The 55,709-nt window shown below is 63.6% G+C and carries 54 protein-coding genes, 3 tRNA genes, 1 pseudogene and 1 riboswitch (1 of these 59 running past the window's edge); of the genes and pseudogenes, 28 read left to right on the top strand and 30 right to left on the bottom strand.

Annotated features, from left to right (window positions below; translation table 11 throughout):
- A protein-coding gene (locus BUB04_RS20145) for a hybrid nucleoside-diphosphate sugar epimerase/sugar transferase (RefSeq protein WP_073040696.1) crosses the window boundary here: on the top strand, window positions 1–1,079 show its 3' portion. It extends 499 nt beyond the left edge of the window; only the last 1,079 of its 1,578 coding nucleotides appear in the window; its start codon lies off the left edge, out of view; the stop codon is at window positions 1,077–1,079.
- Window positions 1,080–1,184: 105 nt separating this feature from the next.
- On the opposite strand, the gene BUB04_RS14380 is transcribed toward BUB04_RS20145, so the two are convergent.
- The 5 genes from BUB04_RS14380 to rnc all read right to left on the bottom strand — a co-directional run bounded on the left by BUB04_RS14380 (window position 1,185) and on the right by rnc (window position 5,197).
- The gene (locus BUB04_RS14380; RefSeq protein WP_073040694.1) at window positions 1,185–2,165 is read right to left on the bottom strand and encodes an inverse autotransporter beta domain-containing protein; all 981 of its coding nucleotides are present in this window, start codon (window positions 2,163–2,165) and stop codon (window positions 1,185–1,187) included.
- Window positions 2,166–2,359: 194 nt separating this feature from the next.
- Window positions 2,360–3,418, bottom strand: a complete 1,059-nt coding sequence (locus BUB04_RS14375) for an elongator complex protein 3 (protein ID WP_073040692.1) — start codon at window positions 3,416–3,418, stop codon at window positions 2,360–2,362.
- Between the two features lie 316 nt (window positions 3,419–3,734).
- Window positions 3,735–4,094 (bottom strand): nucleotidyltransferase domain-containing protein, encoded by a 360-nt coding sequence (locus BUB04_RS14370; protein ID WP_281246606.1) that lies wholly within the window; start codon window positions 4,092–4,094, stop codon window positions 3,735–3,737.
- Between the two features lie 141 nt (window positions 4,095–4,235).
- Window positions 4,236–4,487 (bottom strand): hypothetical protein, encoded by a 252-nt coding sequence (locus BUB04_RS14365; RefSeq protein ID WP_073040689.1) that lies wholly within the window; start codon window positions 4,485–4,487, stop codon window positions 4,236–4,238.
- Entirely contained in the window at window positions 4,487–5,197 is a 711-nt protein-coding gene (gene rnc, locus BUB04_RS14360; protein ID WP_073040688.1) for a ribonuclease III, read from the bottom strand. Before rnc ends, BUB04_RS14365 begins: the two co-directional genes overlap by 1 nt.
- A gap of 149 nt (window positions 5,198–5,346) precedes the next feature.
- Here rnc and BUB04_RS14355 point away from each other — a divergent pair, with 149 nt between their 5' ends.
- The 6 genes from BUB04_RS14355 to BUB04_RS14330 all read left to right on the top strand — a co-directional run bounded on the left by BUB04_RS14355 (window position 5,347) and on the right by BUB04_RS14330 (window position 11,069).
- Window positions 5,347–5,910, top strand: coding sequence for a D-glycero-alpha-D-manno-heptose-1,7-bisphosphate 7-phosphatase (locus tag BUB04_RS14355; RefSeq protein WP_073040686.1), 564 nt, complete (start codon window positions 5,347–5,349; stop codon window positions 5,908–5,910).
- A 372-nt stretch (window positions 5,911–6,282) separates the two neighbouring features.
- Window positions 6,283–7,902: a phosphoenolpyruvate carboxykinase gene (locus BUB04_RS14350; RefSeq protein WP_245795204.1), complete on the top strand. Its 1,620-nt coding sequence runs from the start codon at window positions 6,283–6,285 to the stop codon at window positions 7,900–7,902.
- 195 nt (window positions 7,903–8,097) lie between these two features.
- Window positions 8,098–8,772 (top strand): DUF1614 domain-containing protein, encoded by a 675-nt coding sequence (locus tag BUB04_RS14345; protein ID WP_073040684.1) that lies wholly within the window; start codon window positions 8,098–8,100, stop codon window positions 8,770–8,772.
- Between the two features lie 187 nt (window positions 8,773–8,959).
- Window positions 8,960–10,135 (top strand): DUF362 domain-containing protein, encoded by a 1,176-nt coding sequence (locus tag BUB04_RS14340; RefSeq protein WP_073040682.1) that lies wholly within the window; start codon window positions 8,960–8,962, stop codon window positions 10,133–10,135.
- A gap of 47 nt (window positions 10,136–10,182) precedes the next feature.
- Window positions 10,183–10,281: transfer RNA gene (locus tag BUB04_RS14335), tRNA-Sec, on the top strand.
- A 302-nt stretch (window positions 10,282–10,583) separates the two neighbouring features.
- A complete protein-coding gene (locus BUB04_RS14330; protein ID WP_084076513.1) occupies window positions 10,584–11,069 on the top strand; it encodes an REP-associated tyrosine transposase in 486 nt (161 codons plus the stop codon).
- A 154-nt stretch (window positions 11,070–11,223) separates the two neighbouring features.
- Here the strand turns inward: BUB04_RS14330 and BUB04_RS14325 are convergent, their stop codons facing one another.
- From BUB04_RS14325 to BUB04_RS14285, 9 genes and pseudogenes are all read right to left on the bottom strand, one after another.
- The gene (locus BUB04_RS14325) at window positions 11,224–12,159 is read right to left on the bottom strand and encodes a 2-dehydropantoate 2-reductase (protein WP_073040679.1); all 936 of its coding nucleotides are present in this window, start codon (window positions 12,157–12,159) and stop codon (window positions 11,224–11,226) included.
- Between the two features lie 215 nt (window positions 12,160–12,374).
- Window positions 12,375–13,649: a phenylacetate--CoA ligase family protein gene (locus BUB04_RS14320; protein WP_245795203.1), complete on the bottom strand. Its 1,275-nt coding sequence runs from the start codon at window positions 13,647–13,649 to the stop codon at window positions 12,375–12,377.
- Entirely contained in the window at window positions 13,649–14,392 is a 744-nt protein-coding gene (locus BUB04_RS14315) for an ABC transporter ATP-binding protein (RefSeq protein WP_073040677.1), read from the bottom strand. Before BUB04_RS14315 ends, BUB04_RS14320 begins: the two co-directional genes overlap by 1 nt.
- A 281-nt stretch (window positions 14,393–14,673) precedes the next feature.
- Window positions 14,674–15,456 carry an ABC transporter ATP-binding protein gene (locus BUB04_RS14310; protein WP_245795202.1) on the bottom strand — a complete coding sequence of 261 codons (783 nt, stop codon included), beginning with the start codon at window positions 15,454–15,456 and terminating at the stop codon, window positions 14,674–14,676.
- Window positions 15,457–15,727: 271 nt separating this feature from the next.
- The gene (locus BUB04_RS14305) at window positions 15,728–16,675 is read right to left on the bottom strand and encodes a branched-chain amino acid ABC transporter permease (RefSeq protein WP_073040675.1); all 948 of its coding nucleotides are present in this window, start codon (window positions 16,673–16,675) and stop codon (window positions 15,728–15,730) included.
- A 609-nt stretch (window positions 16,676–17,284) separates the two neighbouring features.
- Window positions 17,285–18,160: a branched-chain amino acid ABC transporter permease gene (locus BUB04_RS14300; protein ID WP_073040673.1), complete on the bottom strand. Its 876-nt coding sequence runs from the start codon at window positions 18,158–18,160 to the stop codon at window positions 17,285–17,287.
- A 16-nt stretch (window positions 18,161–18,176) separates the two neighbouring features.
- Window positions 18,177–19,337 carry an ABC transporter substrate-binding protein gene (locus tag BUB04_RS14295; RefSeq protein WP_218588478.1) on the bottom strand — a complete coding sequence of 387 codons (1,161 nt, stop codon included), beginning with the start codon at window positions 19,335–19,337 and terminating at the stop codon, window positions 18,177–18,179.
- Window positions 19,338–19,416: 79 nt separating this feature from the next.
- Window positions 19,417–19,848, bottom strand: a complete 432-nt coding sequence (locus BUB04_RS14290) for an ACT domain-containing protein (RefSeq protein ID WP_073040671.1) — start codon at window positions 19,846–19,848, stop codon at window positions 19,417–19,419.
- A gap of 512 nt (window positions 19,849–20,360) precedes the next feature.
- Window positions 20,361–21,734 (bottom strand): annotated as a pseudogene (locus BUB04_RS14285) (phenylacetate--CoA ligase family protein); the annotation flags it as partial.
- A gap of 38 nt (window positions 21,735–21,772) precedes the next feature.
- Here BUB04_RS14285 and BUB04_RS19425 point away from each other — a divergent pair.
- A complete protein-coding gene (locus tag BUB04_RS19425; RefSeq protein ID WP_178372002.1) occupies window positions 21,773–21,979 on the top strand; it encodes a hypothetical protein in 207 nt (68 codons plus the stop codon).
- A gap of 726 nt (window positions 21,980–22,705) precedes the next feature.
- Here BUB04_RS19425 and BUB04_RS14280 read toward each other — a convergent pair.
- Window positions 22,706–23,389: a YfgM family protein gene (locus tag BUB04_RS14280; protein WP_073040669.1), complete on the bottom strand. Its 684-nt coding sequence runs from the start codon at window positions 23,387–23,389 to the stop codon at window positions 22,706–22,708.
- A gap of 553 nt (window positions 23,390–23,942) precedes the next feature.
- Between BUB04_RS14280 and pyrR the strand changes: the two genes are divergently transcribed.
- Window positions 23,943–24,497: a bifunctional pyr operon transcriptional regulator/uracil phosphoribosyltransferase PyrR gene (gene pyrR / locus BUB04_RS14275; protein ID WP_178372001.1), complete on the top strand. Its 555-nt coding sequence runs from the start codon at window positions 23,943–23,945 to the stop codon at window positions 24,495–24,497.
- A gap of 18 nt (window positions 24,498–24,515) precedes the next feature.
- On the opposite strand, the gene BUB04_RS14270 is transcribed toward pyrR, so the two are convergent.
- Complete coding sequence (locus BUB04_RS14270; protein WP_073040668.1) at window positions 24,516–25,493, bottom strand: threonine ammonia-lyase; 978 nt, start codon at window positions 25,491–25,493, stop codon at window positions 24,516–24,518.
- Between the two features lie 162 nt (window positions 25,494–25,655).
- On the opposite strand from BUB04_RS14270, the gene BUB04_RS14265 reads away from it, so the two are divergent.
- Window positions 25,656–25,732: transfer RNA gene (locus BUB04_RS14265), tRNA-Gly, on the top strand.
- A gap of 58 nt (window positions 25,733–25,790) precedes the next feature.
- Here BUB04_RS14265 and BUB04_RS14260 read toward each other — a convergent pair.
- Window positions 25,791–26,663, bottom strand: coding sequence for an HDOD domain-containing protein (locus BUB04_RS14260; protein WP_073040666.1), 873 nt, complete (start codon window positions 26,661–26,663; stop codon window positions 25,791–25,793).
- An 83-nt stretch (window positions 26,664–26,746) separates the two neighbouring features.
- Between BUB04_RS14260 and BUB04_RS14255 the strand changes: the two genes are divergently transcribed.
- The gene (locus BUB04_RS14255) at window positions 26,747–27,292 is read left to right on the top strand and encodes a tetratricopeptide repeat protein (protein ID WP_073040664.1); all 546 of its coding nucleotides are present in this window, start codon (window positions 26,747–26,749) and stop codon (window positions 27,290–27,292) included.
- On the opposite strand, the gene BUB04_RS14250 is transcribed toward BUB04_RS14255, so the two are convergent.
- Window positions 27,253–27,750: a hypothetical protein gene (locus tag BUB04_RS14250; RefSeq protein WP_143156503.1), complete on the bottom strand. Its 498-nt coding sequence runs from the start codon at window positions 27,748–27,750 to the stop codon at window positions 27,253–27,255. The two genes, BUB04_RS14255 and BUB04_RS14250, sit on opposite strands and share 40 nt — an antisense overlap.
- A 375-nt stretch (window positions 27,751–28,125) precedes the next feature.
- Here BUB04_RS14250 and BUB04_RS14245 point away from each other — a divergent pair, with 375 nt between their 5' ends.
- On the top strand, window positions 28,126–28,911 hold the full coding sequence (locus tag BUB04_RS14245) for an epoxyqueuosine reductase (RefSeq protein WP_073040660.1): 786 nt from the start codon (window positions 28,126–28,128) through the stop codon (window positions 28,909–28,911).
- A gap of 45 nt (window positions 28,912–28,956) precedes the next feature.
- Here BUB04_RS14245 and BUB04_RS14240 read toward each other — a convergent pair whose 3' ends face one another.
- Window positions 28,957–29,919 carry an IS110 family RNA-guided transposase gene (locus BUB04_RS14240; protein WP_073040658.1) on the bottom strand — a complete coding sequence of 321 codons (963 nt, stop codon included), beginning with the start codon at window positions 29,917–29,919 and terminating at the stop codon, window positions 28,957–28,959.
- A gap of 268 nt (window positions 29,920–30,187) precedes the next feature.
- Between BUB04_RS14240 and BUB04_RS14235 the strand changes: the two genes are divergently transcribed.
- On the top strand, window positions 30,188–30,550 hold the full coding sequence (locus BUB04_RS14235; RefSeq protein WP_073040656.1) for a four helix bundle protein: 363 nt from the start codon (window positions 30,188–30,190) through the stop codon (window positions 30,548–30,550).
- A 214-nt stretch (window positions 30,551–30,764) separates the two neighbouring features.
- On the opposite strand, the gene BUB04_RS14230 is transcribed toward BUB04_RS14235, so the two are convergent.
- From BUB04_RS14230 to BUB04_RS20135, 3 genes are all read right to left on the bottom strand, one after another.
- Window positions 30,765–31,667 (bottom strand): sirohydrochlorin cobaltochelatase, encoded by a 903-nt coding sequence (locus tag BUB04_RS14230; RefSeq protein ID WP_073040654.1) that lies wholly within the window; start codon window positions 31,665–31,667, stop codon window positions 30,765–30,767.
- A gap of 54 nt (window positions 31,668–31,721) precedes the next feature.
- Window positions 31,722–31,967 carry a hypothetical protein gene (locus tag BUB04_RS14225; protein ID WP_143156502.1) on the bottom strand — a complete coding sequence of 82 codons (246 nt, stop codon included), beginning with the start codon at window positions 31,965–31,967 and terminating at the stop codon, window positions 31,722–31,724.
- Window positions 31,968–32,179: 212 nt separating this feature from the next.
- Window positions 32,180–32,371: riboswitch (cobalamin riboswitch) on the bottom strand.
- Window positions 32,372–32,591: 220 nt separating this feature from the next.
- The gene (locus BUB04_RS20135; protein ID WP_281246603.1) at window positions 32,592–32,717 is read right to left on the bottom strand and encodes a hypothetical protein; all 126 of its coding nucleotides are present in this window, start codon (window positions 32,715–32,717) and stop codon (window positions 32,592–32,594) included.
- 368 nt (window positions 32,718–33,085) lie between these two features.
- On the opposite strand from BUB04_RS20135, the gene BUB04_RS14220 reads away from it, so the two are divergent.
- The 6 genes from BUB04_RS14220 to BUB04_RS14195 all read left to right on the top strand — a co-directional run bounded on the left by BUB04_RS14220 (window position 33,086) and on the right by BUB04_RS14195 (window position 39,967).
- Window positions 33,086–33,898, top strand: coding sequence for a DUF4198 domain-containing protein (locus BUB04_RS14220; protein ID WP_073040650.1), 813 nt, complete (start codon window positions 33,086–33,088; stop codon window positions 33,896–33,898).
- Between the two features lie 121 nt (window positions 33,899–34,019).
- A complete protein-coding gene (locus tag BUB04_RS14215) occupies window positions 34,020–34,280 on the top strand; it encodes a DUF8180 domain-containing protein (RefSeq protein WP_073040648.1) in 261 nt (86 codons plus the stop codon).
- A gap of 177 nt (window positions 34,281–34,457) precedes the next feature.
- Entirely contained in the window at window positions 34,458–36,527 is a 2,070-nt protein-coding gene (locus BUB04_RS14210) for a molybdopterin-containing oxidoreductase family protein (RefSeq protein ID WP_073040646.1), read from the top strand.
- A 337-nt stretch (window positions 36,528–36,864) separates the two neighbouring features.
- Window positions 36,865–37,884 (top strand): DctP family TRAP transporter solute-binding subunit, encoded by a 1,020-nt coding sequence (locus tag BUB04_RS14205; protein ID WP_073040644.1) that lies wholly within the window; start codon window positions 36,865–36,867, stop codon window positions 37,882–37,884.
- Window positions 37,885–37,901: 17 nt separating this feature from the next.
- Complete coding sequence (locus tag BUB04_RS14200; RefSeq protein WP_218588475.1) at window positions 37,902–38,396, top strand: TRAP transporter small permease; 495 nt, start codon at window positions 37,902–37,904, stop codon at window positions 38,394–38,396.
- A 287-nt stretch (window positions 38,397–38,683) separates the two neighbouring features.
- Window positions 38,684–39,967: a TRAP transporter large permease gene (locus BUB04_RS14195; RefSeq protein WP_073040642.1), complete on the top strand. Its 1,284-nt coding sequence runs from the start codon at window positions 38,684–38,686 to the stop codon at window positions 39,965–39,967.
- A gap of 9 nt (window positions 39,968–39,976) precedes the next feature.
- Here BUB04_RS14195 and BUB04_RS14190 read toward each other — a convergent pair whose 3' ends face one another.
- Entirely contained in the window at window positions 39,977–40,498 is a 522-nt protein-coding gene (locus tag BUB04_RS14190) for a Slp family lipoprotein (RefSeq protein ID WP_073040640.1), read from the bottom strand.
- Window positions 40,499–40,510: 12 nt separating this feature from the next.
- Window positions 40,511–42,727, bottom strand: a complete 2,217-nt coding sequence (locus BUB04_RS14185; protein WP_073040638.1) for a 6-phosphofructokinase — start codon at window positions 42,725–42,727, stop codon at window positions 40,511–40,513.
- Window positions 42,728–42,938: 211 nt separating this feature from the next.
- On the opposite strand from BUB04_RS14185, the gene BUB04_RS14180 reads away from it, so the two are divergent.
- Window positions 42,939–43,589, top strand: coding sequence for a DNA integrity scanning protein DisA nucleotide-binding domain protein (locus tag BUB04_RS14180; protein WP_084076510.1), 651 nt, complete (start codon window positions 42,939–42,941; stop codon window positions 43,587–43,589).
- A 38-nt stretch (window positions 43,590–43,627) separates the two neighbouring features.
- On the opposite strand, the gene BUB04_RS14175 is transcribed toward BUB04_RS14180, so the two are convergent.
- Window positions 43,628–43,705, bottom strand: a tRNA-Pro gene (locus BUB04_RS14175).
- Between the two features lie 428 nt (window positions 43,706–44,133).
- Between BUB04_RS14175 and BUB04_RS18830 the strand changes: the two genes are divergently transcribed.
- The 8 genes from BUB04_RS18830 (at window position 44,134) to BUB04_RS14130 (ending at window position 52,350) form a co-directional block, all read left to right on the top strand.
- Window positions 44,134–45,180, top strand: coding sequence for a GAF domain-containing protein (locus tag BUB04_RS18830; protein ID WP_178372000.1), 1,047 nt, complete (start codon window positions 44,134–44,136; stop codon window positions 45,178–45,180).
- A gap of 46 nt (window positions 45,181–45,226) precedes the next feature.
- Complete coding sequence (locus tag BUB04_RS14160; RefSeq protein WP_073040636.1) at window positions 45,227–45,805, top strand: 4Fe-4S dicluster domain-containing protein; 579 nt, start codon at window positions 45,227–45,229, stop codon at window positions 45,803–45,805.
- 142 nt (window positions 45,806–45,947) lie between these two features.
- The gene (locus tag BUB04_RS14155) at window positions 45,948–46,865 is read left to right on the top strand and encodes a CoB--CoM heterodisulfide reductase iron-sulfur subunit B family protein (protein ID WP_218588473.1); all 918 of its coding nucleotides are present in this window, start codon (window positions 45,948–45,950) and stop codon (window positions 46,863–46,865) included.
- Window positions 46,866–46,876: 11 nt separating this feature from the next.
- Window positions 46,877–48,835 carry a CoB--CoM heterodisulfide reductase iron-sulfur subunit A family protein gene (locus BUB04_RS14150; RefSeq protein WP_073040633.1) on the top strand — a complete coding sequence of 653 codons (1,959 nt, stop codon included), beginning with the start codon at window positions 46,877–46,879 and terminating at the stop codon, window positions 48,833–48,835.
- Window positions 48,836–48,978: 143 nt separating this feature from the next.
- Entirely contained in the window at window positions 48,979–49,446 is a 468-nt protein-coding gene (locus BUB04_RS14145; RefSeq protein ID WP_073040631.1) for a hydrogenase iron-sulfur subunit, read from the top strand.
- A gap of 38 nt (window positions 49,447–49,484) precedes the next feature.
- On the top strand, window positions 49,485–50,435 hold the full coding sequence (locus BUB04_RS14140) for a Coenzyme F420 hydrogenase/dehydrogenase, beta subunit C-terminal domain (protein WP_073040629.1): 951 nt from the start codon (window positions 49,485–49,487) through the stop codon (window positions 50,433–50,435).
- A gap of 18 nt (window positions 50,436–50,453) precedes the next feature.
- Window positions 50,454–51,515, top strand: a complete 1,062-nt coding sequence (locus BUB04_RS14135) for a 4Fe-4S dicluster domain-containing protein (protein WP_073040627.1) — start codon at window positions 50,454–50,456, stop codon at window positions 51,513–51,515.
- Window positions 51,508–52,350, top strand: a complete 843-nt coding sequence (locus BUB04_RS14130; RefSeq protein WP_073040625.1) for an FAD/NAD(P)-binding protein — start codon at window positions 51,508–51,510, stop codon at window positions 52,348–52,350. The genes BUB04_RS14135 and BUB04_RS14130 overlap by 8 nt, the downstream gene beginning before the upstream one ends.
- 46 nt (window positions 52,351–52,396) lie before the next feature.
- Here BUB04_RS14130 and BUB04_RS14125 read toward each other — a convergent pair whose 3' ends face one another.
- The 5 genes from BUB04_RS14125 to BUB04_RS14105 form a co-directional block, all read right to left on the bottom strand.
- Entirely contained in the window at window positions 52,397–52,813 is a 417-nt protein-coding gene (locus BUB04_RS14125) for a type II toxin-antitoxin system HicB family antitoxin (RefSeq protein ID WP_073040623.1), read from the bottom strand.
- Between the two features lie 175 nt (window positions 52,814–52,988).
- On the bottom strand, window positions 52,989–54,119 hold the full coding sequence (locus BUB04_RS14120; RefSeq protein ID WP_143156501.1) for a DUF484 family protein: 1,131 nt from the start codon (window positions 54,117–54,119) through the stop codon (window positions 52,989–52,991).
- On the bottom strand, window positions 54,116–54,613 hold the full coding sequence (locus tag BUB04_RS14115; RefSeq protein ID WP_073040619.1) for a TIGR00725 family protein: 498 nt from the start codon (window positions 54,611–54,613) through the stop codon (window positions 54,116–54,118). Before BUB04_RS14115 ends, BUB04_RS14120 begins: the two co-directional genes overlap by 4 nt.
- Window positions 54,614–55,261: a protein-L-isoaspartate(D-aspartate) O-methyltransferase gene (locus tag BUB04_RS14110; protein ID WP_073040617.1), complete on the bottom strand. Its 648-nt coding sequence runs from the start codon at window positions 55,259–55,261 to the stop codon at window positions 54,614–54,616.
- A gap of 226 nt (window positions 55,262–55,487) precedes the next feature.
- A partial coding sequence (locus tag BUB04_RS14105) for an ATP-binding protein (protein WP_178371999.1) occupies window positions 55,488–55,709 on the bottom strand: 222 nt, incomplete at its 5' end.

Here is a 55,709-nt window from a genome sequence, read left to right as displayed (position 1 = left end):
TTCGCCCGCCCCTGGTTTACGGACCGGGAGTGAAGGGAAACTTCGCGCGGCTCATGGGATGGATGAGACGCGGCATCCCCCTGCCCCTGGGGGCGGTTCGCGACAACCGCCGAAGCCTGGCGGCCCTGGACAATTTGGTGGATCTGATTGAAACCTGCGTAGAGCATCCGGCCGCCGCGGGACATGCCTTCTTGGTCTCGGACGGAGAAGATCTCTCGACGGCCGAGCTGCTGCGCCGCCTGGCGCTTGCCATGGGACGCCGCTCCCCAAGGCTGCTCCCCGTTCCCGCGCCGCTCCTGGAGACAACCGCCCAGCTCCTGGGAAGACAGGACATGGTCCGCCGTCTCCTGGGTTCCTTTCAGCTGGATATTTTCAAGGCCCGGCGCCTATTGGGTTGGGTGCCGCCCGTGGGCGTGGACGAGGCGCTCCGGCGCACGGCCCAACAGAAGGCGGCCGCCGCGTATACCCGCCGCCGTCCGCAGAGAATGGACCCGCGCGCAGAGCAGCCCCCGAATTCCCGCTGGATCCGCGTGTCCGATGTGCTTTTTTCGGCACTGGGACTCGCGGCGGCGGCGCCTCTCATGGCCGTGATCTGCGCGCTCAACAACCGGGACGGCCATTCCCCTCTTTTCCGCCAGGTCCGCGTGGGGCGCCACGGACAACCCTTCACCCTGGTCAAATTCCGGACCATGAAGCCCGAAACCCCTTCCGTGGCCACGCACATGGCGGATCCGGCTCACGTCACGCCCTTGGGGCGCCGGCTCAGGCGCACCAAGCTGGACGAACTGCCGCAGCTCTTCAACGTGCTGAAAGGAGACATGAGCCTGGTGGGACCGCGCCCCTGCCTTTACTCTCAGAGGGAGCTCATCGAGGCGAGAGAAAAACTCGGGGTCCACCGGGCCCGGCCCGGCATCACGGGCCTCGCCCAAGTTAAAGGCATCGACATGTCCACGCCGGAACTCCTGGCCGAAACCGATCGGCGCCTGATTGAAACCCTGACGCCCGCCGATTACTTGCGCTATATCGTGGAGACCCTCCTGGGCAGGGGACGCGAAGACCGCATCCGATCCAAGGACTAGGCGACCCGGGTAGCCGCGGGGCCGGAGCCCCGCAGCGACCCGATGGTTCTCAGCGAGGCATTGGATGATCGTGTATCAGGTCTCCGCGCCCTCCCCGTCTCCCTCTTAAAGAGGCAAACTTTCGCCGCCGTTCACAGGACTTTCAACGCGTTCGGAAGGGCCTTCGGGGGACGCCGCCGTCCGCTTCTCATACCGGAGGGGCTGGAAGACCCGGGGATCCCGGACGACCCGCTGGACCATGCGCTGGGCCATGGTGCGCGGGCCCGCCGAAAAACGAAAGATCGAACCCAGGGACGCCAAGGCGTCCTTCACTCCCTCGGCGGAAAGGGGGATGTTGATCCAGCCGCCGACGAAGGTGTCCGTCCCCCGGTCGTCATCGTCCAGCACTTCCAGGCTGATGCACACGTACGCGTTGGGACGAACCTCCAGCCTGCCCCGGAATCCTTCCAGGTTGTCCCCCACGTCCGAATCGAACCAGTAGCCCCCGGCAAAAACCCGCGTCTCCACCCGGTCGCTCACCACCGGCACCAGCACGCCCACCTCCGCGTCGAGCCCTTCCAGGGCCTCCTCATAGGCCCGGTAGGTGACCGTCGCGCCGTTGGCCGACCTCACGAAGTCCCGCTCGGGAACCCTCTCCTTCTCGTCCCCCACCGCCAGGTAGCCGTTGGCCCGGGCTTCCACCCACCGGCCCAGGACCTCCACGCCCAAACCCATGCGTTCGAAATCGTTTCCGAACCGGGTCCAGTCATGGTCGTAGTAGGCGTTGGCCCCCAGGATCCAATCCGTTCGGTGCATCAGCCGAAATCCCACGCCCACGCTCACCGTCTCCGCATCGTCGTCGTCCATGCGGCCCGTGGCGTCCAGGAATGCCAGCGCCCGGGAATCCCCCCAGAAGGGTACGAACAGGTTGGCGAACCCCTCCGCGCGGGGCTCCGCACCCCCCAAGCCGCCGAACCCGCCCAGCCGAAGCTGTCCCGGCCACGGTCCCGGGCCCCAGTCGCCCGCCGAGGCGACTCCCCCCACGGCAACCAGGACCATCCCGACCGTCACGACTCCGACCCACACAAACCGTCTGATCCCCGTCATGGCAACCTCCTTTCGGTCCTCGGGTTCCTGTGAAAGAAAACCGCGCTTGGACGCGGATGACTCATGCCCGATGCCCACAGAGGTTCGGCGGTGAAAGCGAACGGCGTCTCGTCGGATTCAGCAACCGCAGGAAAGGAAAGGCTTTTTCTGTAGATTAGAACAATCGGCGGAAGCAAGTAAAGGGGGAGAAGGCCTCACTGGAAGCGGACCCGAAAGGCATCGGCTTCCTGCACCCATACCTGCCGGAATCCCCAGCGATCCTTCCAATGGGACACGTTGCTCCGGAGCGGACCCATGACTTCGCTCAGCCGGCGGGGGGGCGCGTGGACCTCGAGCGAGGCCGGGGACGGTTCGGCATCCCCCTGTCCGGCTTGGCTCCCACCGTTCCAACGGGCCGCCGCCCGTTCCAAGGCGGCGTCCACGCGGCGGCGCCACTGGCGGGAGCGGACCAGGTGGCCGAAGGCCGGATGGCGGGGGCCGGAAAGCACCGCGCCGGGGGCGTCCAGGGCGGGATCGGGATGCAGGCCCATGCGGGCGATGGCAATGCCCGCCTTATCGAAGCGGTCCGCGGCCCAGGCGCACCGGTCCACGGCCTCTTCCAGTTCCAGGGGCCGGTAGCGGCCGTCCCGGTACCAGCGGGCCAGCATCGTACCGGAAAGGACCAGGGTCGGGTAGAGCCGCACGAAGTCGGGGGCGAGTTCCACCACCCGCAGCACGCTTCGGCGCCACCGGTCTTCCGTTTCGGTGGGAAGGCCCACCATGAGCTGCAATCCCAGCCGCCGGCCCCATTCCCGCACCGCGCGGCAGGCCGCCGTCACCCGGGCCGCGTCGTAGCCCCGCCGTGAAGCTTCCAGCACCGCGTCGTCCAGGCTCTGGGCTCCGATTTCCACCGTGCGAACGGGGTATTCCGCCAGAAGATCCAGAACGTCCCCTTCCAGGGCGTCCGGGCGGGTGGAAAAGCGGATCCCCGTAAAGGCGCCCCGATCCGTCCAGGAGGCCGCTTCCCGGAGAAGAGCCCGCAGGGACTCCCGGTCCAGCGCCGTGAAGGTGCCGCCGTAGAAGGCGATTTCGCCGGGCCTTCCCGTTTCCAGCGCCCGCCGGCCGTGTTCGGCCACCGCCTTCACGCCATGGGTCACGGCGTCCGACGGCGCCCGCTCCGGCAGGCCCGTCACGGCGTGCTGGTTGCAATAGACGCACCGGAAGGGGCACCCCTGCTGGGGCAGAAAGACGGGATAGATGACGGGCCTTTTCACGCGGAGGTCTCCTGCAGCAACTTCCGAAGCCGACGATCCCGGCCGCCCCAAGCGCGAAAGAACCGGTCGCGTGGGGGCTTCGTCGCAGCCCTCAAGGGCTGCGCTACGAAAGATGCGGTCCTTGCAGCTCACGCTCAGGGACTTGGAAGGCCCGGTGAGTGTAGGGGCGAAAGATCTTTCGCCCCTACAGTTCCGGCTTCTCGCGTCGCAAACTCACACATCGCAGTCCTTCGGCATCTCCAACCAGGACGCGGCACGCCGGGCGTACTCCTCGGGCACCCGGCCGACCTTGCGCGCCGCCCCGTGATGGCAAATATTAGGAGCCGCCATGCAGGATGTCCTTTAGGGCCTGATCAAGCAAGGGTTTCATGTCCAGGTACCGGCTTATCACGTAAGTCACCCGGTCGAGCCGAAACTCATCGTCTGCACTCGAAAGCACCCGCCCTTGAAACACTCGGAATTGAAACGGGATGGGGGTTTCATTGAGAATCCGAACATCCGCGGGAAGATTCCTCTGCAGCACGGAGCGAATCGCACCGCGCACAGCTTCCGAGAGCTCGTCTTCGTAATGGAATCGGGAAGAAACGGCTCGGTCGGCCCGCAGCCAGACGGCGATGTCCACGTCCCGGAAAGGTTCCCCGGCCGCAAAGGATCCATGGGCATAGGAAAACCTAATCTGAGCGATTTTTTCTTCGGGTGTCTCTTACACCGCGTGATTAGCGGGCGGGGATAAACCCCGCCCCTACCCAAGGGAGCATTGCATTTCTTTTGCCTAATCTGAGCGATTTTTTCTTCGGGTGTCTCTTACACCGCGTGATTAGCGGGCGGGGATAAACCCCGCCCCTACCCAATGGGTCCGGGGCTTTTTGTAGGGGCGGGCTTTACGCCCGCCCTTCAGGAGCTGTCCATTAGAAAGAACCGTCCAATTCAGGGAAAAAACAATCGCGTCCCGGCGACGCAGGACCTCCGCGATCACCTCCAGGCACTTTTCCCGCTCCCGCTCCTCGAGTCGGTGCACGGTCCACCCCGTGGGCGCCGGAACAAAGGTGGCGGCACCTTTCCTGTCCATCACGACTCCCCCAGCCTTTCCACGGCCTTTCGGGCCGCGTCCTGTTCGGCGGCCTTCTTGCTCTTTCCAGACCCCCGGGCCAAAATTTCGTCGTCCAGGGTCACGGCCACGTGGAAGGTCTTGTCGTGGTCCGGGCCGTCCTCGCCTTCCACGGCATAGGCCGGCGTCCGGCGGAAGCGGGCCTGGGTGATCTCCTGCAGCCGGGTCTTGAAGTCCTTGTCCAGCGTCCTCAAGGGATCGGCCGCCTCCGCTTCCTCTTCCAGCAGAGGACCCAGGAACTTCCGCACCACCCGGAAGGCCGCCTCCAGGCCCCCGTCCAGATAGACGGCCCCCAGCACGGCCTCCACAGCGTCGGCGATGAGCGACGGCTTGTCACGCCCGCCGGACTGCTCCTCGCCTTTCCCCAACAGGAGAAGCCGGCCCAGGCCCATGGCCCGGCCCACCTGGGCCAGGCGCCTCTCGTTTACCAGCGACGCCCGCAGCCTGGACAAATCCCCCTCGTTCAGATCCGGAAACCGCTCCACCAGCAGGTGCGCCATGGTGACGCTCAGGACCGCATCGCCCAGAAATTCCAAACGCTCGTTGTCCCCCGCCGCCTTTTCCGGGTTTTCGTGGGCGTAGGACCGGTGCACCAGGGCCTGTCGGAGGAGCGAGGGATCCCGGAATCGATGTTCCAGAGCATCGGTCAGCTTTTGCAAGGAAGTTGCCATGTCCGCCTTTTCCTGCTACCAGATAGGAGTGCCATCGTTCGGAAGGCACGCCTTTTCGAGAGTGTTCCCTGATTCTTTCCGCAACCCCAAGTCCTGTCAAGGTGCCAGATGAAAACCGGATCATCCCCCGGCATGAAAGGGCCGATCCCATGATCGTGTGGATCAACCACGTGGAGCCGGACGTCTCCCGGTTCGTCTTCCTGGACCGGGACGGGGTGTTGAACCGCGACAGCCCCCACTACATCAAGAGTTGGGACGAGTTCCACTTCTACCCGGACGCCCTGGACGCCCTTCGGATCCTTCGGGAGCGGCGCGTGGGCGTGGTGGTCGTGAGCAACCAGTCGGCCTTGAACCGCGGCCTCATGGGCTTCGACGCCTTCTTCGAGCTTCACCGGAACATGGCGGCCGAGATCCGACGATACGGCGGGGACATCACCGCCGCCTTCTTCTGCCCGCACCGGCCGGACGAGGGCTGCCAATGCCGCAAGCCCGCCCCCGGGATGCTCCGGGCGGCCGCCCGCCTCTACCCCCTGGATCCATCGCAGACCTTCTTCGTGGGCGACAAGGTATCGGACCTGGACGCGGCCCGAAACGCCGGATGCCGGCCCGTGCTTCTTCGCCGGGACGGGATCTCCGGCCCCCTTCCGGCCCACGTGCCCATTTACACGACCCTGCTGGATGCAGTAGAAGATCTTTTTCCCGGCACCGGCTAGGGGTTTGCCCGAGAGCTCCGTAAACCGTCACTGACGCGCAATCGGGAGTTCACAATGTGCTGGCAGTCCATGCTGGACCCTCGCCTTCGCGGGGATGACGGATGGCCGTTGAAAGGGCGGATCAGCAGTGCCCAAACGGCACGGTTCCTGTTCATGGTGCAAGGGCGGGCATAAAGCCCGCCCCGACAAAAGACGCTGATCCCTCGGGTAGGGGCGGGGTTTATCCCCGCCCGCTCATCCCTTGGTATAGGAGAAACCCGATGAAAAGAACGGCCATGCCCCGGGCGCTGGTGGCGCAAAGCCCTTCTCGCGCAGGCTCGGAAGAACGCCCCGGCGGAAGGGGCATGGTGGTCACGCACAGGAGGCACACAGGTGGAGGAAGGCCAAGTGGAAGCATGTGAGACCCAAAACGGCACCCCGAAAGTCCCCGTGGAGCAACAGGGCATCGCCAATTACACCCGCGTCTTTTACAATCCCCCCACCCCTCAACTCTACGAGCAGGCCATCCGAAGGCAGGAAGGGCTCCTGGCCCACCGCGGCCCCCTGGTGGTCCGCACGGGCACCTTCACGGGACGGGCCCCCAACGACAAGTTCCTGGTCCGGGAACCTTCCAGCGAGGACAAGATCTGGTGGGGGCAGGTGAACCGCCCCTTCGACGCGGCGGACTTCGACCGGCTCCACGCCCGCCTGCTGGCCTACCTGCAGGGCCGCGAAATCTACGTCCAGGACTGCTACGCCGGGGCCGATCCCGCCTACCGCGTTCCCATCCGGGTCGTCACCGAGATGGCCTGGCAGAGCCTGTTCGCCCGCAACATGTTCATCCGGATCCAGGACCCGGCCCAGTACGCGGCCTTTGAACCGGAATACACGGTGATCGCCGCTCCGCACTTCCGGGCCGACCCCGAGCTGGACCACACCCGCTCGGAAGCCTTCATCCTCATCCACTTCGGCAAAAAGCTCATCCTGATCGGCGGCACGGGCTACGGCGGGGAGATCAAAAAGTCCATCTTCACCATGATGAACTTCGTCCTGCCCCAGCGCGGGGTCTTTCCCATGCACTGCTCGGCCAACGTGGGCCCCGACGGCCGGGCGGCCATCTTCTTCGGCCTTTCCGGAACGGGAAAAACGAGCCTTTCCGCCGACCCCGACCGCACCCTGGTGGGCGACGACGAGCACGGCTGGAGCGACAACGGGATCTTCAACTTCGAAGGGGGCTGCTACGCCAAGGTGATCCGTTTGTCGCCGGAAGCCGAACCCCAGATCTACGCCTGCACGCGCCGGTTCGGAACGGTGCTGGAAAACGTGGCCATCGACGCTCGAACCCGCCTGGTGGACCTGGACGACGATTCGCTCACGGAAAACACCCGGGCCGCCTATCCCCTCCATTTCATCGACAACACCTCCCGCACGGGCACCGCTCCCCATCCCCGGGACATCATCATGCTCACCTGCGACGCCTTCGGGGTGCTGCCGCCTATCTCCCGGTTGAGTCCCCAGGAGGCCATGTACCACTTCCTTTCGGGCTACACGGCCAAGGTGGCCGGAACCGAAGCGGGCATCACCGAACCCCAGGCCACCTTCAGCACCTGCTTCGGAGCTCCCTTCATGGCTCTGCCGCCGGCGGTCTACGCCCGGCTTCTCGGGGAGCGCATGCAAAAGCACCAGGCCCGCTGCTGGCTCATCAACACGGGCTGGTCCGGCGGCGGTTACGGCGTGGGAAAGCGGATCGACATCCGATACACCCGGGCCATGGTGCACGCGGCCCTGAACGGAGCCCTGGACGAGGTTCCCTTCGAAAGGGAACCCTTCTTCGGGCTGCACATCCCCACCGCCTGCCCGGGCGTGCCCGAAAAGATCCTGCGCCCCCAGGAAACCTGGCGGGACAAGGACGCCTACCGCCGGCAGGCCGAGCACCTGAAGGGCCTCTTTCGCGAAAACTTCCAGGCCTTCGCCGATTCGGTGGATCCGGACGTGCGCCGTGTGATGGGGTGAGGGGTGAGGGGTGAGGGGTGAGGAGTTAGGGGTGAGGCGTTAGGCGGGAGGCGCTGTGTGAGAAAAAACGGGCAAGGAAGGCGAACGGGCGTTCATTCGTCATGAACGCCTTGTGGGAGCGGCGCCCGCCCTTCACGATTTCACGATTTCACGATTTCACGACTTCACGATTTCACGAAAAGAAGGGAGGAAGCCATGTTCTTTCCGCCGTTTCTCATCCTGTTCTTCTTTTTGTTTCTCTTCCTCCTTTTCTTTCTCTTCGGACTGGTCAAGTTCGGCCTCTTCGCCGTGGCCTTCGCCAAGCTGGGCATCCCGCCCGAGCAGCTCTTCAGCCTGCTCTTTCTGTGCATCGTGGGGAGCATGGTGAACATCCCCATCAAGCGCATCCGCTTGGAAGAGGAGCCCCTGGAGCTGCAGGTGGTCTCCTTTTTCGGGATCCGCTACCGGGTGCCGCGCCGGCGGCGGCCCCGGGAGATGGTGCTGGCGGTGAACGTGGGAGGCGCGGTGATTCCCACCTGCATCTCCCTCTACCTTCTGGCCCACGCCCAGCATCCCGTGCGGATGCTCCTGGCCGTGGCCGTGGTCGCCTACGTGGTCCAGCGGATCGCCCGGCCCGTACCCGGCCTGGGGATCGCCACGCCCATGTTCATCCCGCCGCTGGCGGCGGCCCTGACGGCCCTGGTGATCAATCCCCACTGGGCGCCCCCCACGGCCTACGTGGCGGGAACCCTGGGGACGCTCATCGGCGCCGACATCCTGAATCTCAACCGGATCAAGGAGCTGCAGGCTCCGGTGGCGTCCATCGGAGGAGCGGGCACCTTCGACGGGGTCTTCCTCACCGGGATCCTGGCCGTGCTCCTGTCGTGGTAAAAGAGGAAAAAGGTCAAAGGCGAAAGGTCCAAGGGAAAAGGAGAACGGGAGCCCGTCTTTCTGTTCTCCCCCTTCACCCCTAACCTTCAGCCCTTCACCTTTCACCTTTCACCTTTCACCTTTCGCCTTTTGCCTTTAACCTTTAACCTTTCACCTTTTACCTCGTCCCTCTCACGGAGGAATGCTCATGTCTCGAAGTGCCGTTTATTTCATCGATCTTCGTGCGGACGACGACTGCAACCTGCTGGACAAGATCGGCCTGCTCCTGAAGGAGGCGGGCCTGGCCAAACGCATCCCCAAGGGGGGACTCACGGCGGTGAAGATCCACTTCGGAGAGCGGGGAAACACCGCCTTCGTGCGGCCCATCCTGGTGCGACCCATCGTGGAGGCCGTCAAGGCGGCCGGGGGAAAGCCCTTCCTCACCGACGCCAGCACCCTCTACGTGGGCACCCGCGGAAACGCCGTGGACCACACCCTCACGGCCCTCATGCACGGGTTCGGCCTGGAAGTGACGGGAGCGCCCATCGTGATCGCCGACGGCCTGAACGGCCGGGACGAGGTGGGGATTCCGGTCTGTCTCAAGAACTGCGAGGAAACCTACATCGGGTCGGCCATCGCCCGGGCGGACGCCCTGGTTTCCGTGGCCCATTTCAAGCTCCACGAAGCGGCCGGCTTCGGAGGGGCCATCAAGAACGTGGGCATGGGGGGAGCGTCCCGCCGCGGGAAGCTCCATCAGCATTCGGGCGTGGAGCCCAAGATCAAGCCCAAGAAGTGCGTGGCCTGCGGTTCGTGTATCAAGGTGTGCGCCCACGACGCCCTCTCCCTGGTGGAGCGGGACGCCTCCATGGCCCGCCCCAAGGACTCGATCCGGAAGGTGGCCCGGATCGACCCGGAAAAGTGCGTGGGCTGCGCCTCCTGCATCCACGCCTGCCCGGAAGGGGCCATCGACATCAACTGGGACAAGGATCTTCCCCGCTTCATGGAACGGATGGTGGAATACACGGCCGGAGCCCTCTACGGCAAGGAAGAGCGGTCCTTTTTCATCAACTTCCTCACCCAGATCTCGCCCGCCTGCGACTGCCACCCGTCGGCGGACGCTCCCATCGTGGGGGACATCGGCATTCTGGCCTCGGCCGACCCCGTGGCCATCGACCAGGCGTCGGTGGACCTGGTGAACGCCCAGCCGGTGCTTCCCCATTCCCATCTCAGCGGCAAGGACCCCGAACCAAAGGACAAGTTCCGGGCCGTCTATCCCAAGATCGACTGGGAGCACCAGTTGGACTACGCGGAAACGGTGGGGCTGGGCCGCCGCGCCTACGAGCTCATCCGGGTGACGCCCCCCAAGAAAAAGAAGGGCCGCTGAAGCCGCCGCCCCTTGCCAACACAGAGCCGTTTGTGTAAAAGGGCGGTGGAAGTGCCAAGCTCACTGGTGGGGCTCCCGGACTTCAAATCCGGTGTGGGGCGCTGAGGGGCGTCCCAGGTGGGTTCGATTCCCATGCACTTCCGCCACACGAACAAAAAACCCCCGGAAACGGGGGTTTTTTTTTGCCCGGGAAAATCCCTGGGAGCTTCTCCGAAGCCATTACAGAAGACCGTTTTTCTCGTAGCGCAGCCCTTCAGGGCTGCGGAAAATCCCCCTAACGTCGGGTGGGCCATCGGGCCCGCTGCCTGTTATGGGGTGACGACGGCCCTTTTCCGCGGGGCTTCAGCCCCGCGGAAGAAGCGTCTCCTTGTCTTCATCGCTTATCCGTGTTTCATAAAAGATATCGGGAGACTATAAGCCAAGACAACCGGATCCGCGAGGGCGGGCCATGCCCGACTCGAAGATCAAACGGCGTGGACGCCGCCGATTGAAGAGCTTTTCCTATACGGGCACATGGGCCCATTCCATCACCCTGTACACTCACCAACGCCAACACCTTTTCAAATCCCGCCAAATCGTCCATCCTGTCCTTCATATCCTCCAAGACACGGCAGAGCGTTTCGGCTTTCGCATCTGGGCCTACTGCTTCATGCCGGATCATCTCCACATCTTGGTTCAGGGCTCCGCCCCACGGTCCCACCAGCCGGGGTTTATGCACCGTTTCAAGCAGATGAGTGGGTATGCCCATAAACGACAACACGGACGAAAGCTGTGGCAGGAAAGCTATTATGAACACATTTTGCGAACCGAGGAAACCATCGCGGCCGTTGCCAGGTACATCTTCGAGAACCCAGTTCGCAAGGGTCTGGTGGAGACTCCTGCGGAATGGCCCTTTTCAGGGTTCCTGGAAGGAATCGATCCCAAAGTCATTTGAATCAACGGGCGGCACCGGCCGCAGCCCTAAAGGGCTGCGCTACGACGAACTCCACCGATTCTTGGGGCTTGCGCGAAAGGCCCCACACGCCTGCCGGATGGCACCGGATGATTGTTGGTAGCCGCGGGGCTTCAGCCCCGCGGGAGCGTTTCCGTCAGGCAGGGGAAGCCCGGTGCGGGTTCCGCTGCTCCAGAGCGCTCAAGAGCGCATAAAGCGTTTCCATGCGGGGAACGGGAACCCCCAGGTCCCGGGCGATGCCCACGGCGTTTCCCAGGATGGCCTCCACCTCCATGGGCCGTCCCGCCTCGTAGTCCAGAAGCATGCTGGTCTTGTAGGGGGTCATCTTTCGGGTGTCGGAGATCATACGGTCCACCACGTCGTCCGGAAGCGGCCGCCGCGCCGCCGACGCCACCGCGCAGACTTCTTCCATCACGGCCCGCACCAGGCGGGTCATCTCCTCGCTTTCCAGCATCTCCCGGGTGCTGGCTCCGCCTGACAAAACCGAGATGGGATTGAAGGGGGCGTTCCACACCAGCTTCTGCCAGCGGGCCCGGACCACGTCGGGACTCACCTCGCAGGGCACCCCCGCCTTCCGGAACAGCTCCGCCAGGGCTTCGGCCGTCCCGGACGATCCTTCTGGATAGCGGCCGATGACGATGCGGCCGTAGTCTTGATGGCACACCCGGCCCGGGCCGGTGCGGCTCACGCAGATGAAGGCGAGACCGCTGATGATTTCGTTATCCGGAAAGGCCTCCGCGATGGGCCGCTCGATGTCCACTCCGTTCTGGATGAGAAGGACGGCCGTGCCGGGTCCCACCGCCGGGCGGATGAGATCCGCCACGGGGATCTCGGGAAGGACCTTGAGGCCCACCAGCACCACGTCAGGAGGCGTCTCCACTTCCGAAGCCGACCGCAGCACCGTATGGGGCCGAAAGACGAAATCCCCCGCCGGGCTTTCCACCGAGATGCCGCGATCCGCCACCGTATCGTAATCGCTTCGGGCCACCACCGAAACACGCGCACCGGCCTGGGACAGACGGCCGCCGTAGTAGCCGCCGATGGCCCCGGTGCCCACCACCAGAATGTCCATAGGCTCCCTTTCCTATTTCACCGCAGAGACACAGAGGACGCAGAGCGGACCTCGGATCGGGGCGGCGTCTCAGCACGCCGATCCGAAAAGCTCCCTCTCCGCGACCCCTGCGCCTCCGCGCTAACATTTTTCATATCCGTCCGCGCCGCGCCTCACCCCTAACGCCTAACGCCTAACGATTCACGATTCACGATTCACGATTTACGATTCACGATTCACGATTCACGATTCACGCCGGACACCTCCAGCAGGCGCACCTCCACGGGCACGCCGAATTCCTGGCGAAGTTCGAAGGCGGCGGTCCTCACGATCCGCTCCAGTTCCTTGATCTCGTCGGAAAAGAGCCGCTCGTCCACACCCAGCCGGACCTCCAGGCCCCTGTACGTCCCCCGTTCTTCCACGCCCACGTGAACCACGGACGGTTCATGGCCCAGAGTCTCCTTCAGACGCAAGACCACCTGGCCTTTCTGGATCTTCACCCCCTGGAGCACCATGAGATCGTCGATTCTTTCGGGCAGCCATTCCAGGCGCGTCAAGGTCCTCCCGCACGGGCAGGGATCGGGCACCACCCGCACCCGGTCTCCCGTGCGGAAGCGGATGAGCGGAAACGCCTGGGTGGTGAGGCTCGTCAGCACCAGCTCTCCCGGCTCCCCGAGCCCCACCGGTTTCCGGGACTCGGGGTCCAGCACCTCCGCCACGAAATGGTCTTCGGCCACGTGCAGCCCGTGGTGCTCCCCGCATTCGAAGGCCATGGCGGGTCCCGGAATCTCGCTCAGGCCGTAATGGATCCAGGTGGTCACGTGGAGCCGCTCTTCCAGAAAACGCCTCTGGGCCTCATCCACCGGTTCCCCGACCAGCACGAGGGTCTTCAGGGCGAGCTGGGTGGGGTTGATCCCGGCCGCAAACAGGCTCTCTTCCATCTGCGCGGCGGAGCTGGGCGTGGTGATGAGCACCGAGGTCTTGTAGTCGCGCAGCACCATGATCTGCTTGGCCAGATGCAGCGCGTTCAGCGGGATGACACTGGCCTGGAGAGCTTCCGCCCCGTCCTTGTAATCCCGGCCCCAGTTGGCCAGCCCGGGATGGAGGACGATCTGCACGATGTCATCGGCCGTGACCGCGGCGGCCCGGAGCGCCCGGGCCGTCAGGTCGCGCCAGACGCGGAGATCCCGGAGGGTGTAGCCGCTCACGGTGGGATTTCCCGCCGTTCCCGGAGCCGTATGGATCCGCACGATGTCCCGAAGGGGGACGGCGAAGAGCCCGTAGGGATAGTGTTCGCTGAAGTGGCGCCGCTCGGTGAAGGGCAGCTTGGCCAGGTCCTCCAGGCTCGTGATGTCCTGGGGAGACACTCCCGCTTCCAGGAACCGATTTCGGTAAAAGGGCACGTTCTTGAAGGCGCGGTTGCACGACACCTGCACCTGTTCCAGCTGCATCTGCCGCCGATCGGCCGGGTCCAGATATTCGCCGTTGCCGTTTCCGGCACCACCCATCATCAGGCCCTCCCTTCCACGAATTCCTTGTAATCCCGGCCCAGATAGGCCCGTTTGACTTCCTGGTCCTCCAGAAGGTCCCGGGCGCGGCCCTGGAGCACCATGCGGCCCGTTTCCAGAACGTAGCCGCGGTCGGCCAAGGCCAGAGCGCCCTGGGCGTTTTGCTCCACGAGAAGGAACGTCAGGCCCTCGTCCCGGAGTCTTGCGATGATCTGGAAGATCTTTTCCACCAAAAGCGGCGCCAGCCCCGTGGTGGGTTCGTCCAGAAGGAGCAGCCTGGGGCGGGTCATGAGCGCCCGACCGATGGCCAGCATCTGCTGCTCCCCGCCGGAAAGGGTGCCGGCCGGCTGGTTCCGACGTTCCGCCAGGATGGGAAAGAGCTCGTACACCCTTTGGAGTTCTTCTTCCACGCCCTGCTTGTCGCCGCGGCGCAATCGAAGGTAGGCCCCCAGCCGCAGGTTGTCCAGGACGCTCAGGGGCGGAAAGATCCACCTGCCCTCGGGAACCAGTCCCACGCCCATGGACACGATCTCCGGCGGTTTCCTCCCCGAAAGCTCCCGGCCTTCAAACAGGATCTCGCCGGTCCACTGGGGAAGCAGGCCGCTCACGGCCTTGAGCAGCGTGCTCTTGCCCGCGCCGTTGGCCCCCACCAGCGCCACCACCTCACCCGGGCGCACCGAAAGGCTCACCCCGTGCAACACCTCTATGCGGCCGTAGCCGCCTCGAAGATTTCGGATCGTCAGCATGGCTCCGTCCGTGTAAGGGGAAAGGGGAAAGGGGAAAGGGGAAAGGTTAAAGGCTAAAGGCTAAAGGTTAAAGGGGAAAGGTTAAAGGTTAAAGGGGAAAGGTTAAAGGCCAAAGGTTAAAGGGGAAAGGGGTAAGGAGAACGGGCAAGTGGCTAGGAGTTTGGGCTTTGCCTCTTTCACCTTTCACCTTTCACCTTTCACCTTTCACCTTTCACCTTTCACCTTTCACCTTTCACCTTTCACCTTTTACCTTTTACCTTTTACCTTTTACCTTTTACCTTTCACCTTTTACCTTGCCCCTTCCTCCCCAGATATGCCTCCATCACGGCCTCGTCCGACTGGATCTCCCGGGGTGTTCCTTCGGCCAGCTTTCGCCCCCGGTCCAGCACCACGATCCGGTCGGAAATATCCATGGTGAGGTTCATGTCGTGTTCCACCAGCACCACGGTGATCCCGCGGGACCGGATCTGCTGGATGAGATCGGCCAGGGCCTCCGTTTCCACGGCGTTCAACCCCGCGGCGGGCTCATCCAAAAGGAGCAGGCGGGGTTCCGACGCCAGGGCCCGGGCGATCTCCACCAGCCGTTGCCAACCGAACGGCAGATCACCGCTCATTTTGTGGGCGGCCTCTTCCAGGCCCACAAAGCGCAGAAGATCCATGGCGGCCTCCCGGGACTGTCGTTCCTCACGGCCCACCCAGGGCCAACGCGCCATGGCTCCCACCAAACCGCAGCGGGTGCGAACGTGGCGGCCCACCAGCACGTTTTCCAGAACCGTCATGCTGGGAAAGAGCTCCACGTTCTGGAAGGTCCTGGCGATGCCCCGCGCCACCAATTCATGCATGGGGCGGCCGTGGATCTCGGTGCCGTCCAGAACGATCCGGCCCTCGTCCGGAGCATAGACGCCCGTAATCACATTGAAGAGCGTGGTCTTTCCCGCGCCGTTGGGGCCGATGACGGCCTGGATGTGCCCCTCCCGCACCTGGAAGTGCACCCGGTAGAGGGCCTGCACTCCGCCGAAGGCCTTGGATACGTTCTCGATGTTTAGCATTGTCCGGTCCAACATTGCTTATCCGTCAGTCGTTAGGCGTAAGGCGTTAGGCCCTAGGCGTTAGGCGTCTCCCCCCCTTTTCAAAGCCGGCAATCACCCATACTTGAGGCCGCGGGCAGGGGGGTTGTCTTGCCGGTTCAGGGGTTGTTTACCCTGCATGCATGTGGCGGTCCCGGCGGGCGGGCATGAAGCCCGCCCCTGCAAAAGCGCATGGACCACTCGGGTAGGGTCGGGGGAATTGCCCGCAGCAGCCTCGCCCCCTATCCCTCGCCTCACGCCTTACGCCTCACCCCTCACGCCTCACGCGCTCCACCGCATCCAGCATCCCCCGGGTGAGTCCCTGGGGCAGGAAGATCATGACCACCATGAGCACCAGGCCGTAGACGGTCATTTCGTAATCGGAAAAGACGTGGAGCCATTCGGGCAGCATGGTGATGACGGAGGCGCCGAAAAGCGATCCCCAGATGCTCGCCATGCCGCCGATGACCACCATGGTGACCATGCGGATGGACATGAGAAAGTCGAAGGAGCTGGGGCTGATGAATCCCACCAGGTGGGCGTAGAGGAATCCGGCCAGGGCCGCCAGAACCGCGCTGAAGGAAAAGATGACCGCCTTGAGGCGGCCCGTGTCGATCCCGCATGCGGCGGCGGCCCCCTGACTGTCGCCCAAAGCGCGAAGAGCCCGGCCGATGCGAGAGTCCACCAGGCGGCTGCAGAGAAAAAAGGCCGTCAGCACGGTCACCCACACCAGGATCATGCCGCTTCGGCCCAGGCTCAGGACCGTCCCGCCCACCTGGAGCGGCGGAATGCCCACCATGCCCGACGCACCGCCCGTCATGGAATCCCATTCCCGAAAGATCACATGGGCGATGATCCCCAGCCCCAGGGTTCCCATGGCCAGGTAGTATCCGGAAAGTTTCAGGGTGGGCCGGCCGATGACGTAGGCCAGCCATCCGGCGGCGGTCAGCACCACGGGAAAGGCCGCCCAGGGCGACCACCCGTAATGGGTGGTGAGGATGCCGGTGCCATAGGCCCCCAGGCCGTAGAAGGCCGCATGGCCGAGGGAGATCTGGCCCGCATAGCCCATGAGCATGTTGAGGCCCAGGGCCAGCAGGGTGTGGATGCCGATGATGGTGAGCAGTTGCTGGTGGTAGGCGTTGGAGACGGTCACGGAGGCCACGGCGATGACGCCCGCAAACGCCGCCGTGGCCCAAACCCTGTTCTTTCCGGTCACAGAACCTCCCCTGGTGTCCGTCTGAACGGAACGTTGCGCTCACACGGGAACCCTCCCGGTGACCCGTCCCGTGAAAGCCCCCCTTCCACCACCCCGCACACAAACGGGATGCTTCCAAAGGGTTGGTCTATCTCTGCGCGCTTGGCGGGCGGGGGTAAACCCCGCCCCTACCCAAAAACCAAATCGGGCATGCAGCGGCGGGCCGGATACCCGCCCGTCGGAAACGCCCAACGAGAACGGAACCTCCCATTTTGCCATACACCATGGCCCGTACACCTCGGCGACGCGTTGTTCGTAGATGGGTCTCCCCCATCAACCGACAAGGGATCCGACGTCTTCCGTAGCCGCGGGGCTTCAGTCCCGCCGAGAGGATCCATCCCAGCCACACGAAACAACACGCCAGGCCCGAGGATCCATCCGGGGTTCGGGGATTCCTCCGCAGACCTGAAGGGCTGCGCTACGAGAAAAGCCGTCAACCTCAGCCTTTTGGGAGCTTGTCCGAAAACGAACCCGTAAGCCACTCCCCCTGGGAGCCCGGGCCTCCGGCCCGCACGAGAGGCGGGCGAGACGCCCGCACGCCCAGGAAAGCAGCGTTCCAGGACAAGCCCTTCAGAAACGCGTGGCCGCCTTTTGACCCAGGATCCCCGAAGGCCGGGCCATGAGGATGACCAGGAGGATCAGGAACGCGATGGCGTCCTTGATCCCGGACGAGACGAGGCCCACCCCCAGGGATTCCAGCACGCCCAGGAGCAGCCCTCCCACGGCCGCTCCCCAGTGGCTCCCCAGGCCCCCCAGCATGGCGGCGCAGAAGCCCTTGAGGCCCAGCATGGTCCCCATGTCGTAGGCGGCCATGGTGATGGGGGAGATGATGATCCCGCCGATGCCTCCCAGGGCGGCGCTCATGGCGAAGGCCAGCAGCACCATGCGGTCGCTGGGGATGCCCAGGATCCAGGCGCCGTTTCGGTTGATGGCGCAGGCCTCCATGGCCTTCCCGGTCAGGGTTCGCTTGGTGAAGAGGTGAAGCCCAGCCATGAGCAGAGCCACCACGGCCAGGATCCACAGGCTTTGAGGCATGATGGCGGCCCCCCCGATCCGGATGGGGGCCCCCGCCCCGAAGCCCGGAACGCTGTGAGGGTCCTTGCCCCAGACGAGCATGGCCAGGCCGCGCAAGAAGATGCTGGCTCCCACCGTGATGATAATGAGCGCGATGGGTTCCGGCTTCTTCACGGGTCGGATGGCCAGCCGCTCCAGCACCACGCCCAGCAGCCCCACCAGCAGGGTCACCGCGGGAAAGGCCGCCCACAGGGGCCAGCCCAGCGCAGACAGAAGGCTGAAGAGCCCCAAGGATCCCAGCATGACGAACTCACCCTGGGCGAAGTTCACCAACTCCGTGGCGTTGTAGAGCATGGTGAAGCCCAAGGCGATCACGGCGTAGATAGCCCCCGCGGTGATCCCGCTCAGGAGGTATTGGAGAATTTCGCTCATGGTATTCTGACGTTACCTACTGGAGCAGCTTCCAGGTGCCGTTTCGGATTTCCACCATGACGAAAGCGTCTTCGCCCAGGCCGTTGTGGTCCTTTTCCGAGAAGTTGAAGGTGCCGCTGACCCCCACGTGGCCCGAGATCTTTTCCAGGTTGTCCCGGATCTTGGCCTTGTCTCCGCCCGTTCCCTCCATGGCCTTGGCCAGCAGGTGCATGGCGTCGTAGGCGTAGCCGCCGAACCCGGACACACCGCCGCCGTAGCGCTTGTTGTAGTCGGCGATGTATTGGAGCAGCACCGGCTTTTGCGGATCACTTTCCGGCAGAAGATCCGCCACCAGGATCTTGCCCGTGGGAAGGCGCACGCCCTCGGCCGCCTCACCCGCCAGCTCGATGAACTTGGGCGACGCCACGCCGTGACTCTGGTAGAGCGGGATGGTCATGCCCAGCTGGCGCATGTTCTTGGCCACCACGGCCGGTCCCGGATTGGTGCCCCAACAGATGACCGCGTCGGGCTCTTCCTTGCGGATCTTGGTGAGCTGGGCCGTCATGTCCGTATCGCCCGCACCGAAGGCCTGTTCACTCACCACCTGGATGCCGTAGTTCCCGGCCTGCTGCAGCAGCTGGTCCCGGCCGCTCACGCCGAAGGCGTTGGTGACCGTGAGAATCCCCACCTTCTTAATGCCGTGCTTCTGCATGTGCTTGTAGATGGCCGCCACGGCCAGCACGTCGCTTTGGGCCGTCTTGAAAACCCACGGCTTGACCGGTTCCACGATCTGGATGCCGGCCGCACAGCTGATGAAAGGCACGCCCAGCCGTTCCACGATGGGAACCACCGCCAGCGTGGTGGGCGTGCGGCTCGGGCCGATAATGGCCACCACGTTGTCCTTGCTGATGAGCTTGTTGACGGCCAGCACGGTCTTGGTGGGATCCCCTTCTGTGTCGTAGATCACGGCTTCCACCGGATGCCCGTCGATGCCGCCCCGGGCGTTGATCTCATCCACGGCCATCTCCAGGCTCTTCTTTTCCGGGTCTCCCAGGAAGGAGGCGGGGCCGGTCACGGCAAAGATGCCGCCGATCTTGTAGGCCTCGGCGGCAAAGACCGTCGGAGCGCACCAAAGCATACCCAGCGCCACCACCAGTGCCGTCATCCAACAGATCGACTTCATGCTTCTTCTCTTCATGGCACAACCTCCCTCCCGTCCTGGGATGAAAGGGTGAAGGTCCGGAGCCGCACCGGCGGCGGCGTCCGGCCGGCACCCGTTACATGGTGTAGACCTTGCTCCCGTTGATCACCGTGACACCGTTTTCCGTGAGCACCCGAACCGCCTCGTCCAGGTTGTCGAACCGGAAGATGATCACCGCGTTGTTGCCGCTCTGCTGGACAAAGGCGTACATGTACTCCACGTTGATGCCGGCCTTGCGAAGGATGTCCAGAATCCGGTGGAGCCCGCCCGGCCGATCCTCCACCTCCACGGCCACCACGTCGGTCTTTCCCACGGTGAATCCTCCGGCCTTCAGGGCCTGCTTGGCCTTTTCGTTGTCGTTGACGATCAGGCGAAGGATTCCGAAGTCCGATGTGTCCGCCAGGGACAGGGCCCGGATGTTCACTCCGGCCTCCGAAAGGATCCGGGTCACTTCCGCCAGCCGTCCCGCCTTGTTTTCCAAAAAGACCGAAATCTGTTCCACGCGCATCCTCGGTCCTCCTTTCCTTGCTGTTGTCGATTCGTTGGGGGTTTTTGCGCCTGGGGCCTCAGGAAATTTCCTGAATCCCACTGAATTCCCGCCGGTTGCGGCAGCCGGCCCTCCCGGGCGGCGAAATGCGCTTTCGCGCCAGGGCGTCCAGGAGCCTCTCTGAAAATGGCTCATTTGCCCCTTCCAACGTCCCCTCCGTCATCCCCGCGAAAGCGGGGATCCGGCATTTCCGGCAACTTATGGACTCCCGCCTGCGCGGGAGTGACGGTTGGGGGAGTTCTCGGACATGCTCCTAGCGGGCTGTCCGGAAACGCCGCGGATGACCGCTTTTCTCGTAGCGCAGCCCTTTAGGGCTGCGGGGGATCCACCGCCCGCCGGATAGGCCATCGCATTGGGCCTGTCACTTCCCGGAGTTACGATAACTCTTTCCGGCGGGGCTGAAGCCCCGCGGCTACTAAAAGAACGGTAATTCCTTGGGAGCCTGCGTCGCAATGCCAGTGTCGGACAGCCTTCTAAAGCTTGCGGTTGTCGATCACCCGCACGGCCTTGCCCTCGCTTCGCGCGATGCTCTTGGGCTCCACCAGCTTCACTTTAGCAGAAACCCCCAGGTACTCCTTGATGTTTTTGGCAATGAGCTTTTCCAGGTGCTGCAGGCCCTTGATCTCGTCGGTGAAAGCCTTCTCTCCCACTTCCACCATGACGGTGAGCATGTCCAGCGTGCCTTCCCGGTCCACCACCAGCTGGTAGTGGGGCTCCACGCCGTCGATTTCCATGAGCACGCTCTCGATCTGGGACGGAAAGACGTTCACCCCGCGTATGATGAGCATGTCGTCGGTTCGGCCGCTCACCCGGTTCATGCGCACGTGGGTGCGCCCGCAGATGCAGGGCTCCGGATTGAGGCTCGTGATGTCCCGGGTGCGGTACCGGATCACGGGGAAGGCTTCCTTGGTGATGGACGTGAAGACCAGCTCGCCCGTCTCCCCGTAGGGAAGCACTTCGCCCGTTTCCGGATTGATGATCTCGGGGATGAAATGATCCTCGAAGATGTGGAGCCCCGCCTTGGCTTCCAGACATTCCACGGCCACGCCCGGCCCGATCACCTCGCTCAGCCCGTAGATGTCCACGGCGTCCAGGTTGAGCTTTTTCTCGATCTCATGGCGCATCTTTTCCGACCACGGCTCCGCCCCGAAGATGCCCGCCTTGAACTTCAGGTCCTTGAAGTCCACACCCATCTCCTCGGCCACTTCCGCCAGATGAAGTGCGTAGGACGGGGTGCAGGTGAGGATGGTGGCACCGAAATCCTTCATGATCATGATCTGGCGCTTGGTGTTTCCGCCCGAAATGGGGATGACGGACGCCCCCAACCGCTCCGCGCCGTAATGGACGCCCAGGCCCCCCGTGAAGAGGCCGTAACCGTAGGCATTGTGGATGATGTCGCCCCGGGTGGCCCCGGCCGCCGCCAGGGACCGGGCCATCAGCTCCGCCCACGTGTTCACGTCCCGGGCCGTGTAGCCCACCACCGTGGGCTTTCCCGTGGTACCCGACGAGGCGTGGATGCGCACCACGTTGTCCATGGGCACGGCGAACAGGCCGAACGGATAGTTGTCCCGAAGGTCCTGCTTGGTGGTGAACGGCACCCGCCTGAGATCGTCCAGGGACTTCATGTCCGCAGGCTTGAAACCGGCCTCGTCGAAGCGCTTCCTGTAGAAAGGCACCGTGGCGTAGACCCGCTGGAGCGTGGCCTGCAGGCGCCTCAGTTGGATGGCTTCCAAGGCTTCGCGAGGCATGGTTTCGAACTCGATGTCGTGGATCATCCTTCCCCTTCTCCTTTCCCTGTAAGGTTCCCCCAGCGCGAAAACGCAAAGACCGACAAAAAAGGCCGTGAGTTCCCGGTGAACCCACGGCCCTTAAAACAGGAACAGCCATGGGTTCCGTTTTCGTCCACCCATGGCTGCCTTTCTTCCTCGGCTACGGTCCGCTTCGCCTACCTTCCCCGGCCATGGGCAGACTTCCTAAAAAAGAAGCCCCCGAAAAAACCGAAAAAGCGAAAGCGAAAGAACCGGTTGTCCATGTCCGTATCGTCGTCCCTCTATGTTGCGGGTTTGTGGTTGCGGCGTTCCAAGCTGATTAGCCAATGAACGCAGGTCCTGTCAAGCGGAAAGAATCCTCGAGGGCGGGTGTGAAGGGGTAAGGAGTAAGGGGTGAGGGGGCGGGGAGATGGGCAGGGCGGCGGGGGGATTAGAAACCGATGATTGGCAAATTTCATCGGAACCCGGCACTCCGGAGATGGTTTGGGAGAGATCCCGTTGCGGCAGGAGAGGGACCCTTCCCCCTGGACCTCCTCGTCAAATCTCTGGAGATAGCTTCGGCGAGGTCCCTTTGCGGTAGGGGCGATTCGCGAACCGCCCCTACGTCGGTGGCGTCCGGCTCTTGCATCATGCAGGGGGAACGGGGCGGGCCCACGCCATGCCGGCGGAAATCGGGTGGGTCCGGGGGCCTGCCCGGGAACGGCTCTCCGACACAGGAGCCCGGGCATGGCCGCTCTCTTCGTAGCCGCGGGGCTTCAGCCCCGCGGGAAAGGGGCACCGTAACCCCTGGAAGTCGCAAGCACTCCACCCGGCGGACCATACGACATTCGGCGGCTCCTCCGCAGCCCTCAAGGGCTGCGCTACCAAAGAAGGGCCGTTCCGCCCGGTCACAACGCTCCACCCCAAAAAAGACGGGCCGAGCACGGGCGTCTTGTGGGAGCGCCGCAAGGCGCAATGGGCCTGGGCCGGCCACCCCCTGCTCGGCTTTCGCCGCTCCCAAAGTTCTTCATCGGAAGATTGGGACTTCCTGCAATTGGGGGCTTGCGGCGCTACAGGGCGTTTCTTTCCGCCTGGAGGAGGCCGTCGCCGGGATAGGCCCCTTCCGTCTTCAACGCCAGGTCGTAGTAGCCCCGGGCCCCTTCTCGGTCGCCCTTCTTGGCCGCCAGGCGCGCCTGGTGCCAGAGGCACTCGCGCTTCAGACCGTCATCGGCCTTGTCCGCCAGGCCGGACCAGGCGGCCAGGGCTTCATCCACCCGCCCCAGGGCCTCCAGGGTCAGCGCCCGACCGTAGTCCACCGCCAGGTCCAGGGACGATCCCCGGGGGATCTCGCCGGCGGCCCGATCGTACCACTGAAGGGCTTCCTCGTGGCGGGCGGCTTCCTGAAGCAGCCGTGCCATGTCCACCATGGCCAAGGCTGCGGCCCCCGTTCCCCGGTGTTTCTCCAGGAAGGCCGTGAACGCGTCGAGTCGGGCTTTCAGCGCATCCTGATTCCGGGGATCCACCGGCCCGTCGGCCGTGAGTCGCGCGTAGTCCCGGCCGGCGCTGCGCTCCTTGGACTGGTTGTAAAGCCCCACGCCCCAGACGATGAGTGTCACCAGCACGATCCCCCCGACGGCTCCGGCCAGGTAGACCATGTTCGTCCGGCCCCATTCCAGCAGGCGATCCGTGAAGCTCAGGATCTCCTCGGCCTTTTCCGTGGGCTTCTTCTTCACCTTGATCTTCTTGGCTCCCAAAGCGTGTCCTCCCTATGACGGGCAAAGTCCGGTCCCCGCCCAAGCGGCGCAGGGCACATCTTCTTCAACGGCTACCCCTGATAGCAGAGGCCCGTGGAGAGGGTCAAGGGCCGAGGCGGATACGCCGCCAACGGACCACAGCGAGGCCCTGCTGGGAGGCGGTCCGAGACCGGCACGGGCGATCGTTCTTCCCATAGCGCAAACTTTCAGAGCTGGGGAAGAGCCCCCGGAGGTCGGATAGGCTATCGGGCATACTTTCTGTCACTCCAGTGGGTTGCGATCACCCTTCCCGGCGGAGCGGAAGCCCCGCGGCCACGAAAAGAACGGAAATTTGTTGGCATCTGGAGCTGGAGAAGCCGTCTCGGACAAACTCCCCGGACCCCGTGCAAGAACGCTGCGGAGGGTGAGTGGACGACCGGGAAGGTTGACAATCCATAAGCACTCTCCTAGTGTAAAGAGGCAATGGGAGAAGAGCCGAAAGGCCTTCCGGACATGGGGTGCCGAGAGGCGCCCTTTTCATTTTCGCAGAACCCGGCGAAAGGGTGAGCACGCCATGGGTCGAGAGATTCAGGAACGGATCGTCATGGAACATTCGGAGATGGAGGGAGCCCTTCGCGACATGGCCCGGCAGATCGTCCGGGACCTGGACGATCCCGAGCGCCTGGTGCTCGTGGGCATCCACACGGGGGGCGTCTACCTGGCCCAGCGCCTGGGGCAGATCCTGGAAAGGGAACACGACCTCAAGGTCCCCATCGGAACCCTGGATATCAATCTTTATCGGGACGACTGGTCCCGCCTCCACACCCAACCCGTGGTCCGATCCACCCGGCTTCCCTTTTCCGTGGACGACAAGGACGTGGTGCTCGTGGACGATGTACTCTTCACCGGGCGGACCATCCGCGCCGCCCTGGACGCCCTCATGGACTACGGACGCCCCCGGCGGGTGCGCGTGGCGGCCCTGGTGGACAGGGGGCACCGGGAACTCCCCATCTGCGCCCATTTCGTGGGCCTGGAGCTGGAAACCCTTCCGGATGAGCAGGTGAACGTCTATCTGAAGGAAAAAGACGGCTCCGACCGCGTGGTGCTGGAATGCCGGCCGGCCGCCTGACGAGTGATGAGTGACGGGTCACAAAATGTTCCGCAGTCGCTCCACGGTGATGTTTCCGCCCGTCATGACCGACACCACCTTCTTTCCCCGCAGGCGTTCCCGGATCTTGAAGGCGGCGGCCAAAGAAGCCGCTCCGGCCACCTCGGCCAGGTTCTGGGTGTAGCGCAGGGCCAACCGCACTCCTTCCAGCAGCTCCTCTTCGGTGAGCAGCACCACGTCGCGGATGCGATCCTTGAGAACCGCCCAGGGAACCTCGAACGCCGACCTGGCCGCCAGTCCGTCGGCCACCGTTTCCGCCGCCGGCACCACCACCTTCTTCCCCTGCCGCCACGACTCGTAGAAAGACGGCATGTTGGCCGCCTGCACTCCGATCAGTTCCACCTGGGGATTGATCCCCTGGATCACCGTGGCCAGGGCCGCACAGCCCGTCCCCCCTCCGATGGGCATCAGGATCACGTCCACGTCGGGAAGCTCCTCGAAGATCTCCAGGCCCATGGTGGCGATGCCGCTGATCAGCAGAGGCTCGTTGCCCTGGCGCAGGTAGTAGTAGCCGGCGTTTTCGGCCAATTCCTCGCAGTAGTCCTGGGCTTCGTAAAAGTCGCTTCCCTGCTCGATGAGCTGGGCTCCGTAGGCCAGGATGTTGGCGTTGAGTTCCGGGTTGTTTCCTTCCGGAACCACCACGTTGCAGAAGATCCCCTTTTCCTGGGCCGCCCAGGCCACGGCCAGCCCGTGATTGCCCTTGGTGGCCACTACCACGCCGTTTCGCACCACCTCCGGCGGCACGTTGGCCATGAAGTTCACCGCTCCCCGCACCTTGAAGGAATTGGTGGGCAGATGGTTTTCGTGCTTGACGTAAACCTCCGCACCCAGCTCTTCCGACAGACGCCGGTAGGACGTGAGGTGCGTCTTTTCCAGCACCCGCTCCACAATGCGACGCGCCTTGAAGACTTCCAGCATGTTGACCTTCGAGATGGCATCCTGGTAGTGCTTGTCCATGATTCCTCCTCACCGGCTTGGGAAACGGGATGAGACGGGGCGGGAACAAGGGTCCGAATAAAACAAAGTTTCACAAGATCAAATCCCACGTTCCGCGCCAAAAGGCAAGGTAAAATTTCCGTTGAAAAGGAGGGCGGAGCGTGTTACATATCCTGCGCTCGTGCGGGAGTAGCTCAGCTGGCTAGAGCATCAGCCTTCCAAGCTGAGGGTCGCGGGTTCGAAGCCCGTCTCCCGCTCCAAAGAACGTTCAGACCGCCAGGCCCCAGGGGTCGGGCGGTTTTTTTTGCGCAAAGGCCCTCACTTGTCGCTGAACAGGTGGAGCACGTCCTGGACTTTCGCCTGCACGCGATGGAGAAGAGAAGTGAAGTCTTTGTCGGAAATCTTGAGGGTCCGGCGGACCGGGGAGAGATCCAGGTCCGGAAGCCGCAGCGGGCCGTATTCCAGCTTTTGGGCCATGAGGTCCGCCATGCACACCACGGCGGGCATGATGGAACGGCCGGCCGCATCCCGCGGCCGGTGGTGATAAGCACACGACACCACCGCCTCCTCGCCGCACTGCCACACATCCAGGGCCACCGCCCCCACCCGGCAGTGGTCGATGCCGATCCGCTCCCTTTCCAAAACCACCGATGAGCAGTTGTCCCACTCCTGGCAGCCGTTATACTGATCCTGGATGATGGATCCCATGGAATCCGGAAAGCGCGTGAGCAGGAGCATCTTTCCCACGTCGTGCAAAAGTCCGCACACGTAGGCCGTTTCCGTCTGCTTGGACTGGACCCGGCCGATGATTTCGGCGGCGGCCACGGCGGCGGCGATGCAATGTTCCCACAGGAGGTTTTCCAAAAGGGAGGAGCGCCGGACGAGGCTCCTGACCGCATAGCTCAGGACCACCGATTCCAGCGCCCGCCGTCCCAGGATGTTCACGGCTCTGGAGACGGTCAGGGTCGCGGCGGCGGCGAAACCGCGCCGGTGGAGGGGGGAGTTGGCCATGCGCAGGACGAAGGCGCACAGGGCCGGATCCCCGGAAATGATATCCGCCAGCTCCGCCAGGGTCGCGGCGGGGTCCTTGATGCGGTCTACGAGCCTGGCCACCACGCGGGGAAACGGCGGGATTTCCCCCACCAGCCGGAGCACTTCTTCGGTGGGAAGGTCGCGTTGCAGTGAAGCCATGCTGTCCGATCCGCGCAAGCTGGAAACGCTCAACCCTTTTCGCATCGGGTCACTATAGCCCAATGGAGCCGTGAGGCAAGAAAATGATGGACCACGAGACGCAAGACAGGGCGCGCGAGCAGATCCTGCTCTGGGCCCGGGAAGCCCACGAAGCCTGTGCACGGCGTCGCTTCATTGCCGCGTTCCGCTACTTCCGGCGGGCCCTGGAGCACGCCCGGGACCACGGCCTCCATTTCCTCCAGGCCCAACTCTGCCGGGACGCCGCCTACGTGTATCTGCACCACGGAGCCACGCAGGAAGCGCGCCGGCTGCTGGACGAAGGCCTTTCGCTGGACGTGGAGGACGTGGCCCTGCGCTTCGGCCTTTTGAGCAACCTGGCCACCGTCGAACTTCTGGAGAAGAACTATCACGAGGGGCTGAACGCCGTGGAGAGGGCTCTGGCCGTCTTCCTGCACGCCTACCCTGCGCTGGAAGGGGCTCCTTTCGCCCTGGTTTCGTCCTACACGGCGCTCTACAAGTTGCGCCGGACCCTGCGGCAGGTGGTGTCGCTGCTGGATTCGGGAATCAACCCGGAACGCATCCGCATCTTCTACCGCCCGGCACCGCCGCCGTGGACCCCCGCGCCGTGATCCTTCCAGGATGCCAGCAGCATCCCCAGCGGCCAGGCCGCCACCGGCCTCCACCGGGTCCGAACCAGCAGGAATTCCCCGTTGCGATGGAGACTTCGAAGCTCCAGTTCCGGCTGGCGCTGCCAGGCCAGCAGCGGAGCATCCAGGGACTCCAGCGCCGCGGGATGCCTCAACTCCTCGCCTCCCGGCACCAGCTTGCCGTCCCAGGTGAACCGGTAGACCTCTTCCACCGGCCTGCCGCCGCCGGCGGGAACATAGCACAACCGAAAGGAACTCCAGGGAAGCACGGGCCTCTCCAGCACCGGCTCCCCGCCGGGCCACCCGCAAAACTGGGCAAACGGGATGGGGATCAACAGGAAAAGGGCCAGCACCCCCGTTACGATCACGTCCCACCGGCGGGCCCTGCGCTCCAGTTCCCCGTCGGAAATCCGTTCCTCATGGGTCCCGTGTGAAGCCACGCTCCGATCACCTCCAGTCTGCCTTCCCGACTGCGTTCCCAAGGAGCTTGTCCGAAAACGCCGTGGATGACCGCTTTTCTCGTAGCGCCGCCCTTCAGGGCTGCGAAGGAGGCCCCCGGACATCAGATAGGCCATCGGGTATCGTTCCTATCACTTCAAGGAGTTACGATGGACCTTTCCCGCGGGGCTGAAGCCCCGCAGCTATGAAGAAAAGGCGAATTCCCCGCCCTCTTGAACGGGAGAGCCGTTGTCGGGCAAGGTCTCGGACTTGCTTTCCCGGCACCATGTGTTACCACTGTCCCTTCGGGATGGGAACCGGCAATTGGCCGCACGTGAGAAGCCGTGACCGCGAAGCGTGGAAAGGATGAAGAGCCCATGAGCCCTCAGGAATGGATCGCCGAAGAAATCGAACGAGTCATGGATCAATGGATCGCCGAAGGCCGGTCCGCCGATTATTGGAGGCGCCCCGTGCTGGTGGGAATCGCCTCCGCGCAGGACCCCCTCTTCAACGAGCTGCCGCGGGTGGCGGCACCGGACCACGCCTTTGCCACGGATCTGCTTGCCGACGCCCGGTCGGTGGTGGTCTTCTTTCTGCCGTTTCAAAAGGACGTGGTCCACTCCAACAAGCGGGAACCTTCCGGATTCGCATCGCGTACCTGGGCCGAAGCCTATGTGGCCACCAACTCCCTCATCGGCCGCATCTGCGATCATCTCCAGGACCGGCTGGCCGTCGATGGCCACCGGTGCGCCGTCACGCCGGCCACCCACAACTTCGACGAGGAACGGCTCGTCAGCCGGTGGTCCCACAAACACCTGGCCTACATCGCCGGCCTGGGCACCTTCGGAGTCCACCACCAGCTCATCACCCGCGCCGGATGCTGCGGCCGCCTGGGAAGCTTCGTCACCTCGGCCGGGTTTCCCCCCTCCCGGCGCCCCGACGCCGAATTCTGCCTGGTCAAGGCCGGCAAGGAATGCGGAAAGTGCGTCTCCCGGTGCGTGTACGGAGCCCTCCGCGAAGACGGTTTCGACCGGCACCGGTGCTATGCCCGCCTTCTGGAAAACGACCGCCACTACGCCGATCTTCCCCTGGTGGACGTGTGCGGCAAATGCGCCGCCGATGTTCCGTGCAGCTACGGGACTCCGGGCGTGAGGGAGGGGTAAGGAGGGAGGAGTTAGGAGTTAGGGGTAAGGAGTGAGCAACTGTGTTCAATGCCAAGCCGCATGGAGCGATTCATCCCAACTTTCTCCAGTTCGAGCCATGGCATTGAGAATGGTCAGGAGCTTACGCATGCAAGCCACGATGGCAACTTTCTTGAGTTTACCTGTGGCGATAAGTCGATCATAAAAACGCTTGATCACTTTGTTGCAACGGATCGCAGCCAATGTTGCCATATAAAGACAGTGTCGCACCTGAGCTCGCCCTCCGAAAATAGTTCGTTTTCCGCGCATCTGCCCTGAATCCCGGTTAAAGGGGGCAACACCTATCAAGGCGCTGATTTCACGACGGGACAGTTGTCCCAGCTCCGGGACTTCAGCAATAAGCACGGCGACGGTGGTCGGTCCCACACCGGGCACCGTGATCAGAAGGTGAGCAAGATCAGCATGGTGAATCTTGATATGTACGGAAATCTTGCCTTCAATTTCCTTCAATTCAGCACGGAGGGTTTGAATGACGGTCTCAATGCTCTTCTTTGTGGAGACATGGCAGCTGGAAAGCCTTTGGGTCTCAGCGACAACCATTTCCACAAGTTGACGGCGTCGAGCAACCAGGGACTGCAGAGCCTGTCTTTCCGGTGTCGGCAAGGGCCTCACGTAGCGATGTCGATCCGGGCGGTTCGCCAGGAAAAGGGCCAGTTCAGCCAAGGCTCTTGCGTCGATTCGGTCGGTCTTGGCCAGGTAGCCCATGGCCTTGGCGAAGTGGCGTGCCTGGCGGGGATTGAGCACGGCCACTGCATAGCCGGCCGCTTGCAGGCTACAGGCCAGGGCCCGTTCCAGACCACCGGTGGCTTCCATGGCAATCAGGTCCACCGAGTGGCCGGACAGTTTGTTCAGCAGGGCCTCATGGCCGTCGTCGTCATTGGGAAAGGTTGTGATGGTTCCCCCAACGCCAAAGGCCACGTCAAAGGTTCGTTTGGCAATGTCGATACCGATCACGATTGTTTCAGGCATGTTCCTCTTCTCCCATCCTTGCAAATGCGATTTTGGGCCAAGCAACTGTTCGGGCTCCAAAGGAACGGTCACAGCGGTGCGCCATGGGCTCACTCACGGGCTTGGTGTCCCAGAGGGGTAAGAGGCTGCACCGCCGTGCCTGAAACGGCAGCCCACAGGCCGCCCGCAGGCCTGGCCGGCGAGTGCCAATAACGGCTGCCAGTACATACTAGGTACCGCATGTTCATGGTGCCAACAACATACAAGGGGTGAGATGTGAGAGGGTAAGATGGAGAAACCCCACAAGAAGCTGGAAGCATGGAAGCTGGGCATCGAAGTTGTAAAGCACATATACAAATTGACGTCCGGCTTTCCCAAGGCCGAAGACTTTGCTCTCACGGCGCAGTTGCGAAGGTCTGCCGTCAGTATTCCGTCCAATGTGGCCGAAGGCGCCGGGCGAAAAACCAACAAGGAATTCATCAATTTTCTTCACATTGCCCAGGGATCTTTGAGTGAACTGGACACCCAGTTGGACATCGCCTTGGAACTTGGTTACCTGTCCCGCCAGGATCGGAAGGCCATCGACGAACTCATCATTAAGTTGGACAAGATACTGACCGGACTTATACACTCCCTGAGAAGGCCCGAATAGGTCCAATGCGAAACTCATACAAGGCGAGAACAAACGCTGCCCCTGATGGGTTATCCACCCCCTTAACAGATCCGCTCAGGGATTTCCCTCCATCCTGGACGGCACAGCAACACCCCTAACTCCTCACCCATCACTCGTTACCCCTTACCCCTTACCCCTTACCCCTTACCCCTTACTCCTCACTCCTCACTCCTCACTCCTTACTCCTCACTCCTTACTCCTCATTCCCCGCGAACGCTCCGCGCAGGTGATCCAGCCACACATCCACCACTTCGGGAATTTCGGCCGTGCCGCGGAGGACCGGAACCGCCTCGATCCCCTGGGCCTGGAGGAGGGACTTCCAGCTGTCCGGAGCGTCCCCGGCCATGTCGTTTCGCACATGGTCCCCGGCCACCAGCATGAAGGGAACGAGATACGCTTTGGTGATCTTTTTGGCCTTCAGGGTGGAGATCACCTCATCCAGGGAAGGATAGCCCTCCACCGTGGCCAGAAAGGCGTTGGGATCCGCTTTTTGGAACAGGGCGTCCATGGCCGTGTAGATCGCGTCCGCCGGGTGGTGCTGCGAGCCGTGACCCATGAAGATCACGGCGTCCTGGGGCCGGCGTTCCGAAGGGAGATGAGCCAGCATGGCCCGCACCACCCGCGTCATGTCGTCGTGGGACGACAGGAGCGGGCGCGCCACGCTCACCCGATGAAAGCCGCCGGCCATTCGAGCGAAAAGGCGGGCATTGGTGAGAAGCTCATGGAACTCCGCCCCTGGGATGGTGTGCAGGGAACAGACGGCCACCTGAGTGACCCCGTCGTCCATGAGCCTTGCCAAGGCCGTTTCCGGGGAGTCGATCACGGTGCCTTGGGAGGCCAGCTTCTTCCGGATGATGGCGGACGTATAGGCCCAGCGGACTTCCACCCCGGGAAAGGCCTCCCGGACCCGCTGGTCGATGGCCTCGAAGGCCTTCTGCGCCTGGGGCACACTGGTTCCGAAAGCCACCATGAGGATCGCTTTCTTTTCCGGCCTTTCCCGACCGTGCATTGCCCGGGACTCCCGCACGTGCAACCCTCCCAGCATGAGACACACCACCGCACCAACGACTAGCCATCCAAAGGACTTCCGCACCATACGACACCTCCCGTGATTGAAACAACCCAACAATCCCGAAACCCGTGCGGCCCTTCAACCGCATAGGCGCAACGGTGCACCGACCACGTCCATGCCGTCGCCGTCCACCCGGGCCCGCACGCACATCACCTCCTGCATGCCGCGGGTGAGCATCCTCCACCAACAATAGGCGATGTCCGACTCGTCGCGGGCTACGCCCACCTCGTGGGCCGCATAGCGGTCCATGCAGGCATAAAGTCCCCAGCTGTCTTCGGCCAGTTCACCGCCGCCCGTCACATAGACGATCAGGCCTCTTTTCATGGTTCCACCTCCGTTTCGTGGAAGGGCGCCCGCGGCGGCCGAGCCGCCGCGGGCGGTCTGGGGGTTGAAGGAAACGATGAGGAGGGTGGTGCCGGGGAAAGGATGGGCCGTCCTTTCCCCCAAAAAAAAATCCTTAGAGCTTGCGGCTCTAAGGATTGCACCCGGTTTTGCTTGGTCCTTGCGCTTGGAAACTCAGGGCATACACCCGTACCCCGTTTCCGGCCGGTCAGGCAGGTCTTCTGGCTCACGGATCCACCTACTCTCCGCACCTTCCCGCTCCGCCGTCGGCGGTGCAGTGGCTTGCACGCGGATTTCGTCCCCGTTCACAGCGGCGGGACCGCTCCCGATTTCCACGGGATTCCCTCTTAAGCCCCTCTTGGGGCACCTGACCGCTCGATTCGATTGTCATGAAACCTCTATCAACCCTCGTCGTTCCATGTCAAGCTCAAAAGTAGGCCCCGGCTAAGTTGGACGATTCTTTCTCATGGACAGGTCCTGAAGGGCGGGCGTAAAGCCCGCCCCTCCAAAAGGGCACGGACCCCTTGGGTAGGGGCGGGGTTTATCCCCGCCCGCTAATCACGCGGTGTAAGAGACACCCAAAGAAAGAATCGCTCAGTTTAGACCCTATTCCTTCCCGATCACCATCCGCACCGACCCGGGTTCCTCTTCCACCGCCTCCAGGACCCGCCCTCCATTGTGGGTCACGACCCGCTCCATCTTGGGGCGCTGATCGGAAGTCACCCGCACCACAAACGCCTCCCCGGCCTTCACGAAACGAAGACGTAAACTTACGTCCAGAAAACCCGCTCAGCAATCGCCCTGATAATCCGCGATCCCTCCCCTTCCGGGGTCCTTTTCCACCATTTGCGCCTCCTCGATGTTTCGTCGGACTTGACAGGACGGGCCACATGCGACACATTTCACACACCATCGGGAAGCCGAAACTTCCCTCACCGCCCCACCCGAAGGTGTTTATTCCCACAAAATCGACCCAAGAAGCAAATCCCGCGGTCAGGAAGACCCTCCCACGGCCCGAAGAAACGGCCGAGACGTTGCTGTGTGTCCGTCGGCACTCCGCCGGACACCCCCAAACCCACACGTTGGCACAGGAGGAAAAAATGAAGCGTCGACCCACCATCTTTTCGGCCTTTGCCGTTGCGGCGGCTCTGTTTTTTTGCCAGGCACAGGGAGCTTTCGCCCATTTCGGCCTCATCCTGCCCTCGGACGACATCATCTCGGCCGACGAGTCGAAGAAGATCACCGTCCAGGTGAAGTTTCTCCACCCCCTGGAAGGCCACTACATGGAGATGGCCAAGCCCAAGCGCTTCGCCGTGATGAGCCGAGGCAAGACGACGGATCTCCTGGATACCCTCAGCGCCCGAAAGGGGCGCTCGGCCGACCAGGAAGGCGAGTTCACCTTCTGGGAAACCACCTACACCGTGAAGAGACCCGGGGACCATCTTTTCTTCGTGGAACCGGCGCCCTACTGGGAACCGGCGGAAGACAAGTTCATCGTCCACTACACCAAGGTGTGCGTGCAGGCCTTGGGGCTCGAAGAAGGATGGGACGAACCCGTGGGGCTGGAAACGGAAATCATTCCCCTCACCCGCCCCTACGGCCTCTGGACCGGAAACGTCTTCACCGGCCGGGTCCTTCTCAACGGAAAGCCCGTGCCTTACGCCGAGGTGGAAGTGGAATACCTCAACGAATCGCCCGACAACCCGTCCCGAGTGACGGCTCCGGCCGACGCCTACGTGACCCAGGTGGTGAAGGCCGACGGCAACGGCGTCTTCACCTACGCCATGCCTCGAGCCGGCTGGTGGGGCTTTGCGGCGCTCAGCGACGCGCCCTGGACCCTGCCCAAGGACGGCGTGGAAAAGCCCGTGGAGATCGGTGCCGTCCTCTGGGTCCACACCACCGACATGAAGTAACCGGACGAATCCGGCCATTGACAGGCGCGACCGGGCTCCTTCATGATGAGCCCGGTTTCGCCCGCCCATCGTTTGTTGCGCTCTCTTTTTCAAACCGCCACCTGAAAGAGCGAGGATCCCCATGAGCCATCAACACTCGCACCCCCATTCCCACGACCACGGTTCGGACACGGAAAGCCCACTCAGCACCCGACAGAAGCTGGCACGAATGATCCACCACTGGATCCATCACACGGAAGACCACGTGAAGTCCTATCGGCAGTGGGCGGAAAAGGCCCGTCAAGAGGGACTGGAATCGGTGGCTCAAGCCTTGGAACGGGTGGCCGATGGGTCCCTGGAGCTGAACCGGATCCTGGAAGAGGCCGAAAAGCAGCTGGACTGAGCCGAGGAACCTGTCTGAAGATGATTGGTTTGCGCCGTTCACTGGCCCTTCGCCATCCCCGCGAGGCTTGTCCCCGGCTTGAACGGGGAGCGGGGATCCAGGATTTGCGGGAAGTTATGGACTCCCGCTTGCTCGGGAGTGACGATTGGCGGAGTTCTCAGACGACAGGAGTCCCCCATGAACCACGAATGGTTCACCACCCACTGCGCCCGGTTCGACCACGGCGGCTGCGGCCTGAAGGTTGAGGTTGCGGACGGTCGCATCGCCAAGGTCCTTCCCGACCCCGACGACCCCTTCAGCCGCGGATGGGCCTGCCCCAAGGGGCTTTCGGCCGCCGAACGTTTGGAAAGCCCGCATCGGCTGCGCAAGCCCCTGAAACGCAAGGGAAGCCGCGGATCCGGCCGATGGGAAGAAATCGGCTGGGACGAGGCCTTGGATCTGCTCACGTCCGCCTTCCAAAAGGCCATCGCGGATTCCGGACCCGAAGCCGTGGCCTTCGCCCAGGGGGCTCCCAAGGGGCCGGAATTCTTCCTGATGCTCCGACTGGCCAACCTGCTCCAATGCCCCAACGTAGCGGGGACCCAGCACGTGTGCCACATGCCGCGGGAACAGATGGCCATGGTGACCTGCGGGTTCTTTCCCGTGGCGGATCTGGAAGGACCCGCCCAATGCGTCCTGCTCTGGGGCAGCAACCCGATCCACACCAACGAAGAAGGAGTCCTGGGCGGGCACCTGAAGGAATGCCTGGATCGCGGCGCCCGCTTGATCGTGGTGGACCCCTACCGGACCACGCTTGCCGAAAAGGCGGAGATTTGGCTTCCGATCCGGCCGGGAACGGATGATGTCCTGGCCCTGGGGTTTCTCCACGTGATCCTTCGGGAAGGACTCCTGGACCGGCCGTTCGTGGAAAAGTGGACGGTGGGCCTGGAGGATCTGGCCCAGGCCGTGGAACCGTACACGCCCGAAAGGGTGGCGAAAGCCTGCTGGATCGAGCGGGAAGCCCTCCTGAACGCGGCCCGGCTCTATGCCGGCTCCCGCCCGGCCTGCCTCCAGTGGGGAAACGCCGTGGAACACACCCCCAACAGCGCCGCCACTTGCCAGGCCCTGGTGCATCTCATGGCCGTCACGGGCAACCTGGAAGAGCCGGGCGGAAACATCCGGGCACAGGCGCCGCGCCTTCTTCGCCTGAGCGACTTCATCGCCCTGGACGCGTTTCCCGAAAGGCCCAAGAAGCTCCTGAACCGGCACCACGGCATCATTCCAAGGCTCATCAGCGTGCCCGGCTGGATACTCATCCGCTCCATCCTGGACCAGGCCCCCTATCCCGTCCGTTGCCTCTACACCCAGGGCACCAACCCCATGATGACCTATTCGGACGCCGATTCCGTCCGGCGGGCCCTTTCCCGTCTCGATTTCCTGGCCGTGGCCGACCAGGTGCTCACGCCCACGGCGGCCCTGGCCGATCTGGTCCTCCCCGTGACCCTGCCCATGGAAACGGACGACCTGGGCCACTACGGGCTGCCCCACGGCTTCGTCACCGCCCGCCCCAAGCTGGTGGACCCTCCGCCCGAATGTCGCTCCGACCTGTGGATCCTGAACGAATGGGGCAAACGCATGGGATTCCGGGATCGGTTCTGGGATCGCCCCGAGGACATCCTGGACGCCATCCTGGCTCCGTCGGGACTTTCCTACGGCGACTTCCGGGAAAAAGGCGTCCTTTTCGGACCGCGAAAGGCCCGAACCTATCTGGAAAAGGGGTTCAAGACCCCTTCGGGCAAGGTGGAACTCAAGTCGAGCCTGCTGGAAAGGTGGGGATTCCCGCCGCTTCCTCACGCCAGGGATCCCGAACCTCCCGGAAACGACTTCCCCTTGATTCTCACCAGCCGAAAACCCAAGGACTTCTTCCATTCCGCCTACCGGCATCTGGACCGACTGAGGCGTCGCCACCCGCAACCGCAAGTGCACCTCCACCCGGAGACGGCCGGAGAACTGGGCATCCGGCAAGACCAAAAGGTGGTGGTCGAAACCCCCTGGGGCGCCGTCACCCAACGGGCGCACCTCACGGACCGAGTCCACCCCCGCGTGGTGCTGGCGGACTACGGCTGGTGGTTTCCGGAACGCACGGAAGATCCCCTGCGGGGCTGGGCGGAAGCCAACCTCAACCGGCTCACCCCCGTGGACGAAACGGATCCCGTCATGGCCACCCCGCGGGTGCGCGCCCTTCCGTGCAGGATCCGTAAACCGTGATCCGTAATTCGTGATCCGATGAGTGATGAGTGACGAGTGACGAGTGATGGGTGGCGGGGGATGGGGGGATGCCCGTCGTCCGAAGCCCGGCCGATCCGGATCCCGATCGCTGAACCTTTCGCCCCCTCGTCTTCCAATCCTTGATCCTTCGATCCCCAGAAGGGTTTCTTGTCAGCAAATAGGATTAATATATTTGAAATCACGTCCAAATTTCTTGTCTCCCTCCCGACTCTCGGGTTGACATTCGTCCCGCCGGCATTGCAGTTTTTGGGGACCGTGAGCGGCGGCACTTTTGGTCTGTTCCATCTTTTCACCCTTATGAGCAAGGAGGGCTTCCATGAAACGAGGCGTGCTGACGGCGGTTCTGGTGTTTGCGGCGGCGATGGCCGTGGTCTTCTCGCCGGTTTGGGCGGCCGACTACAAGGCTGAGTACAAGATGAGCATCGTGGTGGGGCCCAAGGGGCCGTGGGGGGAAGGCGCGCAAATGTTCGCCGACCTGGTGCGGGAAAGAACCAACGGGCGCATCAACATCAAGTGCTACTTCGCCGGACAGCTTTTCGCCGGCAAACAGACCAACGAATTTCTGCTCATGCGCCAGGGCGTCATCGACTTTGCCTTGGCCTCCACCATCAACTGGTCTCCCCAGGTCCCGTCCCTCAATCTCTTCGCCCTTCCCTTCTTCTTCGAAGATTATGAACAGCTGGACGCCGTGAAGAACGGGGCCCCCGGCCAGGAACTCTTCCGCCAGATCGAGGAGAAGGGCGTGGTGGGCCTGGCATGGGGCGAAAACGGCTTCCGGGAACTCACCAACCGGAAACAGGCCGTGGATTCCCCCGATGATCTGGAAGGCCTCAAGGTGCGCGTGGTGGGATCGCCCATCTTCATCGACACCTTCCGGGCCCTGGGCGCCAACCCCATCAACATGAACTGGGGAGAGGCTCAGACGGCCTTCCAGCAGGGCACCGTGGACGGCCAGGAAAACCCGGTCAATGCGGTGATCATCCCCTACCAGCTCTGGCAGGTGCACAAGTACATCAGCATCTGGCACTACGCCATCGACCCGCTCATCCTGGGCGTGAGCAAGAAGACTTGGGATTCCTTCTCGCCGGAAGACCAGGCCATCCTGAAACAGGCGGCAGCGGACGCCTGCGCCTGGGAGGTGGCCCAGGCCAGAAAGGGCCTGGAGGGAGACATGCCGGCGCTTCAGACCCTTCGCGATAACGGCATGGAAGTGACGGTCTTCACGCCGGAGATCCGTGCGGCCTTCCGGGAAAAGACGCGATCCGTCTACGACGAATGGCGAAAGAAGATCGGTGAGGACCTGGTGGCCCAGGCCGAAAAGATCCTGGGACGCTGAACCGGTTGGAGCCTCCCGTGAATCGACGTGTGTTTTCCTGGCTGTGGAATCATTTTGAAGAGGCCGCCTGCGCGCTCCTTCTCCTGGTGATGGCGCTCATCGCCTTTGCCAACGTGACGATCCGCTACCTCACCAACTACTCCTTCGCCTTCACGGAGGAGGTGGAGGTGAGCGCGCTTGTGTACCTCACCCTCTTTGGAGGCGCCGCCGCGTTCCGGCGGGGCCTCCACCTGGGCCTCCATTTCGTCTACGTCCGGCTGCCCCCGCCTGCTCGACGGGTCGTGCTGGTGCTTTCCCTGGCCCTGGTCCTCTTTGTCTTCGGCACCCTCGCCTACTACGGCATCTTCCAGATCCGGGACGAAATGGACCTGGAGACCTTGTCCGAAGCGTTGGAGGTGCCCCAGTGGATCTACACCCTGGCGGTTCCCCTGGGCAGCGTGCTCATCGCGGTGCGGGCCGTGGAGAGAACGGTGCAGTTGTGGGCGCAGCAAGAGATGAAAGGTAAAAGGTAAAAGGTTAAAGGCGAAAGGTAAAAGGGGAAAGGGGAAAGGCGAAAGGTAAAAGGGGAAAGGGGAAAAGGGAAGGAGGCGGCCTGTGCCTCCCGCACCAGCAGGACTTCGTACCCGGCTCAATGCCCCGGGGTCCCGCTCTTTTCGCCTCGAACCTTTCTCCTGAAACCTTTGGCCTTTTACCTTGGACCTTTACCCTTTAGCCTTTAGCCTTTGACCTTTAGCCTTTGACCTTTAGCCTTTGGCCTTTAACCTTTCCCCTCGTTCCCGATCCCTGAGGTGACTCTTTCATGGATGCGGCGTTCTGGCTCTTTTTCCTCTTTCTCGTGCTGCTCTTTTTCGGCATCCCCATCGCGGTGGCCATCGGCGGGGTGGCCATCTTCATGATCTGGCAGTTCGACCTGGGCATCCAGGTGATTTCGTCCAACTTCTATGCCGGCATTGCCAAGTATCCGCTGCTCGCCATTCCGTTCTTCATCCTGGCCGGCATGATCCTGGAGCGGTGCGGGGTTTCCCAGCGGCTGGTGAACCTGGCGAGCCTCCTGGTGGGATCCATCCCCGGAGGGCTGGCCATCGTGGCCATTCTGGTCTGCGTCTTCTTCGGCGGCGTGAGCGGATCGGGGCCGGCGGACGCCGCGGCCATGGGCGCCGTGCTCATTCCGGCCATGGCCCGCAAGAACTACGACAGGGAATTCAGCGCCGCCCTCATCGCCGCGGGCGGATCCACCGCCATCGTGGTGCCTCCCAGCATCGCCTTCATCCTCTATGGGGTGATCACCACCACGTCGGTTCCGGCCCTGTTCGCCGCGGGGGTCTTCCCGGGCATCCTGGCGGGCCTTTCCCTCATCCTACCGGCCTATTGGATCAGCAAACGCCGGGGCTATATGGGCGAGGAACGGGGGGACCTTCGGAAAATTTGGGCGGCCTTCAAGGACGCGTTCTGGGGGCTCATGGCTCCCCTGGTCATCCTGGGGGGCATCTACGGCGGGATCTTCACCGCCACGGAAGCGGCCATCGTGGCGGTCTTCTACGGCCTTCTTCTCGGTTTCGGCATCTACCGCACCCTGGACCTCAGGACCTTCTACCGGATCCTGGTGGATGCGGCCCTCTCCTCGGCGGTGGTCCTTCTGATCGTGGCCCTGGCGGGCCTCTACAGCTGGGCGGGCGCCACGCTGGGCGTCATGGAACGGATCGCCGGCGCGCTGCTCACCCTTTCCGACAACCCGTGGGTGGTGCTGGCCCTGGTGAACGTGCTCATCCTGCTGGCCGGCATGCTCCTGGACGCCATCTCCATCTACTACGTCTTCCTGCCGATCCTGTTGCCCATCGTGGCCCACTTCGGCTGGGATCCCCTCTGGTTCGGCGTGGTTATGACCCTGAACCTGGCCATCGGCCAGTTCACACCGCCCGTGGCCGTGAACCTCTACGTGACCACCAACCTGGCGGGCATCCCCCTGGAAAAGACGTCGGCGGCCACCCTGCCGTTCATCGCCGCCATGGCGATGGCTCTCATCCTGGTGATCCTCTTCCCGTCCCTGAGCCTCTACCTGCCAAAGCTGTGGGGGCTCTACTGATCGGTTCCGTCACCACCCGCGGCCGAAGTAGAAATGCCACCAGATGGGCGGGTATCGGTCATAGTAGTAGGGATCCCGAACCACCAGAGGTTCTTCCGGCCACAGGTGCAGTTCCAGCACATCCAGCACGGGGTAGGTGTAGGGAACCTGTCCCACCCGGCGGGTTTCGGAGCCCGCCACGGTTCCCGCCACCGTGACGAGCCGGTCCGGGGCGTAGAGGGCCGTATCGAGAAATCGCTTGTCCCGGGCCAGAAAGCGGCCTCCGGAACGCGTGAAGTCGCTGGGCTTCCCCTGCCGGTCCGCCGGAAGCTCCAGGATCTCCAAGACCGTCCCGTCGGCCCGATTTTCGCCGGAAAGAATCCGCCCGCTCCAGATGACCACCTTTCCGCGGTAAAAATCCGGATTCTTTCGGACTTCCGACACGGCGAGATCCCATTGCGCCTGCCGGCGGATGTCCGGGGAGACCACGTGGGCGCATCCCCCCAGAAGCAGCGTCAGCCCTACAATAGCCGCCCATCTGAACTTTTCCATGGCCCCTTCCTTTCATTCCACGGTGCACGACGGGGCGTGGCGGGCCAGGATCTCGGCCACGCTGGTCAATTCCAGGAACCACTGGCCGCGGGGCCTGCCCGTCTCCAAGTCCATCTCCTCCAGGGCCTCCCGAAACGGGACCGCCTCCACTCCCCGGCCCCGAAGCCCCAGAGCCACCGCCTCCGCGCGCCCCTGCTCCAGCAAAAGGCTCATCTCCCGGGCCGCGGCCGATCCCATGCGGCAGGCCAGAATACGGTCGAAGGCCGTGGGGGCGCCGCCCCGCTGCAGGTGGCCCAGGATCGCCGTCCGAACCTGGTAGAGCCCTCGGCTTTCCTCCTCCAGGAGCCGCGCGATGAAATCCGTGGTGTAGTGGCGGGACGCGTTTTCGTTTCTCAGGAAGATCACCATGCGTTTCCCGCACCGGAAACTTTCCTGCAGGGCCGCCACGTCCCGGTTGAGTTCCGCCAGGCAGATGCCCTTTTCCGGAAGGTAGGCCTTCTCGGCCCCCGACGCCAGAGCCCCCGCCAGCGCCAGGAATCCCGACTGGCGCCCCATGACCTCCACCACAAACGCCCGGCGGTTAGCCCCGGCCGTGTGGCGGATCTTGTCGATGGCCTGCACGATGTTGTTGAGCGCCGTGTCGCAGCCGATGGTGAACTCCGTGCACGGCAGGTTGTTGTCGATGGTGGCGGGGACGAGGACCATGGGAAGGGCCAGCTCGGGAAGGGACTCCGCCGCCGCCGCGAGCCGGGCCGCGTTGAGGTAAGTGCCCAGGCCCCCGATGGCGATGAGGCCCCGGATGTTGCGCTCCCGGATGTTTTGCGCCATCCGTTCCAGATCCCGGCCGTTCACGTCGTGGCGGGCCGTTCCCAGTTCGGAACCCGGCCGGTTCACCCAGGACGTGAGCTCGTTCCATTCCAGCTCCTGGAAGTCCCCGGCGATGAGGCCCCGGAAGGCGTCCCGGACGCCCACGACGGCGTAGCCTTCGTTCAGAAGGCATCGGGCCGCGATGCTCACCGCCGTGTTCATCCCCGGCGCGTCGGCCCCGCCGGTGAGGATCGCCACACAGCCATCCCCTTTGGGGGAGGAAGCGGGTTCGATGCGGGTGAGGGTCTTGACGAGCTCCAGGGTCCTGGCAAAACTTTCACCGCGGAGCTTTTGGGCTTCCCGATAGTTCCCCTGGTCGATGTGGCTGCCCACGGCCCGGCTCTTTTCCACCACCTCGGAAAGGGGCGTGGCGGTCACCCGGTTCTTCTGGAGCCCCAGCATGTGGCAGAGGGGCTCCTCGCTCGCGCTCAGGAGCAGGTCCACCGCCGCCACGCCCAGCCGGGTGGCCAGGATGCGGTCGAAAGCGGAAGGCGGCCCGCCCCGCTGCACATGCCCCAGGACGGTCACCCGCACGTCGATACCCAATCGTTCGGCCAGGATCTTTTTCAGTTCTTCCGTGCGGATGGGCAGGCCGTCCGGGTGGCGGGCCCCCTCGGCCACCACCACCATCTGGTGGGGCCGACCGATAGCCCGGGCCCGCTCGATGGCCCGGCTCATCTTCTGATGCCACCGGAGATCCAGCTCCTCCTCGGGCACCAGCACCCAGGACGCGCCGCCTCCCAGAGCGCCCATGAGGGCCAGGTAGCCGCAATGGCGTCCCATGGTCTCCACGATGAAGGTCCGCTGGTGGGAAGCGGCCGTGGAGGTGAGATCGTCGATGGCGTGCACGATGTGGTTCAGGGCCGTGTCGGCCCCGATGGACATGTCGGTTCCGTAGAGGTCGTTGTCGATGGATCCGGGAAGGCCCACCACGTGGAGGCGATCCGGCATCCGTGCGCACACGTCTTCGGACGCCTGCCGCCGCAGCTCGGCGCAGTGCGTCACCCACTCTTCGGCCAGCACCCGGGCGCCCATGAGCGACCCGTCGCCTCCGATCACCACCAGCGCCTGGACGCCCCGCCGGCACAGGTTCTCCACGGCCTTCCGTCGTCCCTCCACCGTTCGGAACCGTTCGGAACGGGCCGTTCCCAGGAAGGTGCCGCCCCGGGGGAGAATGCCGCCCACGTCGTTCCAGCCCAAAGGACGGATGGCATCGCCTCCGGAGACCAGACCTTCGTAGCCGTTGTGAATGCCGTAGACCTCCAAACCGCAGTCCAGAGCCCGCCGCACCACGGCGCGCACCCCGGCGTTCATCCCGGGTGCGTCCCCTCCGCTCGTCATCACCGCCACGGTTCGAACCATCGTCTCTTCCCCCGTCCTGATCTCCACCTATCCACTTGGACCCAACGCCCTTCGCCGTTAAGATACGCATATCCCCCCGGCCCTTTCCCGGCAATGGGTTTCCAGGGCCGGGACCAAGGCCGGGTCAGGCCGATGCATCCCTCCGGCACACCGTCACACCCTTGGAAGCTATCGGCTTGCCCCGGGAGATTTCAAGAGGAGGAATCCGTTCATGGCAGCCTTTCGTCACGGCAAGATCTGGCCGCCCTATCCCACGGGAAAGGGCGGTCGCTGTTTGGAGAGCCATCTTTTCGAATCCATCTGCTCGGAAAAACGCGGCGTCAATCCCAAGACCCTGGAAGCGGTGATCACCCTGGCAGTGGAGATCGCCCGGGAAGGGCGGGAAGGCCGCAAGGTGGGGACGCTCTTCGTGGTCTCCGACTCCCAAGAGGTCTTGAAGCGTTCCCGGTCCCTCATCCTGGATCCCCTTTTCGGCCATCCGGACGAGGTGAAATCCGTCGAGGACCCGGACATGCGGGAGACGGTCAAGGAACTGGCCCAACTGGACGGCGCCTTCATCGTCTCCGATGACGGGGTGGTGCTTTCCGCCTGCCGGTATATCAGTGCTTCCGCCGAAGGCGTTTCCCTTCCCCTGGGCCTGGGGAGCCGGCACATGGCCGCCGCTTCCATCACCCACCAGACCCGGGCGGTGGCCGTGGTGGTTTCCGAAAGCTCCATCGTGCGCGTCTTCGACGACGGAGAGCTCATCAGCGAGATTCTTCCCGAGATCTGGCTCTTCAGCCGCTTCAGCCTGCACCTCACCGGCCCCGTTTCAGAGGAAACGGAAGCCGACGTCATGGTGGTGAGCAAGAAGGAAGATTAATCGCTTATCGTAGGAGGGAAAGAGATGAAAAAGTTTGGTGGTCGGGGCGGGCGGATTTGAACCGCCGACCCCCTGCTCCCAAGGCAGGTGCGCTGACCAGGCTGCGCTACGCCCCGACACTGGAGAAAATGCCACCGGATCGGCCTTGGTCCGTATCACAGCATCCCCCAAAAAGCAAGATGAATCCAGGGTTCACGGCTCCTGCCCCCGGCTCCCAACCCTTCACAACCCCGTCGCGGACAATCCCCCCGGCCCCCCTTTGAGCAGAGGAAAGCCGCATCCCCGTCACCCGTGACTCGTCACCCGTTACGAAAACGATTCACGGGTCCCGTCCATCTTTTGCCTTGACCAGCCTCCGGCCTTTTCGCTAGCATGCGCGGCTATTGAATGGTGCTTCACTCAAAGGCCTCTCGGAATCCTTCGAGGGGCTTTTTGTACTCGTTCTGGTGTGGACAACGCAGATTCCCCTCGGATGTCGGCTTCATGCGCCGCCCTGGCCAAGGTGCCCGGCCGCCGCGGGGGGCAACGCGAGAAGAGGTGGCCCATGGAAGCACAGCAGATTCTGAAGCCGTTCGTGGAAGTGAGTCGGGCCCTGTGTGACGGCGCGGACAGCCGGAGCGTCATGAATCTCATCGCCCGTCGTCTCACGGAAGTACTGGGATTCAAGGGCGTGGTGGTCAAGGTCTACGATGCCGACAGAAGGCGCCTGGAGCTCTTTTCCAGCTACGGGCTCACCGAGAACTTCCTCTTTTCCAAACCCGCCCCGGGAAGCGTTTGCGCCGCCGTGCCCCCCAAGGTGGTCCAGATCGAAGACGTGGGCGCATCGGACAATCCCGACTACGAGGCCATGATGGTGGAAGGGATTCGGGCGGCCGCCATCATCCCCGTGGAGGTGGAGCAGCAGCCTCTGGGCATGGTGGTTCTCTTCTCACCGGAACCCCGGACCCTGACCAAGGAGGAGCTTCAATTCGCCGAAGCCCTCTGCAGCCGGGGTTTTCTCTCCATTTCCTGGGAACGGAGGGTGGAGGGCCTCATCGAACGGGAGCGCCACTACCTGAAAAACTTCCAGGAGATCGCCCAAGCCATCAACTCCACACTCACCATCAACAAGGTGCTGCAGCTGGTGGTCACCAAGATCACGGAGGTCATGGGGGTGCTCGGCACGTCGGTGCGCCTCCTGGACAACAAGACCAACACCCTGTACCTGGCTCAAGCCCATGGCCTGAGTGAGCGTTTTCTCAACAAGGGCCCGGTGGACGCCCAGAAGAGCATCGCCGAAAACATGGCCGGGCGGATCGTGGTGATCGAGGACGTCTACACGGATCCGCGGATCCAGTACCGGGCGGAAGTGATCGAGGAAGGGATCCGCAAGATCCTATCCATCCCCCTTCAGGTGCGGGGCAAGGTCATCGGGGTGCTTCGCATCTTCACGGGAGACCGGGAGCCTTTCCACGATTTGGAAATCCAGTTCGCCGCGGCCGTGGCTCAGCAGTGCGCCATGGCCATCGAGAACGCCCGCATGTACCAGAGGGTGAAATACGAATACCAGCAGCTCCTGATCGATTTCGGCTACGAAGGCAGCAGCAGCTGAAGCATCTCCAGTTCCCGACGAGCGACACATCGGAATCGGACGCGCCATGAAAAACGGTCAGAATCTCCTTCGCATCCAGGAAAGCCGCGACGCCGGATTTGTAGAGCGAGTGGAACGTGAAAGCGGGCAACGGGTGTCCCAGTGTTACCAGTGCGGCAACTGCAGCGCCAGCTGCGCCTACACCCACGTCTATGATTTTCCCGCCAACCAGATCATGCGTCTGATCCAGCTGGGTCAGAAGGACGTGATCCTCCGGTCCCGTTCCATCTGGCTGTGCGCCCAATGCCAGGCGTGCACCACCCGGTGTCCGTGCAACATCGACGTGGCCCGGGTCATGGAAACCCTCAGGGTCCTGGCCGTGGAGGCCGGCGCCGTCACCCAGAAAGACATCCAGCTCTTTTACGACGAATTTCTGAAGTCCGTGGCCGCCTTCGGCCGCGTGTTCGAAACGGGGCTTCTTGCCTCCTACAACATGAAATCCGGAAAACCCATGACCGACGCGGACCTGGCCCCCCAGGTGCTCCGCAAGGGGAAGCTGGCCTTGTTGCCCCACCGCATCCGGGGCCGAAAGGAAGTGGCCGCCATCGTTCGCCGGTTCATGGACGGAGCCCCGGAACGCGGGTAGAGCACACCGGCGGCAGCGTGACACGGAAAACCGCCCTTGCCCACGGCTCCGACGCCGACGGAGCCCGTGACGGTGGGCATCTTGGCGGACCGTGCGTCGATTTATGGTCGGAGCCCATCGGAAAGTCTCCGGGAAAAGTGGAATGAAAGCGAAGCCGATGAAGAGAACCATCGCCTATTATCCGGGTTGTTCGCTGGAAGGACTGGCCGAGGAATACGATCGTTCCACCCGGGCCGTGTGCCGGGCCCTGGGCCTGGAGCTGGTGGAGATTCCCGACTGGAACTGTTGCGGGTCCACGCCGGCCCATTCCTACAACCCCCTGCTGTCGGCGGCCCTGGCCGGACGGAACCTGGCCCTGGCCGAGGAAGCCGGCCTGGACACCGTCATGACTCCCTGCCCCGGGTGCCTCAAGGCGCTCAAGGGGGCGCTCCACAAACAGGGTGAAGACCCGAATGGCTTCCAGGACGCTCTGGGGCGCCCCTTCGAGGGCAAGGTTCGGGCCGTGTCCGTGTTGCAGCTCCTGGCGGAAAGGATCGGCCCGGAGGCCCTCCGGAAGGCCGTGCGGCGCCCCTTCCGGGATGCGCCCGTCGCGCCCTATTACGGCTGCCTGCTCACCCGGCCGGCGGCCTTCGCCCAATTCGACGATCCGGAAAACCCCGTGTCCATGGATCGGATCCTGGAGGCCATCGGGTGTGCGGTCCCGGACTTTCCCTTCAAGACGGAATGCTGCGGCGCCACCTACGGAGTCACCCGCAATCCCATCGTGACGCGCCTTACCGGGCGGATCCTGGACATGGCCGTCCGCGCGGGGGCGGCGGCCGTGGCCGTGGCCTGCCCTCTGTGCCAACAGAACCTGGACCTTCGTCAGGCCCAGGTGGAAAAGGCCGCCGGCAGGCGCTTTCGCCTTCCCGTGGTCTACATCACCCAGCTGGTGGGGCTGGCCCTGGGGCTCACCCCGGAAGAAGTGGGACTGGACAAGCTCTTCGTCTCCCCGGAATCGCTCATCATGAACCTGGATGCGGAATCGGAAACCGCCGACTCGCTTTCCAACGCGGGCTGAGGACTGAGATCATGCGCATCGGTGTTTTTGTCTGTCAGTGTGGAACCAACATCGCCGGCACCGTGGACACCCGGGCTGTGGCCCAGCGGGCCCTGGACTATCCCGACGTGGTCTTCGCCACCGACTACATGTACACCTGCTCGGAACCCGGCCAGCAGGAAATCCAGAACGCCATCGCCGAACACCGCCTCCAGGGCGTGGTGGTGGCCGCCTGTTCGCCCCGCATGCACGAACCCACGTTCCGACGGGCCGTGGAAAAGGCGGGACTCAACCGCTACATGTTCGAGATGGCCAACATCCGGGAGCATGTTTCCTGGATCGGCCAGGACCGGGCCGCCAACACCCTGAAGGCCATGGAGCTGGTGCGCATGGCCGTGGAAAAGCTCCGCCGAAACGAGCCCCTTTTCGCCTCGGAAGTCCCCATCAACAAGCGGGTGCTGGTGATCGGCGGCGGCGTGGCCGGCATCCAGGCGGCGCTCGACTGCGCCGACGCGGGCCTGGACGTGGTGCTGGTGGAACGGGAACAGTCCATCGGCGGCAAGATGGCCAAGCTGGACAAGACCTTTCCCACCATCGACTGCTCCTCGTGCATCCTGGGCCCCAAGATGGTGGACGTGGCCCAGAAGGAAAACATCACCCTGCACGCCTACAGCGAGGTGGAATCCGTGAGCGGCTACATCGGCAACTTCACGGTAAAGATCCGGAAGAAGGCCACCTACGTGGACTGGGACGCCTGCACGGGATGCGGTCTTTGCATGGAAAAGTGCCCGTCCAAGAAGACCGTGGACCGCTTCAACGAGGCGCTGGGAGTCACCACGGCCATTCAGATCCCCTTTCCGCAGGCCATTCCCAAGAAGGCCCGGATCCAGAAGGACGCCTGTCGGTACTTCACGACCGGGAAGTGCAAGGTCTGCCAGAAGATCTGTCCCACGGGCGCCGTCCACTACGACATGGAAGACCGGGAGGTGGTGGAGGAGGTGGGCGCCATCATCGTGGCCACGGGCTACGACCTCTTCGACCCCGCGCCTTACGGTGAGTACGGAGCGGGCCGCTATCCGGACGTGATCACGGGGATCCAGTTCGAGCGAATCCTGAGCGCCTCGGGCCCCTTCGGCGGCCACGTGAAGCGCCCTTCGGACGGAAAGGAACCCAAGGACATCGTCTTCGTGGCCTGCGTGGGATCCCGGGACAAATCGGTGGACCGGCCCTACTGCTCCGGCATCTGCTGCATGTACATCGCCAAGCAGGCCATCCTGGCCCGGGACCACCTGCCGGGCGTCAATTGTTACGTCTTCTACATGGACATCCGGTCCCCCGGCAAAAACTACGACGAATTCGTGCGGCGGGCCATCGAAGAGTACGGCGTGCAATACATCCGGGGCCGAGTGGGCAAGATCTATCCCAACGGCGACCGGATGGTGGTCCAGGGGGCCGATACGCTCCTGGGGGCCCAGGTGGAGGTGGAAGCGGACCTGGTGGTGCTGGCCACCGGCGTGGAATCGTCCCGGGGCGCCAAGGAACTGGCCGAAAAGCTCCGGATTTCCTACGACCAGTACGGCTTTTACATGGAAAGCCACCCCAAGCTGCGCCCGGTGGAAACCAACACGGCGGGGGTTTATCTGGCGGGAGCCTGTCAGGGGCCCAAGGACATCCCCGCTTCGGTGGCCCAGGGAAGCGCCGCGGCGGCAAAGGTCCTGGCCCTCTTCGCCCGGGACACCATCGCCACCGACCCGCAGGTGGCCGGCGTTCTGGAAAGCGCGTGCATCGGCTGCGGCAAGTGCCTGAGCGTGTGTCCCTTCGGGGCCATCCAGTGGAAGACCCTTCGCGACGGAAGCCGGAAGGCGGACGTGCTGGAGACCGTCTGCCAGGGCTGCGGCCTGTGCAACGCCACCTGTCCTCCCAAGGCCATCCAGCTCCGGCACTTCACCGACGACCAGATCCTGGCCGAGCTGGACGCCCTGTGCGCGTGAGGAACGTGAGGCGTCAGGCGTGAGGCGTGGTGGCCGGGGGATTCCCGGCTTAGTCACGGACGGGGCGAGGTTTCATAAACTGAAAACCGATGGCTGAGAGCTGACAGCTGAGAGCTGAGAGCTCATTCCACGAGGCGGTGAGCGTGAGCGAAAAGAACGAGAGACAACTTCGCATTGTGGGATTTCTTTGCAACTGGTGTTCCTACGGCGGTGCGGACACGGCCGGAGTGTGCCGTTTCAAGCAGCCGCCGCTCCTTCGCATCATCCGCATCCCGTGCACGGGCCGCATGGACCCGCTTTTCGTCGTCAAGGCCCTGGCCCAGGGGGCCGACGGGGTTCTGGTTTCGGGCTGCCATCCCAAGGACTGCCACTACGCCGTGGGCAACTTCTACGCCCGGCGCCGGCTGGAGCTCGTCAAGCGCTTCTTGCCCTTCGTGGGCCTGGATCCCCGGCGTTTTCACTACACCTGGGTGTCGGCGTCCGAAGGGCAGCGCTGGCAGGAGGTGGTGACGGAATTTTCCGCGGTGATCCAGGAGCTGGGACCCAACCCGGGCATCGGTGCCGATACTCCAATGGAAACAGCGGGACAGGCGGCTTCCGCCTTTGCGTGAACACGGGACACACAGCAGGGAACCAATCCGAGGAACCTATGGACACATTGCACGCACACCTGGAGGCCCTCTTCGACGACCTGGAACTGGTGATCGGCTGGGAGACCGGCTATGAGCCGCTGCGGCCGACCCCCGCTTTTCTAAGAAGCCGGGAAGATCTTTCCCGACTCGTTTGGAATCCCCTGTGCGCCCCCAACCTTTCCGTGTACCTGCCCGGAATCCTCAAGGACGCCAAGGAAACGGGCAAGAAGATCGGCGTCTGCCTCAAGGGCTGCGACTCCCGTTCCCTGGGCGCCCTGGTCCAGGAAGGCTTTGTGGAAAGGGAACGGCTGTACGTGGTGGGACTGCCGTGCCCGGGAACCGTGGATCCGGAGGCCCTGGCGGAAGCGAGGAAGAGTTCGGCTCCGGTCACCCATGTCTCCTTCCGGGACGGCCTTCTGGCGATCACGTCCCGTGACGGTACGGAAGAGATCGAGCTGGAGCGGGTGCTGGCCCGGCGCTGCCGCCGATGCCGCCATCCCAATCCGCTCCACGCCGATGTGATCTTGGGCGATCCGGTGCCCCCCCGCCGCACGGAACCCTCCTTTTCGGATGTGGACGCCGTGGAGGCCATGTCCCTGGAAGAGCGGCGGGCCTACTGGGAAGAGGAATTGAGCCGCTGCCTTCGCTGCTATGCCTGCCGAAACGCCTGCCCCCTGTGCGTCTGTCGGGACCGGTGCCTGGCCGAATCGCGCACCCCCAAATGGACCACCCAGCGGGACGGGGTGCGGGACAAATTCCTCTTCCACATGATCCACGCCCTGCACCTGGCCGGCCGGTGCACCGAATGCGGAGAGTGCGAGCGGGTGTGCCCTGTGGGCATCCCCGTGGCCCTCTTCAAGGAAAAGATGGCCCGGATCGCTCTGGAGCTGTGGGACTACCAAGCGGGGACGGATCCGGCGGCCACGCCGCCCTTGCAAACCTTCGACCCGTCCGAGACGGGAATCTGAATTTCGAGAGTTAAGCACATGGAACAGGCCTTTTTTCTCGCAGATGCGGAACTTCAGGAAGCTCTGGCGGGTCTGAGCGCCCAGGCGGATGTGTGGGTGCCCGCCTCCGACGCCCGAAAGCCCGGACTGGTGCGGTTCCGGCGCTTTCAGCCCGGGCTCACCGTCCGGCTGGATGCCCGCAGCCTGGTGTCGGCCAAGGAAGTCCTCTTTCCCCGGTCGGAAACCCTGCTTCGCTTCACCAAAGAAAAGGACCTTTCGGTTCCCGCCGGCCACCGCATCCATTTGGACGACGCCCGTACCGTCCGCCCGGTCGTGGTCTTCGGCTGCCGGCCTTGCGACGCCCGCGGCTTTCTCACCTTCGACCCGGTCTTTACCAAAGGGCCCTACCGGGATCCCTACTATTCGGAACGGAGAGAAAAGACCACCTTCGTTTCCCTGGTCTGCCGGGACGCGGACGCGGCCTGCTTCTGTTCCGCCGTGGGAAGCGGCCCCGCGGACCCGGAAGGAAGCGACGCCCAGCTCATACCCGTGGACGGCGGCTACGTGCTGCGGCCCGTCACCGAACGGGGCGCCGCCCTGCTGGAGCCGATCGGCCGCACGGCGGCACCGGAACAGATCCGGGAAGCACAGGACGTGCTGGACCAGGTCGGCCGGGAAACCGTGGGGGAGGGCTCTCTCACGACCCTGGCCGAGGCATTCCGGGCCCGTTTCCAAGACCCCGCTTTCTGGCACGCCCACATCGACAAGTGCCTCAGTTGCGGCCTGTGCACGTTCGTTTGTCCCACATGCTACTGCTTCACCATCACCGACGAAGCCCGGGGCCTCAACGGGGAGCGCATCCGGTCCTGGGATGCGTGCATGTTCCCTCACTTCACCCTGGAAGCCAGCGGACACAACCCGCGCCCGTCCAAGGTGGAGCGCTACCGGAACCGGGTGGGGCACAAGTTCAGCTACTTTCCCGCCAGGTACGGTCAGGTGGCCTGCTGCGGCTGCGGCCGGTGCGTCCGGCACTGCCCCGTGTCGGTGGATATCCGTGCGGTGGTCCGCGATCTACCCGCCCAGGAGGAGGCTCATGCCTAAAGTGGTTACGAATGACAATCCCTATCTGCCGCACATGGGCACCATCCGGGAAATCATTCAGGAAACGCCCAACATCAAGACCTTTCGGATCGTGCTGGACGACCCCGAAGAGATGGCGGCCTTCCGGTTCGAACCCGGCCAGGTGGGGCAGCTGTCCGTCTTCGGAGTGGGAGAATCCACCTTCGTCATCAATTCGCCGCCCACCCGCCGCGAATACCTGCAGTTCAGCGTCATGAAGACGGGCGAGGTGACCCGGGCCCTGCACCGCCTCAGCGAAGGAGATCCCATCGGCGTCCGCGCTCCTTTGGGCAACAGCTTCCCCGTGGACGAGCTCAAAGGCAAGGACATCCTCTTCGTGGGCGGCGGCATCGGCATGGCGCCGCTGCGGACTCTGCTGCTCACCATGGCGGACCGGCGTGAGGAATTCGGGGACATCACGGTGATCTACGGCGCCCGGTCGCCTCAGGACCTTTGCTACCGGTACGAATTCGACGAATGGAAGGCCGCCGGAGTGAACCTCATCCTGACCGTGGACCGCGAGTTCCCCGGCTGGGAGGAACGGGTGGGGTTTGTGCCCACCGTCTTGGCGGAAGAGGCGCCGAGCCCGTTCAACCGGGTGGCCATCACCTGCGGCCCGCCCATCATGATCAAGTTCGTCCTGGCGGGTCTCAAGGAACTGGGCTACGAAGACGACCAGATCCTCACCACCCTGGAACGGCGCATGAAGTGCGGGATCGGGCTGTGCGGCCGGTGCAACATCGGAGACACCTACGTGTGCGTGGACGGTCCGGTCTTTTCCAACACGCAGCTGCGCCGGATGGTCTCCGAGCTGTAGGGGCGAAGGGGCCGGACCGTTTATTTTGCCGGTTATTTTGATGGAATTATCGGGACACCTCGGACGGGCCTGATTGCATCATGTTCTGCGCGGCGCGGACGAGAAATGCGGATCGGGACATGCCCCGCTTCCTGGCTTCGGCGTCAATCCGCCTGAGCGTCGTTTCCGGAACGGTAATATTGATCCGGACCGTTCGTGGACGGCTATCGGGAGCTTCAATGACCAGGAAGGCCACGGCATCCGCAAAATCGGGATCGGCTGCAACCTCTTCGAGCTTTGACGGAACGGGCAATCTGCCCCCATCCTCCAGTATGCCATGGACATGGAGACGGAGCGCCTCCTGAGCCCTGTCCTTGGCCTCGTCCATGTCCTTCCCCGCCGTAATACAGCCGGGAAAGTCTGGAAAGGACACCCCGAAGTCACTGTCGGGATCTTTGTGAACGACGGCAATGTAGTGTGCCATGGCCTCACCTCAACTGAATTTGATTCCCGATTGGCGTTCGATGCTTCTCAGAGTGCCGACGGGAATGTCTTTCTTGACGAACAGGGCGACATGCGGCAGGCGCTGAGCGCCGGCCCCGCAGGCCTGAAGGGCTGATCACACGAGAAGGGGCCGCCTGTCTGGCATTTTCGAGCGGTCAGGACCGGCTCAGGGATTCCGTTTCTTCGGGGAGGCGCTGGGCGGCCTTCATCTGGCACAGGGCCTTCTGGGCGGCGTCCAGCAGATCATGGGCCCGCTCCATGGCCCCGGTGAGGCTGGCCACGCCGATGCGAGGACGGATGAGAATGGCGGTGCGCTCGCGGCGGAAGGGCGAACGCCGGATCAGATCGAAAAGGCGGTCCCGAAGCACCAGCGCTTCCTCCTCGTCCGCATACGGACACACTACCAGGAACTCCACGCTGCCGTAGCGCCCGATAAAGCCTTCGCCGTCCGGAAAGGTGGAGCGCAGGAGTTCCCCCACGTGGCGCAGCACCGGATCCACCATGTCCTGATGCCCGAAGGCCTCGTCCACGAAGTCCAGGTCCACGGCCAGCAGGGACAGGGCCGTTCCTTTCCGCCTGGCCCTCCGGAATTCCCGCTCCAGAACGGAATGAATCTGGAAGAAATTGAGCAGCCCGGTGGCCTCGTCCCGGTCGGAAAGCTCCTTGACCCTTTCGTAGGCCAGGCAGTTTTCCATGCAGAGCGCCACCTTGTGGCCCATCTGTTCCAGCAGCTCCGTGCCGTCTCCGGGCCGGTAGTGATCGGGATCGCGGCTGGCCAGAAGCAGCAATCCGAAAAAAAGATCGTGGATGCGAAGCGGAACCAGAGCCGCGGATCCCACGGGCGGAAAATCCTCGGGAAGGGTCAGGATGGAACCCACGGCCTTCCCGTCCAGAAGTCGCGGGGCTTGGATTTCGTCCAGAGGGTTTTGCGAACCGTCGTGGGCAGCGCAGGCCAGAACGCACGCCCCTTCCCCGGCCCAGAACGTCCTGGCCCCGTTCCCGTTGGCCAACTGGGGGAAGAACCGCTCCAGCACGTCCGGATGTGCCACCGCCAGAGCCACTCCGTCCAGGTCGAAGCGCCGCCGGATTTCTTCCAGAAGCTGCGAAGCCAGAAGATCGAATTCTCTGGTGCGGAAAAGCACCTTTTCGATTTCCACCATGTGGCGCCAGATGGCTTCGTTGGCCGCCGCCGTGCGAACCACCGTCTCCAGTTCCCGCCGCAGCGCCTTGTTCTCCCGGATCAGCTCCGCCAGCGACATCCGCTCCCTGGGTGTCTTATCCGTCACGACGCACTCGCTCCCTTTCCCTCGGATGATTCGATCCGTTCCCGAGCCTCCGCCACGGCCCGTTCCACAGCCTCTTCCGGCGACTCCACGATCCGGGCCCCCGGAACCTCACACGGCGGATGAATGCAAAAGACCGGCTTTCCGGCTTTGAGGGCCAGGGCGATCTCGGAGAGCGTCCCGTAGCCGCCGTAGACCGACACCACGGCATCCGCCGTCTGCACGATCACGGCGTTTCGCGCCTGGCCCATGTTGGTGGCGATGGGATAATCGATGAAAGGATTGGCCTGGGATGTGTCGGGACCGGGCAGAACCCCAAGTGTGACGCCGCCCGCCTGCTTGGCCCCCCGGGCGGCCGCTTCCATCACCCCGCCCAGCCCGCCGCAGATGAGCACGGCTCCCGATCGTGCCACGGCCCGCCCCACCCGCCGCGCTGTGTCCCGCGCAGCTTCGGAGGCTTTTCCGGCTCCCACCACGGCCACGATCGGACGACGCACCTACTCCTCCCAGCCCCACTTGCCCACGAGATCCACGAAACGGCATCCGCCCAGATGGCTCTTCCGAATCCCTTCCGGAACACGCTCCACCAGAACCAGCTCCTGGGTGAGCCGATCTCCCACGGGCACGATCAACCGCCCTCCCATGGCCAACTGATCCACCAGGGGCTGGGGCACTTGGGGCGCTCCGGCGGAAACCAGGATGGCGTCGAAGGGGGCCTCTTCGGGCCACCCCACCGTCCCGTCGCCCACCTTGAGCACCACGTTCCGGTATCCCAGCTGTTCCAGGGTCTTGCGTGCCCGGTGCAGCAGGCTCGGAAGCCGCTCGATGCTGAAGACCGTATCGGCCAGCTCGGCCAGAATCGCCGTCTGGTATCCGGACCCGGTGCCGATCTCCAACACTCTTTCCGTCCCTTGAAGCTGAAGGGCTTCCGTCATGAGGGCCACGATGTAGGGCTGGCTGATGGTCTGCTTGTCGCCGATGGGCAGCGGATGGTCGGCGTAGGCCTGGCTCTGGAGCGCTTCACTCACGAAGAGATGGCGGGGCACCTTTCGCATGGCGGCAAGAACCCGCGGATCGTGGATTCCCCGCGGAATCAGCTGGGTCTCGACCATCCGGTCGCGTGCTTTCTGAAAATTGTGCGTCATGATCTCGTGATCTGTCGATTGTCCAGAGGTGAAAGAAGTCGCACTCAGCGAGGCTCGTTCGGCCTGACTTTTCCATCGAAAAAGCACCCTACCCCATAGAACTATCCGAGAACATTGTCAATTCCTTTTTCCAACCCCAAGACGACGGAGGCTCCCATCATTGTCAATGGCCAATTATTTTGACCCTTTTTTGGACAACAATTTTGACCCACTTGGGACGAAAAAATCAGCCTTGTCGTTTCTGTCTCAGTCGATAGCTTTCCCCTCCCATGATGAAGATGTGTGAATGGTGAATGAGGCGGTCCACGATGGGCACAACGACGTTGTCGTCATGGAAGAACTCGCCCCAGGCGGTAAACTCCTTGTTGGTGGTGATGATCACGGAACGGTATTCGTAAAGGGCGTTGACCAGCTGAAAGAGGTTGTAGCGTGCCTGCCGGCTCATGGG

The sequence above is a fragment of the Desulfacinum infernum DSM 9756 genome (genome assembly GCF_900129305.1).
GTDB lineage: Bacteria > Desulfobacterota > Syntrophobacteria > Syntrophobacterales > DSM-9756 > Desulfacinum > Desulfacinum infernum.
Note: the sequence above shows the minus strand (reverse complement) of the source record. Positions and strands in the feature narration are given on the sequence as shown.

Bases quoted from the DNA above. Each gene is read 5' to 3' on its own strand.
- BUB04_RS14380 (WP_073040694.1), bottom strand. From the start codon at position 2,165: ATGACGGGGATCAGACGGTTTGTGTGGGTCGGAGTCGTGACGGTCGGG.
- BUB04_RS14365 (WP_073040689.1), bottom strand. From the start codon at position 4,487: ATGGACAGGAAAGGTGCCGCCACCTTTGTTCCGGCGCCCACGGGGTGG.
- rnc (WP_073040688.1), bottom strand. From the start codon at position 5,197: ATGGCAACTTCCTTGCAAAAGCTGACCGATGCTCTGGAACATCGATTC.
- BUB04_RS14355 (WP_073040686.1), top strand. From the start codon at position 5,347: ATGATCGTGTGGATCAACCACGTGGAGCCGGACGTCTCCCGGTTCGTC.
- BUB04_RS14345 (WP_073040684.1), top strand. From the start codon at position 8,098: ATGTTCTTTCCGCCGTTTCTCATCCTGTTCTTCTTTTTGTTTCTCTTC.
- BUB04_RS14340 (WP_073040682.1), top strand. From the start codon at position 8,960: ATGTCTCGAAGTGCCGTTTATTTCATCGATCTTCGTGCGGACGACGAC.
- BUB04_RS14330 (WP_084076513.1), top strand. From the start codon at position 10,584: ATGCCCGACTCGAAGATCAAACGGCGTGGACGCCGCCGATTGAAGAGC.
- BUB04_RS14325 (WP_073040679.1), bottom strand. From the start codon at position 12,159: ATGGACATTCTGGTGGTGGGCACCGGGGCCATCGGCGGCTACTACGGC.
- BUB04_RS14320 (WP_245795203.1), bottom strand. From the start codon at position 13,649: ATGATGGGTGGTGCCGGAAACGGCAACGGCGAATATCTGGACCCGGCC.
- BUB04_RS14315 (WP_073040677.1), bottom strand. From the start codon at position 14,392: ATGCTGACGATCCGAAATCTTCGAGGCGGCTACGGCCGCATAGAGGTG.
- BUB04_RS14310 (WP_245795202.1), bottom strand. From the start codon at position 15,456: ATGTTGGACCGGACAATGCTAAACATCGAGAACGTATCCAAGGCCTTC.
- BUB04_RS14300 (WP_073040673.1), bottom strand. From the start codon at position 18,160: ATGAGCGAAATTCTCCAATACCTCCTGAGCGGGATCACCGCGGGGGCT.
- BUB04_RS14295 (WP_218588478.1), bottom strand. From the start codon at position 19,337: ATGAAGAGAAGAAGCATGAAGTCGATCTGTTGGATGACGGCACTGGTG.
- BUB04_RS14290 (WP_073040671.1), bottom strand. From the start codon at position 19,848: ATGCGCGTGGAACAGATTTCGGTCTTTTTGGAAAACAAGGCGGGACGG.
- BUB04_RS19425 (WP_178372002.1), top strand. From the start codon at position 21,773: ATGGGTTCCGTTTTCGTCCACCCATGGCTGCCTTTCTTCCTCGGCTAC.
- pyrR (WP_178372001.1), top strand. From the start codon at position 23,943: ATGGGTCGAGAGATTCAGGAACGGATCGTCATGGAACATTCGGAGATG.
- BUB04_RS14270 (WP_073040668.1), bottom strand. From the start codon at position 25,493: ATGGACAAGCACTACCAGGATGCCATCTCGAAGGTCAACATGCTGGAA.
- BUB04_RS14260 (WP_073040666.1), bottom strand. From the start codon at position 26,663: ATGGCTTCACTGCAACGCGACCTTCCCACCGAAGAAGTGCTCCGGCTG.
- BUB04_RS14255 (WP_073040664.1), top strand. From the start codon at position 26,747: ATGATGGACCACGAGACGCAAGACAGGGCGCGCGAGCAGATCCTGCTC.
- BUB04_RS14245 (WP_073040660.1), top strand. From the start codon at position 28,126: ATGAGCCCTCAGGAATGGATCGCCGAAGAAATCGAACGAGTCATGGAT.
- BUB04_RS14240 (WP_073040658.1), bottom strand. From the start codon at position 29,919: ATGCCTGAAACAATCGTGATCGGTATCGACATTGCCAAACGAACCTTT.
- BUB04_RS14235 (WP_073040656.1), top strand. From the start codon at position 30,188: ATGGAGAAACCCCACAAGAAGCTGGAAGCATGGAAGCTGGGCATCGAA.
- BUB04_RS14230 (WP_073040654.1), bottom strand. From the start codon at position 31,667: ATGGTGCGGAAGTCCTTTGGATGGCTAGTCGTTGGTGCGGTGGTGTGT.
- BUB04_RS14225 (WP_143156502.1), bottom strand. From the start codon at position 31,967: ATGAAAAGAGGCCTGATCGTCTATGTGACGGGCGGCGGTGAACTGGCC.
- BUB04_RS14220 (WP_073040650.1), top strand. From the start codon at position 33,086: ATGAAGCGTCGACCCACCATCTTTTCGGCCTTTGCCGTTGCGGCGGCT.
- BUB04_RS14215 (WP_073040648.1), top strand. From the start codon at position 34,020: ATGAGCCATCAACACTCGCACCCCCATTCCCACGACCACGGTTCGGAC.
- BUB04_RS14210 (WP_073040646.1), top strand. From the start codon at position 34,458: ATGAACCACGAATGGTTCACCACCCACTGCGCCCGGTTCGACCACGGC.
- BUB04_RS14205 (WP_073040644.1), top strand. From the start codon at position 36,865: ATGAAACGAGGCGTGCTGACGGCGGTTCTGGTGTTTGCGGCGGCGATG.
- BUB04_RS14195 (WP_073040642.1), top strand. From the start codon at position 38,684: ATGGATGCGGCGTTCTGGCTCTTTTTCCTCTTTCTCGTGCTGCTCTTT.
- BUB04_RS14190 (WP_073040640.1), bottom strand. From the start codon at position 40,498: ATGGAAAAGTTCAGATGGGCGGCTATTGTAGGGCTGACGCTGCTTCTG.
- BUB04_RS14185 (WP_073040638.1), bottom strand. From the start codon at position 42,727: ATGGTTCGAACCGTGGCGGTGATGACGAGCGGAGGGGACGCACCCGGG.
- BUB04_RS14180 (WP_084076510.1), top strand. From the start codon at position 42,939: ATGGCAGCCTTTCGTCACGGCAAGATCTGGCCGCCCTATCCCACGGGA.
- BUB04_RS18830 (WP_178372000.1), top strand. From the start codon at position 44,134: ATGGAAGCACAGCAGATTCTGAAGCCGTTCGTGGAAGTGAGTCGGGCC.
- BUB04_RS14160 (WP_073040636.1), top strand. From the start codon at position 45,227: ATGAAAAACGGTCAGAATCTCCTTCGCATCCAGGAAAGCCGCGACGCC.
- BUB04_RS14155 (WP_218588473.1), top strand. From the start codon at position 45,948: ATGAAAGCGAAGCCGATGAAGAGAACCATCGCCTATTATCCGGGTTGT.
- BUB04_RS14150 (WP_073040633.1), top strand. From the start codon at position 46,877: ATGCGCATCGGTGTTTTTGTCTGTCAGTGTGGAACCAACATCGCCGGC.
- BUB04_RS14140 (WP_073040629.1), top strand. From the start codon at position 49,485: ATGGACACATTGCACGCACACCTGGAGGCCCTCTTCGACGACCTGGAA.
- BUB04_RS14135 (WP_073040627.1), top strand. From the start codon at position 50,454: ATGGAACAGGCCTTTTTTCTCGCAGATGCGGAACTTCAGGAAGCTCTG.
- BUB04_RS14130 (WP_073040625.1), top strand. From the start codon at position 51,508: ATGCCTAAAGTGGTTACGAATGACAATCCCTATCTGCCGCACATGGGC.
- BUB04_RS14125 (WP_073040623.1), bottom strand. From the start codon at position 52,813: ATGGCACACTACATTGCCGTCGTTCACAAAGATCCCGACAGTGACTTC.
- BUB04_RS14110 (WP_073040617.1), bottom strand. From the start codon at position 55,261: ATGACGCACAATTTTCAGAAAGCACGCGACCGGATGGTCGAGACCCAG.